Origin of the sequence: Flavobacterium procerum (genome assembly GCF_042431625.1) — a bacterium.
GTDB classification, from domain to species: domain Bacteria; phylum Bacteroidota; class Bacteroidia; order Flavobacteriales; family Flavobacteriaceae; genus Flavobacterium; species Flavobacterium procerum.
In genome coordinates this window covers 1-46,034 of sequence record NZ_JBHLYW010000015.1, presented here as the reverse complement: position 1 = coordinate 46,034, position 46,034 = coordinate 1, and the positions used below count along the sequence as shown (strand labels likewise).

The window sequence follows — 46,034 nt, the reverse complement described above, 5'->3', positions numbered from 1 at the left end:
AGCAAGACCTGCAAAAACACCTGTAGTGTTACTAGCAGCTGAGCCAGATGGAGAGGTGATTGCGAATGTCAATGGCGCAACTCCGTTTGTAGCCGTAGCCGTAACCGTAGTAGTAGTAGCCGTACAGGTAACAGCTGCTGCGCTGAAAGCTAAATCAGTCGGTGGGTTTAATCTATTGATTGTAATTGTCTGTACTGGTGTACTACATCCTTGTGCATCACGAACTACATAAGAAATAGTTCTATTTGTTCCATTATCTGTTACAGATAAAGTACGTGTACTGCTAAAAGTTGTACCACCATCAAAACTATATTGATAAGGTGATGTTCCCGTTGTCGGAACTGCAATAGTTACAGTTGCAGCTTGTTTTACATTTGATGCATCACAAGTAAATGTCGTTGCAGTAGCAGTTGCTGTTAAAGTTGTAGGCTGAGCAATAACTATGCTTCCAACAGCAGATGTACATCCGTTGCTGTCCTTAACTTGATAAGAATAAGTTCCTGCCGCTAATCCTGTATAAGCAGAATTTGCTACAAAATTCGTTGGCACTGGTGTTGTTGTACTATTATAGAATAAATAAGTATAACCACCTGAACCTCCTGCTCCGCTTAACTGTACTGATCCTGTTGAAGCACCGTTACATGTAGCATCAACTTTTGTAGCTGTAACTGTAGGATACACTATGGCGTTAACGATAGCGCTTACTGTAGTTATACATCCTGTTGAATCTGTAATTTCAAAAGTATAGGTATCAGCAACAGTTGCTCCTGTATATACAAAAGAGTTTCCTGCTACAGCAACACTACTTCCGTAGGTTCCTGAACCTCTTCTAACTCTATAAGAATAGGCACTAGTTCCTCCAGTAATTGTAACTGTAATTGAAGCATTTGGAGATGTTGTACAATCTAAAGTTTTTGTAATAGCTGCTGATCCTTGCAACTGTGGTGCAATAACAATATTGCTTATTGCTGCTGTACAGTTATTACTGTCAGTTACCACAATATTGTGCGTTCCAGGACCAACATTTGTAAATGTATTAGACGTTTGAGCCGCAGCTCCGTCTAAACTATAAGTTAATGTTCCCGCTCCTGTAGCAGTCACTACAAGCGTAGACTGGTTTACAGTATCGTAACATAAATCTGAACTTGCTGCCAACGAAGCTGTTGGAGGTGTTGGAGAATTAATATTTACACTTGCTGAAGCCGGAGAAGAACAAGAATTTGCATCTCTAACTACAACTGTGTAAGTTCCTGTTGCAACATTTGTAAATACATTAGAGGTTTGGTACGGAGTTACAACTGTAGTTCCGTTTGCCGCTCTTAATTCGTATTGGTAGTTAGGTGTTCCTCCTGTTACAGTTGCTGTAATAGAAGCACCATTTGTACAAGTTGGTTGCGCAGTAACCTGAGCCGTTACAGCTAAAGCTGCTGGAGCAGAAATTACTTGGCTGAATGGGAAAACACAGCTTGAAGCCGCATTATTGAAACGAACTCTAATTGCATAAGTTCTGTTTGTCAATCCTGTAGCTGTAACTGGAGATACTTTAGAATTTATCCAAGTAGCTCCATTATCTAATGAATAATCAAATCCGTAAGGAAGATTAAAATTCTGTGCCGCAATTGTAATTTCTCCATTATTAGCACCTGGACAAGTAAGGTTCTTGAATCCTGTGATAGACGCGCTGAAAGCTTTATTGCTGTCAATAACAATCGGGAAATCTTTTTGCGCAATACATGATTCTGGAATCTGACGAACCCAGATATCATCAACAGCTAAATCATTTCCATCAATTACCTGGCTATAAGATAAAATAACAAAATCTAATGATGTATTATTTCCAGGATTTAAGGTTAAAACTTGACCATTTCCTAAATCGGTAGTATTATGCCATTTTTCATCGCGAGGTATACCTTGTGTATCTTTTGACGCACCCGGAATTGCAACTCCATTTTTCTGAAGCTGGATTGTAAGCCTAGGAGAAGGTAAATTATTATCTGCCGCTAATAAATTCAACATATAAAGCGATACCTGAATATCTTGATTCGGTATTACATCATTAATTGTTTTTCTGTATAAAATTCCGCCAGGAGGTACAACTCCACCCACGTTTACAGCTAAAAATCTACCATCGGTAATATGAGGTGTGTTGTTAATAACTGAAGTATTGTCTTTTGGTAAGTTCCATCTGAATCCATCTTTGTGTTCTGGTATCAATGCCTGTGTTACAACATATTCACCATCATTTAATAAGATAGGCATATAAGCATTAGGACAGTCAGGAACATAATCCTGTCTTTCCCAACAGTAATTCGGGTGAATTCCATCAACTTTTACGTCTGGTCCTCTTCCGAAATCTTCTCTCAATAAGTTACTGTATGTAGGTACTGTAGAGGCTCTGTATCGTACAGAAACTGTATGACTTCCAGAAGGAACATTAGTAAATACATTATTAGTTATAGGAGTATTAGCAACTCCATCAAGGTAATATTCGTAAGTATAATTAGAAACTCCGTTTGTAACTGTTACTGTACTTGTTGCAGTACCATCGCAATTAAACACTGGATCTTCTACCCTAATAGTAGGATCAGATGGTCTAGGATCTAAAATAATGTCGTAAGGAATGGTAAACATACATCCTAAAGCATCTCTTACTACTAAAACATAAGTTCCTGGTAAAACATCCTTTTCATTAGTAGCTTGCCACGTTGCTCCTCCGTCAAAACTGTACTGATAATTTGGTGTACCTCCTTGAACGTTATTAATTCTTAATTTTCCTCCTTGGTTAACACCTGTCGCATCCGGAAGTGTACATCCTGCAAGTGCAGCTACACCAGCAGAAGCCGATATTGCAGACGTTGGTCCCGTAATTGTAACTGGTTCGCTTGGTCCAAAACAATCTTTTGTTGCAACGTTTGGCCAGTTTGTAATTGGATATGTAACACTGTATTTTACTTTTACAATATAGTTACCCGGTTGCAAATTAGAGAATACTGGGCTTGACTGATAGCTAGCTCCGTCGTTTATACTATAAGCCATAGTATATCCATTTGCATTCGTAAGATTCACTCTGATTTCTGAGCTTCCGTCATAACAATTACTGTTCGTATGCGAAACCGTATATTGTGGCGTCGGCATTGCAGGAACTCTAACTGTTATTGTTTTTTCGCAAAGTCTCGAATCACGAACACGAATTGTATAATCTCTCGCAGTCGGCGTCATGATGATAATAGCATTCTGATCCGTATTATCATTTTCTGATGAAGCCTGAGGTGTAGTCGATCCATCAACAAAGAATGAATAACCGCCACTTCCTCCGCTTGCTGATATTTTATATTTACCTTCGCTACAAGCAGTAAGCGGTGTTATAGCAGTTGCAGTAAGATTAAGTTCTGATGGAGGATTGTTTATATATTTTCCTATAGATCCAGAACATATTTTTGTGTTGCCGTCCATGGTATAAACTTCAACAGTATAATATTTACCTGGAGCAGGAGTAAATGTATAAACGTTTGCTGTAATTGGCCCAACCTGCTGAATTAAAACATTATTATCATAAAGAGCAAAATAATAATTAGAGAAACCAGCTGTTGCACTTACAGTAATTCTTCCGTTTTCTCCATAACAATTTGGATGCTCATTCGGATTTTCTACAACAGGACTCATTGTTAAAGAACGAATCTCTATTCTTCCCGATCTAAAAACGCAAGTGTTAGGAACATTTTTAAGTCTGTAGTTGATTACGTAAGTACCAGCATTCCAAAAATCAATATCAAAAGAGTTACTATCCTGCCAACCTGTTGTTGCATTAGTAGCAACATTTGTTAGACTGTATTCGTAACCTGTAAGCAACTGAGCGGTAATGTTACCTTTATTATTACAGATAATGTCTTTATGAGTTTCTGTAATCGAAACGTCAGTTTTATAAACATTAAAATAATAACGGTTCTGGCAGCCATTTACATTTATGGTAACACGATAATAACCTGCTTCGTTGGCTGTAAACAATGAACCGTTTGGTCCAGCTGAAACCCATGCACAACTTGTTCTCTCGTCAGCACAAAGTTCAGATAAATCTTCTGGTCTCGCACAGTTTGTCTTTTCCCAGACAATTGTAGCGCCACTTAAATTAAGGTTGATTAATCTCGAATCATTTGTACCACAAAGATGAATTTTAGGTAATGGTTTACCATCGATTAAACATCCCGGAATGGTTCCATCTGGATTTCTATTATCTGCATATGGTATAATTGGGTTTGTTCGTACACCGCCTCCATCTACAACAGTAATAATTTCCTGTAAATCGATACAAGGAGGATTTGCTGTATTGTAAACGTAATAAACACCTGGCTGTGTCACAGTAAGTGTCTGGCTTGTTCCAATTACCGGTGTGCCCGAAGAATTTCTTGACCAAGAATAACTTCTATAACCACCAGATGCAGAAATTGTCATACTAGAAGTACAGATTTCTGTTCTTCTGTTTCTACATGCATCTAAGCCTACCAAAAAGTTAGTTGACTGTGGTACTATATTACATCCCGTAGTCGAAGAATAACTATTGTCACCAAAGTTGGTTCCGGAACCTCCTAAATCACCTACATAAGATGTTCTTGCTGTATTCTGAATTAAATTCGAACAAGCATCTGTTAATTTAGAACAGTCGTCTACAACTTTTACCTTAAAACGGATAGTATATTCTGGTGATCTGTTTGGAACAGCAGCAACATAACTATTCGGTATAGTAAATGTTAATGTTCTAGTTGTTGGATTATACTGAACATATGAATTTCCAGCCGCAGTTGTTGGAATAGTCATTCCTGGCGGAAGCTCCATTAAGTCAGATGGGAAATTAAAATCTGTATTTATAGGAAGCTGATCGGTAATCGTAAATGATTTCGCATTATCATTCCCTTCATTTTTAAATTTTAATTCATATCGAAGTTCTTCTCCTAAAATAACATCTTTACCAGATGCATCAGCATTATTAATATCTTTTACTCCTTTTGTTAAAACAATTTTCGGCGCAATAATGTCAACCGAAAAGGCGGTAAAATAATAAATATATACGTCGGTGGTTGTCGCTAAGGTTATGGTCGCCTGCGTATCATTATTTTTAATAATATTAGACGAAGGATCAATATCAATTACACCCGTATCAAAACCTAATGTATTTCTACTCTTCGGCTCTCTATCAAGATAAAGAGAACCTAAGCTGTTGATTGTACTATTGAAAAAGTTGTTAGCATTACCCACTCTTGGTCTAGTAGGTGGCGTAATAGTCGTTCCGTTTATTTGAAGATAATCTCCAGTATAACCTAAATCTCCTTCAAGAGCCGCAAATGCAAAACGTGCCTTAACCGGACCCGTAGGGATAGTAGTAAAACCAGTAATTACTGTATTATTTGGCCCTCCACCTTGCTGTCTTGCTGTAAAACCGTTAAAAGTAGAAATCGCTTTTGTAGGCAAACTCGAATCTTCATAAACGATAAAAAGAGACCAACCAGCAGATAAACCAGTTCCTCCATTAGATCCTTGACTCGAAATTACGTTCGCAACGGTATATGTACCATTTGGATTTGTTTCGCTTAATAAATTGGTAACATCCGCAAAACAAGCATAAGCCTGAGTATTATCAGGATTAATACCACCGGCAGGAGTTGTAATATCATGAATAATCGTTCCCGTAATATTTTGATAGTTACTATTAGATGTATTTGGGACCTTTAGCTTTACTGTATTAATATTTCTTCTGTCGGTACCATTTAAGGTAGCAGCCCAATACAGTGCCGCATAGGCAACTCTATAACAAGGAGATCCAGGAGCTCTGTTATTAGGTACCGTAAGATTGGCACTACTTGAACTAAAAATTCCAGGTGTCGCTCCGTTGTCGATATTGATATAACGCATATCAAAATTACCGTTCAGACCGGTTCCGTCATAATCACTGTTCGGACTAGCAGTCTCGTTACCTCTCCAGTCCGTTGTGCGCCTGTTCAGAATGTTATTTCCAATAACAAGAATATCTCCCTTGAGCTGCGCATTGTATTGTCTATCGAACGTCTTCCAATTCTGAGCCGAGACAATATCACATTGCAAAAACAACAAAAATAAAATTGCAATTTTTAGAATAGTAGGTTTTTTCATGGTATTTACTTTATTGGGCCTTGTTTCTTGTTCTAAGGGGCATTAGAACTTAAAATTCCAGCGCTTTAAACTCTTATTTACAAATGCTTTTTCTCTTTTAAAAGCACACTAACTATATATTCGTAACTCTTATTAATTCTCCACTTTTACAATGGCCATATTACCGTTGTATGGTTTGTTTCCTTTTGCTTCCAATGCCTTGGTCGCTTCTTGCAACCCATCAAATTTCTCATAATAGATGTAATATTTACTTGTGGTCACATTGTAAAAGAAATTAACGTCTGAACGTCCCGCAGCTACCGCCTTCGTTAAAAACTCATCACGTTTCTCGATACTGTTATGAACTGCCAAAATCAAATAATAACCATTTTCAGAATTTTTAATATTCTTGATGATCTGCATATTTGACTGTTCTTCACCAAAATCAAAATCGCTTGCCGTTAATGGCGTGTTGCTTACTTTGGTTGTTTCCTTAATACGTTTCAACGCTGCAAGATCCTGAGCATACCTTCCTTGATCATTTTCATAAGCTGCACGTTTAATTCTACGTTTACGCTCAATTTCAGTTTCAGTTTTGATACGTTCTAAATCTGACAGTAAAGCCGCGCCTTCAAGTTCCATTTTTAACTGAGCCGCTTTCAACTCGTTAATTTTCTCCAAATAAGCCCTGTTTAGAGGATCATTTTTCGGGAACTTTTTAACTCTTTCATTATATAAGTTCGTCAGTTTTGCAATTTCATTTTTCATGCTGGTATTCGCTTCAGCAATCTGGATTTTCAATGCTTCAATCTGACTGTTTTCAGCTGCTACACTCTTAAATGGTTTAGGCTCTTTGTAAATTCCTTTTTCACTTAAATCATTCTCTTCTTTCAAATCATTCAAGTCTTTTTGTTTGTTGGCAACTGTAGCTTTGAATTGTGCTAATAAATCCGTTTGTACTTTGCCAACACCTTCTAAAGACTGAGTTAGATTATCTATTGCTTTTGCTGTCTCATCTTTTGCTGCTGCCTCTGCTGCCAATTTAGCTTGTAATGCTTCTGCATCAGCTTTTGCTTTTGCTTCTGCTGCTAATTTCGCTTGACGAGCTTCTTCCTCAACTCTTGCTTTTTCTTCAGCTGCCTGTTTCTTCTGTAATGCCTCTGCATCGGCTTTAGCTTTGGCGTCAGCTGCTAGTTTTGCTTTAAGAGCTTCTGCGTCTGCTTTCGCTTGAGCATCGGCTGCTAATTTCGCTTGACGAGCTTCTTCCTCAACTCTTGCTTTTTCTTCAGCGGCCTGTTTCTTTTGTAATGCTTCTGCATCGGCTTTAGCTTTGGCATCAGCTGCTAGTTTTGCTTTAAGAGCTTCTGCGTCTGCTTTGGCTTGAGCATCAGCTTTAGCTTTTTCTTCAGCGGCCTGTTTCTTTTGTAATGCCTCTGCATCGGCTTTCGCTTTAGCGTCGGCTGCTAGTTTTGCTTTAAGAGCTTCTGCATCTGCTTTGGCTTTCGCATCGGCTGCTAGTTTCGCTTGACGAACTTCTTCATCAGCTTTAGCTTTTTCTTCAGCTGCTTGTTTCTTCTGTAATGCTTCTGCATCGGCTTTAGCTTTGGCATCAGCTGCTAGTTTTGCTTTAAGAGCTTCCGCGTCTGCTTTAGCTTGGGCGTCGGCTGCTAGTTTCGCTTGACGAGCTTCTTCATCAGCTTTAGCTTTTTCATCAGCTGCTTGTTTAGCTTGTAATGCTTGTGCATCTGCTTTCGCTTTAGCGTCAGCAGCTAGTTTTGCCTTAAGAGCTTCTGCGTCTGCTTTGGCTTGAGCATCAGCTGCTAGTTTCGCTTGACGAGCTTCTTCGGCTTCCTGAAGTTTTTTAGCTTCAGCTTCGGCTTTTGCTTTAGCAGTAGCTTCTGCATCGGCTTTTACTTTTGCATCTGCAAGAAGTTGTGCCTGAAGTGCTTCCATATCTGCTTTGGCTTTTGCATCTGCAGCTAATTTTGCTTGTCTTGCTTCTTCAGCTTGTTTTATCTTAAGAGCTTCAGCATCTGCTTTCGCTTTTTCCTCTGCTGCTAATTTTGCTTGTTTAGCTTCTTCGGCCTGTTTTACTTTTAATGCTTCTGCATCTGCTTTTGCTTTTGCTTCAGCAGCCAGTTTTGCTTGACGAGCTTCTTCGGCTTCCTGAAGTTTTTTCGCTTCTGCATCGGCTTTGGCTTTGGCAGTAGCTTCAGCATCGGCTTTTACTTTTGCGTCTGCAAGAAGTTGTGCTTGTAAAGCTTCCATATCTGCTTTGGCTTTTGCATCTGCCACCAATTGCGCTTGTTTTGCTTCTTCAGCTTGTTTTATTCTCAGTGCTTCTGCATCAGCTTTCGCTTTGGCCTCAGCAGCTAACTGTGCTTTTTTAGCTTCAGCATCGGCTTTGGCTTTATTCTCTGCATCAAGTTTCGCCTGTTTAGCTTCCTGAGCTTGTTTAACTTTTAATGCTTCCGCATCTGCTTTGGCTTGTGCCTCGGCTGCTAATCTCGCTTTCTTAGCTTCTGCATCTGCTTGAGTTTTGGCTTCTGCTTCAAGTTTAGCTTGTTTTGCCTCTTCAGCTTGTTTCAGTTTCAATGCTTCAGCATCTGCTTTGGCTTTATTGTCTGCATCAAGTTTAGCTTGCTTAGCTTCCTGAGCTTGTTTAACTTTTAATGCTTCCGCATCTGCTTTAGCTTGTGCTTCTGCCGCTAATCTTGCTTTCTTAGCTTCTGCATCTGCTTGAGTTTTGGCTTCTGCTTCAAGTTTAGCTTGTTTCTTTTCTTCTTCTTGTTTCAGTTTCAATGCTTCAGCATCTGCTTTAGCTTTATTGTCTGCATCAAGTTTAGCTTGCTTAGCTTCCTGAGCTTGTTTAACTTTTAGTGCTTCTGCATCTGCTTTAGCTTGTGCTTCTGCAGCTAATCTTGCTTTCTTGGCTTCTGCATCAGCTTGAGCTTTTGCTTCTGCTTCAAGTTTAGCTTGTTTCTTTTCTTCTTCTTGTTTCAGTTTCAATGCTTCAGCGTCAGCTTTTGCTTTTGCTTCTGCATCAAGTTTAGCTTGTTTTGCTTCTTCTGCTTGTTTCAATTTCAGTGCTTCAGCATCTGCTTTCGCTTTTGCTTCTGCAGCTAATTTTGCTTGAGCTACCTCTGCATCCGCTTTCGCTTTTGCCTCAGCTGCCAGTTGAGCTTGTTTCGCTTCTTCGGCTTGTTTTGCTTTGGCTTCTTCAGCTTGTTTCAATTTCAGTGCTTCAGCATCGGCTTTTGCTTTTGCTTCTGTGGCTAATTTCGCTTGAGCTGCCTCTGCATCCGCTTTTGCTTTTGCCTCAGCTGCCAATTGAGCTTGTTTTGCTTCTTCGGCTTGTTTTAATTTCAATGCCTCTGCATCAGCTTTGGCTTTTGCTTCTGCGGCTATTATTGCTTGCCTTGCTTCTGCATCTGCTTTTGCTTTTGCTTCTGCGGCTAATCTTTCTTTTAATGCAGCCTCTTCTGCGGCTTTTGCTTTTGCATCTGCGGCAGCTTTCGCTTTGTTTGCTGCATCAATATTTGCTTTTGTTTTTGCAGCTGCGGCAGCTTTCGCTTTTGCTTCTGCGGCTAACCTTGCCTGAAGTGCATCTGAATCGGCTTTGGCTTTTGCATCCGCGGCAAGAATAGACTGTAAATCGGCCTCTTCTGCTTTTGCTTTTGCATCGGCTTTACGTTTTGCTTCTGCGGCATCTGCTTTTGCTTTTGCATCTGCAGCTAACTGTGCTTTACGAGCTTCTGCATCAGCTTTAGCTTTTTCTTCAGCTGCTAATTTTGCTTTTGCTGCAGCTTCAGCATCGGCTTTTGATTTATCAGCAGCTAATTGAGCTGCTGTTTTTTGCGTAGTTGCCGGCGTTGTAGCCCCAGTTTGTTTTGCCTGAGATTCTGCATCTGCTTTAGCTTTTGCATCAGCGGCTAATTTAATTCGCAACGCCTCAGCATCTGCTTTAGATTTGTCAGCAGCTAACTGCGCTGGTGTTTTCTGAGCGTCTGCAGTTTGTTTAGCCTGTGCTTCTGCATCTGCTTTAGCTTTTGCTTCTGCGGCTAACTTAATTCTCAATGCCTCAGCATCTGCCTTAGCTTTATTATCTGCTGCTAATTGTGCAGCTGTTTTTTGTGCAGCCGTTGCTCCTGGCTTATTAGCAATTGCCTGTGCTCTCGCTGCGGCAGCTGCATCTACTTTTGCTTTATTATCTGCTGCTAATTGTGCTCTACGAGCTTCTGCATCGGCTCTTGCTTTATCGGCAGCTAATTGTGTTTGTGTTTTTTGTTTTTCAGCAACTGCTTGTTTTGCGGTCACAGTTTGCGCTCTTGCGGCAGCTGCTGCATCAGCTTTAGCTTTATTATCTGCTTCTAATTGTGCTTTACGAGCTTCTGCATCGGTTTTTGCTTTATCGGCAGCTAATTGTACTTGTGCTTTTTGTTTTTCGGCAACTGCTTGTTTTGCAGCTGCACTCTCTGCTCTTGCGGCAGCGGCAGCATCTGCTTTAGTTTTAGCATCGGCGGCTAATTTTATTTTAAGAGCTTGAGCATCTGCTTTAGCTTTATTGTCTGCTTCTAGTTTTGCTTTCGCTGCAGCTTCGGCATCAGCCTTAGCTTTTTCGGCAGCTGCCAGTCTTTTTTGTTTTGCTTCCGCATCTGCTTGTGCTTTTGCTTCTGCAGCCAATCTGTTCTTTTCAGCTATTTCAGCTCTATTAACCTGAGTTGTCTCTGATTTTGGCTTAGCTGGAACTGGTTTTGGTTTTGACGGATCTATTAAAGATCCTTCATCATCGTCACCGTAATAGTAATTTTTGTTTTTAAATTTATAAGCAATTGCAAATTCATGAGAACCTCCCATGTTTGTTAAATTGCCCATCCCTCTTTCATAATTGTATTCAATAGCAATGCTCGGAGTGATATTAACCCCAAGCCCAGCCGAAATTCCGTATAATGTATTATATCCAGCTTGTGCCCAAACTCCTTGTTGAAGTGACAGCATGGCAAGCCCAGATATAACCGTTTTATCTTTTTTAAGATCTGTTTTTACAATTCCCGAAAATTTACTTCTGTCAAAAAAACCGTAACTGTCAATATATCCAGTGTACATTGCATGAAGTGCGATTGCTCTTTCCGGGTCTTCCTTTACCATTCCTAATCCGAAATTGTAAAGAATTAAATTATTGATCGATAATCCGAAATCAATGAATTCTGTTCCGTAATTGATTCCAGGATTAACGGTAAGCATTGTATATCCAGGATAATCACCATTTAAAATGTCTGGATCATCAGAGATAATTTTTCCTTTATCCAATCCGCTTCTGTAAGCTCCAATATTTAAACCAAAAGTCAAATTACTGTCTTCTGCAAATGAAACATTGTGAGCAAAATTGACCACTCCACCAAAAACAGTCATTAAACCGTAATTCTGTTGAAATAAACCAACTGCAAAAGCTTCATTTTCTCTAAAACGTCCGGAATAATTTGCCAGATACGTTTGTGGAGCATTCTCAAACTGCACCCATTGTCTTTTGTTGTAGAAACTTGCATATGCATTTGTTTCTCGGACAAAACTGAAAGTTGGGTTAATTAAATATCTATTAAATCTTAATGAATTTCTGATTGGTAACGAAAACGAAACAACTCCATTCTCATTTTTTTGTTCTTGAGAATAGAGTACAATTGAAAAACCGCAAAATAACGTGATGAATAGTAAAAGTTTCTTCATATTATTTTAGAACAGTTATTGATCCTTTTTTTTCACCTTTGTCTGATTGAATGACATAGTAATAAACTGGATTGACATTTTTAAAATCTATATTGCTTTGTGGCCAGTCTCCTTGATAATTTACTGTATCGAGAACTATTTCTCCGTTTGAGCTAATAACAAGTACCTTGGTTGAAGCATTTTTGTATTCATCAGGAATATTCCAATACGGAATACTACCGCTTAATTTTATAACATTTGGGATTGCGCTTGCTGGCCCAGAATTTCCGTTAATTTTAAACGTAAACTCTCTCGTAGCAACACAGCCCGAAGATTGAGAAATTCTTACTTTATAATTACCTAAAACAGAAACCACATAGCTGCTTCCTGTTTCTCCAGCAATAAGATTATCGTTACGATACCATTGAAAAGTCGCTCCTGATGCACTTGTTGTGACAGTAACGTTTAGTGTTTCGCCTTCGCTCAGTGTATAATTGTCTGGAGCGTCAATGCTTGCGTCAAAACTATTGCTTTGTAGATTGATACTACCTGTTGCTTTACATCCTCCAAAATCTACCTCAACGCTATAAACTCCAGATTCGTTTGTAGAATAGGTTCTATTTGTAGCGCCAGAAATTGTCGTACCGTCTTTCTTCCAAACATAACTATTTCCAGAAGTTGCTGTTAAGACAGTTCCTGTTCCGCTTGCGCAGAATGGGTTTCCTAAACTTGAATTGATTGTTACTGATGATCCTGATGAAGATGTTGTTACATTAACACGATTTGAACTAAAGTTTTCGTCGTTACATCCTCCGTAATCAATTTGAACATAATAAACTCCAGGAGCATTTGCCACTAACGTTGTACCGCTTTGTCCTGCAATAGCAACATCATCTTTAAACCATTTGTATTTTAAGTTTGGATAATTTGCAGGTGATGAAGGCTGATCTGTTGGTGTTGGATTATCGATAGAAAGACTTATGCTCCCACCATTACATATCATCGCATTTTCTGTTCTATTATTGATATAAAACGACTCTACAAAGGTTCTGTAATAGACTGGAAAAGAAGTTACGTTCTGTGAATTTCTATATTTAACACTGTAAACAGGAGTAGCAGTAACGCTCTTTACTCGCAGACTATAAAGATCTGATCCCTTCAAATTTGTCGGAACCGCAAATTTTATAGTCTGTTGTTGTAAAGCAGCATTTTCTGTAAAAGAAAGTTTTGTTGTAGCGGTTGGTGTTGTAAAATTTCCCGCCTCATCTGAAAGCTCTATTTCAAAAGCTGTTCCGGCTGGAAAATCGACATAGCTGAAAGTTGCACTATACTCATTAAATGGCTTTCCATCAATAATCAGTCCCGCACAGATTCTAGGATAACCTAGCTGTTGCGGCACAATTGTAGCCTGAGCATAAGAATTCGTTTCAGTAAAAATTAAGATACTGAAAAACAGAATTAAACGATAAACTGACAGCGTAGTTTTTTGAATCATATATTGCGTGTTCTTGACAAATCTATACGCTCAAAAAACAATATGTCTATAAATGTTTCAGAAAAATCATATTTGTAGTTTTCGATGATATCTTTTGCAAGAATCGAAGTCGAAACAACAGATGAATCTTCTTGACAATCTGTAGCTGTTTTTGCTTCAGCCGCTATAGTAAGACTATCCTTGGGGTTGGACGGTCCTACTATAAACTGATTTGGATTTTCTATAAGACTGCCTGCAGTCTTTTGAATTTGGTTTGAACATAATGCCGATGCACCGCAAGATACAGCAGCCTTTGTAGGTTGTTCTGCTGTATTTTGTGCATATAGACTTAATGAAATAGGCGAAACCAAAAATATTGTATATATAAAATACTTTTTTGTAGATACCATTATGTTTTGATCTTTATTTGGTCCTGTAGAGACTTACATAAATTGTGTCTGGGGACTTTATTAATAAAATTTACGCGTGGAAAATAAAAATCGAAATTTATTTATCTATTGCCGCTAGAAGCCGTGATTTTTCCTAATTGTAATCTGTAATCTGGTTTTTTAGGATTTGCGATATCAATAAATGTTTCTTTGTTTGTACTTTGAGAGTAAACATTAAAGAAAACACTGTTTCCATACCAGCTTTCTAAATCTTCATTGTTAGAATTGTACTCAGTAAAGATATTTCCATTACATAAGTTAAAGAACATTTCCTCGAATTTGATTTTTTTAAGATTGGCATCATTGATCTCGATTTTACTGTCTAATAAAACAGCTGGGTTAAAACCAGAGATTACACTTCGTTTCATTTCTAGTGAAGCACTTTCTGCAACATATACAGCTTCTTTTACTAAGCCTGCTTGGATATCAGCTTTAATGTTTTCGCTGTCGTTAAGCATTGTAATATTTGTAGCAGCTACAAGAGTTTGTTTTTTAGTGAAGTCAGTTTCGTTCTTTTTCTCAAAAGATTTTACTTCAAAGCAACGAGATCCGTCTTTGTTACTAGACAAATAAGAAGATCTTACCGCTAAAGTATTGAATAAACGGCATTGTACACCTTGAGTAAATTTAAAATCGTCGTTGATTGATTTGTATGAAACTAATTTTGAAGCGTTCACATCACCTCCAAAAAAGGCAAATGAATCTCCTCCAGAATAGCTTACCATAACATTGTCAAGAATTGTTTTGCTACCAACACCAGCGGCAGTTAAACCGTTGAAAGAATCAACTCCTTTAACTTTTTTACCAGCAAACTCGATTCTCACATATCTTAAGATACCAGAGTTTCCAGCAACATTGTCACCACCATAAGTAGTAAGAGTTGGATCAAGGTCAAGGTTGTAAGAACCTACATTACCGAATTTGTTGATTGGAGCATCTCCAAGAAGTACGATTCCTCCCCAGTCTCCAGCTTTTTTCTGGCTACGGTTAGAAGTAAATACGATTGGGTCTGTTTCTAAACCGTCTGCAATAATTTGAGCACCTTTAGTAACTACCAAAGTTCCTTTTGTTTCAAAATCTCCAATGATTAATGTTCCAGGCTCGATTGTTAAAACCGCATTATTTGTAACATAAACATTTCCTTGCAATACGTAAACATTTCTCTTAAGCAATTTAGTATTAACAGAAATGTTTCCTGCTAAAATTTGATTTGCTTCTCCATACTCTACTTTGTTAGGCTTAAATTCGGTCCAATTATTTAACCAATTGTTGTAGCCCATAATTCCTTTCTCTTGTTGAGCATTCATACTCGCCACTGTCAAAAGAACGCAGATTAATTGAGTAATTTTTTTCATGATAAGGGGGTATTAGGGTTAATAATAAATTTGGGTATGCGTAAATGAAAAAACTCCTCTTGGGTTTTCCAAAAAAAATTCAGAATACTACAAGAGCGAGTTGTTTTTTAATTCTCTTTTATACTTTCTTCTAAAAATTACTCTATTTACGAAGAAAGAATAAAAAAGTTTTTTATAAAATTTATTTTTTTACATTTCGTTCAATTCATTAAACTCGTGTAAAGATTTTAATGTGTTTTCGTAAAATAAAATAGCCGCAATCAAATTTCCTTTATCAGAGTAAGGCATCATTTTTCTTTGAAACTCCACTGTAGTATCTAAGAAAGTAGAAGTACCTGTTGCCTGATTGTCTAAAATTTTCTTGTGATCACCATCGTCTGGAATACCAAGGTCGGCCATGGTAACTCCTGGTTTTGTAACCAACGCAATGTAAGGGAGAGTTTTTACTAGAACTTTAATACGTTCAATGTATAATTCCAAAAGTTCTCCTTTTTGCATACCGCTCAATTCTTTTTGATCATGGTATTTACGAATAAGAGCTGTTGTACTGATAATACTTCTTGGAGCATTTTTTGCCTGAGCCGAAACAGCTGCAGTTGTTAGTATAAAAAATGCGCTAAATAGAATAATTTTCCCTTTCATAGATTCTTATTTTATAATTGGTTGTTGATAAAAACAAAAATATATAAATTAACCCAAACTACAACTTTATTGATTTTTTTTTTCAAAAAAAAATCTTAAAAAAAACTTAAAACGGGCTCTTATGTCGAGAAAATGTGCGTTTTAACGGGGTTTTTGTTAAAATTGTTAAAGCCAAAACCGTAAGATATTCGCTATGAAAAAAGCCGTTTTTCATCGATTAAATAACCCGAAAAACCCTATGTTTGCCGCTTTTCCGGAAAAAATATTAACAAAAACATCCTGATATCTACTCAGGTTGAGCAGTTTATTAACAAAAATGTGTTTATAATCGAAGAAAAAAATGCAATCTGCCAATCGCATTTTCAAAAAAAAGTAGCGCATAAAGTTTGCTTCTAAAATTTTTGACTACATCATTTTCTTCTATCTTTGCTTCATGCAATTTTCTCAAATTTTAGGGCAAGATTATATCAAAAGCCATCTGATAAAAAGTGCGGCTTCCGGAAGAATTCCGCACGCACAATTATTTGTTGGTCCCGAAGGCAGTGGTACATTGGCCGCAGCTATCGCCTATTCGCAATATATCTTATGCAGTAATTCTGGAGACGAAAATTCAAACGGAAATGATTCCTGTAATCTAAAGTTTGATAACATCTCACATCCCGACCTGCATTTTATTTATCCGACTGTCACAACCGAAGACGTAAAAACCAAACCAAAAAGTATCGACTTTATTCAGGATTGGAGGACGTTTGTTTTACAAATGCCATATGGAGGCCTTTTTGACTGGTATAAAGTTTTAGGAGTTCAAAACAAACAAGGAGAAATAAGGGTCGAAGATGCGCAAGAAGTTCTAAAATCGTTTGCCTTAAAATCTTACGAGGGCGGTTACAAAATCATGATCATCTGGATGGCCGACAAAATGAACATTGCGGCTTCGAATAAACTTTTGAAACTTCTGGAAGAACCTGCAGAAAAAACTATTTTTATTCTCGTTTCAGAAAATGAAGAAGATATTATCCAAACTATTCGTTCCCGTTGTCAAGTAATTCACTTTAATGGACTTCCTGAAAAAATAATTGCCGAAGCGCTTGTAAAACAGGAAAATACAGATCCTAATTTTGCAAAAAAAATTGCACACCAAGCGCAGGGAAATTTTAACAAAGCATTGCATTTGCTCAAAGAAGACGATTCCGATTTACCATTCGAGCAGTGGTTTGTCAATTGGGTTCGTGCCGCCTTTCGCGCAAAAGGAAATGCCGCCGCCATTCAGGACTTGATTTCCTGGAGCGAAGAAATCGCTGGACTTGGCCGCGAAAGTCAGAAAAAATTTATTCAGTTTTGTATCGAAATGTTCCGCCAAGCTCTTTTATTAAATTATCAGGCGCCAAGTCTCGTTTACATAGAACCAAAAGTAGATAAGTTCAAACTCGAAAATTTTGCTCCATTCGTAAACGGAAATAATATCCATGAAATTTTCAAAGAACTTTCAGATGCGATGTATCACATCGAAAGAAATGGAAACGCTAAAATAATCCTGACCGATTTGTCTATCAAACTGACTCGTTTAATTCATAAAAAATAGATTTAAAATGAATAATGTTGCTTCAATCCTAATCCTGATTTTCTTAGCTCTTACTTTTTTGCAATCGGGTTACGAAAAAATTTTTTACTGGAATGACAATGTAACTTGGCTCAAAGAACATTTTTCTAAAACAAGATTAAAAAACCAAGTGCCACTCGCCTTACTGCATCTTCTAATTTTAGAATTGATTTCTGGTATTTTATGTGCTGTTGGCGTAATCCAATTACTATTAAAAAATGGACGCGAATTTGGTTTTTACGGAGCGATTTTTTCATGCATCTGTCTTTTGATGATGCTATTCGGACAGCGTTTAGCCAAAGATTACGATGGTGCGAGAACCATTGTAATTTATTTTATACCAGCCGTGATGGCAGTTTATTGGTTGAATTAAAACAACCAAAAGTAAAAAAATAAGCCACAGATTTCACAGACTCAAACAGACGTTAATGTGTGGCATTTAAAAAATTATTATTAAAAAAAATGAATCCAAAACACCCTTCAGAATCCTTAACAGTTTTAACCGATTTAGTTTTACCGAGCGAAACAAATCCTTTAAACAATCTTTTCGGCGGTGAATTACTGGCCCGAATGGATCGCGCAGCAAGTATTGCCGCACGCAGACATTCTCGTCGTATTGTAGTAACGGCTTCTGTAAATCATGTTGCTTTTAACAGAGCTATTTCACTCGGAAGCGTGGTAACTGTTGAGGCAAAAGTATCCAGATCTTTCAAAAGTTCTATGGAAGTATTTATCGACGTTTGGGTAGAAGACCGCGAGTCTGGAAACCGTACCAAAGCAAACGAAGCCATCTATACATTTGTTGCTGTTGATGATAACGGTAGACCTGTAGAAGTACCGCCTATTATTCCTGAAACAGAACTTGAAATTCAGCGCTTTGATGCTGCACTTAGAAGAAAACAACTTAGCTTATTGCTTGCCGGAAAAATAAAACCTTCTGATGCAACAGAATTGAAGGCTTTGTTTCTGTAGTCAAAATTGTGACAATTTGGAACAATCAAACTTCAAAAAAAGAAGTAATTTTACAACTTCTAAGCCCACCTAATAAAATTTTACGAAGAAATTTCTTTAATTTTGGCTGGAAAGGAAAATAAACAATTTAAGATATTTAGAAAAAATGAGTTCAGACAAAGAAGCCAAATTAAAAGCGTTACAGCTTACGCTTGATAAGCTTGATAAAACTTACGGAAAAGGAACCGTAATGAAAATGGGCGACAGAGCCATTGTAGAAGTAGAAACGATTTCTTCAGGATCTTTAGGTGTCGATTTAGCTCTTGGAGTAAACGGTTATCCAAAAGGAAGAATCATAGAAATATACGGACCGGAATCTTCTGGTAAAACAACTTTAACATTACACGCAATTGCAGAAGCTCAAAAAGCGGGCGGAATTGCTGCATTTATCGATGCAGAGCATGCTTTTGACAGAAATTATGCAGAAAAATTAAATGTTGATATTGAAAATCTAATCATTTCACAACCAGACAATGGTGAACAAGCTTTAGAAATTGCAGAAAACTTAATTCGTTCGGGAGCAATTGATATTGTTGTAATTGACTCGGTTGCAGCCTTAACGCCAAAAAGCGAAATTGAAGGCGAAATGGGAGATTCAAAAATGGGGCTTCATGCACGTTTGATGTCTCAGGCATTGAGAAAACTTACTGGAACTATCAGCAAAACAAACTGTACGGTTTTCTTCATCAACCAGCTTCGTGAAAAAATCGGTGTAATGTTCGGAAATCCTGAAACTACAACGGGAGGTAATGCCTTGAAATTCTACGCTTCTGTCCGTTTGGATATTCGTCGTTCTGCTCAAATCAAAGATGGTGAAAACGTAATCGGAAACAGAACTAAAGTTAAAATTGTTAAGAACAAAGTAGCTCCGCCTTTCAAAACTGCCGAATTTGATATCATGTACGGAGAAGGTGTTTCTAAAACTGGTGAAATCTTAGATTTAGCGGTTGAATTTGAAATCGTTAAAAAAGCTGGATCATGGTTCAGCTATGGTGATACAAAATTAGGACAAGGACGTGACGCTGTTAAAGCTTTAATTAAAGACAATCCAGAACTTGCTGAAGAACTGGAAATTAAAATTAAAGAACAAATCAAAGAAGCAGCAAACGCTTAAAATTATAAGCCATAAAAACGGCATCTTAAACCCGAAAGATTTTGAAAATCTTTCGGGTTTTTATTTTTTTTCAAAAAAAAAAATAAAAAGACGCAACCTTTTTTACAAAACCTCATCTTCATAAAAACATGTTTTAATTGGTATTGCCATAATACCTTTACCACATTTTTTTAGAATTTATATTGGTTGAATATTTGTATAAAAATCCGTTGGTTGACTTGGTGCTGACGGGTTTTTATCGTTTTTGAAAAAAAATTTCATCTTTCACGCAACCTTTTTCATTTTTCTGCATCTATACATATGTGACGTTAGCTTGAGTTGTAACCAAACTCTTTATTTTTCAACCATTAATATTTTTACCATGAAAGAAAAAATAGAATTGTTGTACAATAAAAACCGTAGAAAAACCAAACTAAAATTTAAAAAAGTATTGCGTTTTATTTCAGAAAAAATTATTCATAGATAACTTTTGAATAAAAATTGGGGGTTTTTAATTCAAAAAAAGCCGGTAGATTTTTAAGAAATCTACCGGCTTTTCATTTATTATTTTTTAATTGAATTTATTTCTGATATTCTAATAAACCATTTAAAATCATTGTTCTAACTTTATCCCTAAGCTCTTTTCTATGATCTGTTGTGAGACCTTCGGTTTCGACAAATGGTAGAATTTTTGCTCTCATTTTACCCGGACTTCCGCTTAGAAATGTATACGAAAAACGTTGTTTGTTATCTGGATAAACAATCGGCACAATCGGAATCTGGTGTTCTATAGCAAGCCGGAATGCTCCGTCTTTGAACTCATCAAGCAGTACGCTTTCGTCATCTGGCACGCCACCTTCAGGAAAAATGCATATGCTCAAACCTTGATTAAGACGACTCTGTGCTCTTTTAAAAACCTCGTTTTTGCTTCTTGAAGAACTTCTGTCAACCAAAATACAAGTTCTTTTATAGAAAAATCCGAACAATGGAATTTTTACTAGCTCTTTTTTCCCCACAAAAACAAATGGATTTTTAACCAGTACCAAAGTCAACATGATATCGGTCATCGAAGTATGATTAGCAACAATCATATAACTTTTGCCTTTAATAAGCTTCTGTTCTCTCTTGACGATATAATAAAAACCCATGCCAAAAAGAATGATGCGAGCCCAAATGCGAGCCATTTTAAAGAAATACGGATATCCCCTTTCCGAAATGATAGAAATGAGCAAAAATGGCAACATAACAAATATTGGAACCGCCATTAAAACGTAAAACCAAATGCGCCAAAAAATCCAAAAAACAATTTTAAGTACTTTCATAGCTTCAAATGTAGTAAAACGGAAATGAATAATAAACAACAATTTTTCTTGCAAATACTTTAACCGCAAAGAGCGCAAAGTTTATAGCCACAGATTAAAATGATTTTCACAGATTTTAAAATCCATTTAATCTGTGGCTATTACTTTTAAACACTTGGAGTTAGTAAACAAAAAATCTTTGTTCTCTTTACGGTAAAATCTCTGCGTGCTTTGCGATTAGAAAAAACATCACGACCTTTGCAGATAGAATAAGAAAAAACTAAAATGGCAAAAATACTTACTGGTGTTCAAAGTACAGGAACGCCTCACTTAGGAAATTTATTAGGAGCAATTATTCCAGCTATCGAATTATCGAACAATCCAGCAAACGAATCATTTTTGTTTATCGCTGATTTACATTCGATTACTCAAATTAAAGATGGAAAAACGTTAAGAGAAAACACCTTTAGTGTAGCGGCTGCATGGCTTGCTTTCGGACTGGATACGGATCGTATTACATTTTACAGACAGTCAGATGTAGTACAAACAACTGAGTTAAGTTGGTATTTAAGCTGTTTTTTTCCTTACCAGCGTCTGACTCTGGCACATTCTTTTAAAGATAAATCCGATCGTTTAAGCGATGTTAATGCTGGACTTTTTACTTATCCGATGTTAATGGCCGCTGACATTTTATTGTATGATGCTGAATTTGTTCCAGTTGGAAAAGATCAAGAGCAGCATTTAGAAATTACGCGTGATGTCGCTTCAAGATTCAACCATCAAATGGGAGAAACATTTGTACTTCCAGAAGCTATAACTCAGGAAGAAGGCAAATTGATTCCTGGAACAAATGGAGGAAAAATGAGTAAATCTGCCAACAATTACATCAATATTTTCTTGGATGATAAAGCGTTGCGCAAACAGATTATGAGTATCGAAACGGATAGTACGCCACTTGAAGCTCCAAAAAATCCTGATACTTGCAATGCATTTGCTATTTATTCTTTAATGGCAGATGAAGCTCAAATTGCAGAAATGAGAGCGAATTATCTAGCTGGAAATTACGGTTATGGTCACGCCAAACAAGCTATATTTGAATTGATTACAGAAAAATACAAAACAGAAAGAGAAAAATACAGCTATTACATAAACAATCTCGATGAAGTTGATGCACTTTTGAAAAAAGGTGCAGCAAAAGCAGCTTTGGTTGCAGACGAAGTTTTAAAAAGAGTTCGTGAGAAATTAGGATTTCAAAACTAAATCAAAAACTAGCTTTTAGAAATACATTGATAAACAATGACAAAAGAAGAAGCTGTTGAGGAATTAATGTACCAAAGCGGTGCTCATGAAAATGTACAAAGCAAAAGATGGGAAAATGGTTTTCTAGGGCAGTTGCGTCCCTTTCGTGGAGAACTACGCGAAGAAAATTACCATCTTGTTATGCAAGCTCTAAAAAGACTTGCTCCAGAAATGGAAAAAGATTTTGTTGACAAAAGAATCATAAGTTCGATTATGGCAATTACTCATTTGGGAAGAATGTGGGCCATACATCCAGAAGGAATGCTGCAAAGCAATAAACTTATTACTAAAGAACAGACAGAACAAATCGATGATTGGTTAACTGATATTTCGTATGCCGCATTTTGTCTTCTCGATGGAGCTGGTGCCGAAGAAGCTTTTTGGAATTATGATAACAAATGAAAATATTTAAAACCCGATCGGCCAAAAGCTTTTCGGGTTTTTGATTAAAGCTCAAAGCATTTATTTGAATTTTAATTGGATTTAATTGGAAAAAAACCGCTAAACATAGCTAAACTACATTTAAAGCCTTTAAATCAATCTTTGTTTGAGAATTGATATTCGATATCCAGAATTTCTTTTTTTTTGTTTAAATCCAAGAAAAACGATGTCAAAAAATTAGAATATAATTAAGAAATTACTCGTTAAATTATTTCAAACAATTTTCCAGGCAAAGGACGAACTATTCCTTTCAATTCCATATTCAAAAGGAGACCTGACATTTTAAAAATTGGGAAATCGCATTCTAATGCAATTATGTCTAGAAGTTCTTTTCCGTTTTTCATTAGAAAGTCATAGATTTTTTGTTCTTCAGGATTCAAATCAACAAAAAGTTGTTTTTGAATCGTTTTGCTTTTTAGTTGTACATCCCAATTCAGCATATAAATCAAATCTGCAGCTGATGTTAGAACACTGGCTTGCTGGGTTTTTATTAGATTATTACAGCCTTGACTATACTTGTCGGTAACTCGGCCCGGTACTGCAAAGACGTCACGATTATAATCATTTGCCATTTTGGCTGTTATGAGCGAACCACCCTTATCGGCAGATTCAATTACAATTGTGGCTTCAGACATACCAGCAACGATACGATTTCTGCGTACAAACTTGTCTTTATCCGGATTTGAATCGCTCCAGAATTCAGTGATAAAACCGCCGTTTTCTTCCATCTTCGCCATGTATTTCTTATGTACTTTCGGATAAATCTGATTCAGTCCATGCGCCAGTACGCCAATTGTCTGCAGACCTACATCGATTGCCGCTTGATGTGCCACGATATCCACACCATAAGCAAAACCACTTACGATAACAGGATTCAGCGGTATAAGATCATCAATTAGCTTTTTACAAAATTCGGTTCCATATGAGGTGATTTGTCTTGTTCCCACAATACTGATAATCTTACGGTCCTTTAAATCAATATTTCCAGTTGTAAAAATTAAAACTGGTGCATCAATACAATGTTTTAAACGCTCGGGATAATTCTCATCCTGAAAGTAAGAAACATTAATTCCCTCGGCATTTATATAAACTAGTTCTTTCTCTGCCTTCTGAAAAACCGTTTTATCCTTCAGATTTTTCAATAAGATAGAACCAACGCCATCTATTGCAGCAATTTGACTTATTTTTCCTTTAAATACGGCTTCGGCACTACCACAGGAAGTGAGTAATTTTTTAGCCATAATATCACCTACTCCGTCCACTTTTAACAGTGCTAATAAATAAAATAAATCTTGGTCGCTAAACATTATGTAAAATAGAAAATAATAAATTTGGAATAATTACAGCAAATATTATTAAAATAAAGTAATTTCTTAATAAAAAAGTATCACAAAAAATAGGAAAATTTGCAAAAAAAATAAAAACTGATTTTAAAAGTCTGATTTTAAGATTTATAAAATAAATTTTGGATTGTTAATAAAAATTGTGAATAAAATTTTGATAACTATATCGGTTCCATAACTTTGTTACTATGAAAATCGAAACATATATTTCTCAGTTATTGTATCGCTACGAGTGTGTAGCGATTCCCGGATTCGGTGCTTTTTTAACCGAAATTCAAACGGTACAGCTTAATGAAAGCACTAATTCGTTTTTTCCTCCAAAAAAAACAATTTCTTTCAATAGCCGTTTGAAAAATAACGACGGACTGCTAGCCAACCATATTGCGCAAGCAGAAAATACTTCGTATGGTTTTGCAGTAAGCGCCATAGCTTTTGAAGTTTTAAACTGGAAAAAAATCTTGGAGGAAAATGGTGTGCTTTCGCTAAAAAATATCGGCGAACTTCGTTTAAATTCAGAAAGCAACATTGTTTTTACACCAAACGACCATACCAATTACCTTGCAACTTCTTTTGGACTAAGCCCTTTTGTTTCGCCTATGGTGAAAAAAGAAATTTTTGAGAAAAAAATCGAAAAAATTGCTTCAAAAGAAAAAGATGCGGCGTTGCTACATGATAACGAAAATCATGTAAAAACATCAAACCCGTATCTACGTTATGCTGCTATATTTGTTTTGGGACTTGGAATTACAGGAAGTATTGGATATCCTATCTATCAAAATCAAATTGATTCTCAAACTCTTGTAGTTGAGCAAACGGTTCAGAAAAAAGTACAGAACAAAATTCAAGAAGCGACGTTTTTCATTCAGAGCCCACTTCCAGCTGTTACGCTTTCTGTTGATTCTGCAAAAGTTGAAACAGCAGAACCAAAAATGCCATATCATATTATGGCTGGTGCTTTTAGAAGTGAGCAGAATGCCGAAAAAGCTTATAACCAACTAATCAAAGACGGATACAAAGCAAGAATGCTTGGAGAAGACAAACACGGACTTTTTCCAGTCATATACGGAAGTTATGCTACGATGAAAGAAGCCGAAGAAGCTCAGAAAGAAATTCAAAAAGGCGAAAATCCAGAAGCATGGATTCTTATTGAAAATCTATAAAACCACAGAAAATCCTACTCGCAAGATAGGATTTTTTTTTGCTTTTTATTGATTCAAAAACATTCTATCAAAAATCTTACTTTTGAACTTTCTCAACTGTAACCATGACAATTCAATAAATAAAAAATTTGTCTGAATCGCTGTTTTGAAACCGCGCACAACATCTCCTATTTTGACAAACGAAGACAAAATCTTCTTCTGAAGGAAATCGAAATAAATCGCAAAAAACAAATACAATTCTTTATTGAATCCTGAATCCGTTTCACGTGGAAAACATTCATTTATAAATCAATACAAACAAAATCACATGAACTTCTTCAAAAAGAAAAAAACAAATAACAATCCTAATTTTGAAGATTTCCCAGAAATCGGTGGTCTTATGGTTTCTAAAATGGTTGTCGACCAAAATAGTAAACCTAACTTCTTGTATCGCGAAAAAAGGACTCGTCCAGAAGACAGCGGCTGGAGAATTTTTACAGGATTTGAGTCTGAAGAATACAACAATAATTCTGATAATATCGGAATATACCATCCGTCGACAATTCTAAAAATAGATCCATCTCTTGAAGAAATTCTGTTGAAAGGAGTCGGATCTGTTTACGAAAGAACCGATGACAAATCGGAATGGTATAGGGTTACCGACTTCGAATTAGAAGACGATTTCCTGACAACACATCAATTAACAGATAAATGGAGCATTGAAATTAATAACCTCTTTGAACGAACGATAGAAGAAAACGGAACTTTGTATTACACCACTGGAGATAAATCTGTGAGGTTAGATATTTGGGAATCGGAACAAAACAAAGAAGCACTTTATGAAGAATACCAACTGAATATCAAAAATCGAAATCAGGAAATTTCTAAAACATTGCAAACCTTCGAATTCTCTGACAATGATGTTTCCAGAATTGGATATCTTATTCAGGAAACGGAAGAGGAAAAAACCTATCATGTCGTTTTCGGTTTTTCACTGATTGATCAAATGATTCTAATGAGCGCTTTTTATTTTGATGAAGAATCTGATTTTGAATGGGCAATAGATACCTGGAAAAATATCAAACTGATAAAGTAACAACGGTTTCATGAAGAATAAATTCAGAAAAATAGTAATTGAAGATTTTCAGTATTTGTACACTCTAACAGACAAATACCATTCGGAAAATCAAACCAATACACTTACAATCAGGATATTTTTAAAAGATTACAAACAGAACGCATTGGTGTTAGATTTTCTCACTATTGATCATCCATACATGGGGCAAATTTTAAAATCTGGAGTTGCCTTAAAAAACATACTCACTGATACTGTTGACATTGTAAATCTTAACGAACCAAAATATATTCGTCAGCTTATTTTGCATGCGAAAAAAAACGGCTGGCAAGGACATTCTAAAATTGATAAACAAGATGGACTAAGTTATTTAGCCGCATTAGGATATGAAGTACAAATCTTAATCCCAAATCAAAGTAAAAGCTTCCATGAATTATAAAGAAATAAAGGCAACCGGAATTTTAAGCGATTTTGTACAATCCTTCTGGTATTATGAAACTGCAGAAACAACAGTAAACCACACTATTCTTCCCGATGGCTATTTTGATCTTATTGCCGAATTTGAAAACCAAACTTTAACCAAAGTAAAACTTACCGGAATCTGGACAACGCCAAAAGACATTCAAATACCTAAAAACACTACTTTTTTTGCCATCAGATTCAGACTACTAGCATTGGAATATTTTTTTAAATCAGAAATCAAATCCATTTTAGATACCACACAAAATTTACCATTATCCTTCTGGAATCTAGACTCTTTTGCCTTTGATGAATTCGAAAAATTTGCAACTGCTGTTTCTGAAAAGCTAAACTCAGAAATCAACAGATTTTCTGAAATTGACAACCGAAAACTAAAATTATTCGAATTTGTATATCAGCATCAAGTAAAAACGGTTGCGGAAATTTCTAATCAAATCTTTTGGAGCAGTCGGCAAATCAATCGCTATTTTAATTCCAAATTTGGGATTCCGCTTAAAGAATTTCTAAAAATCGTTCGTTGCAATGCTTCTTATCAAGAGATTTCAAATGGAAATCTCAAACCACAAAACGATTTCTTCGACCAAGCGCATTTCATAAAAGAAATCAAAAAATATACTGGAGCTACACCAAAGGAACTTCACAAAAACAAAAACGACCGATTTTTACAATTATCAACGCAGGAAGAACAATAATTTTGGGGCTTAATTTCTAATTTCATTCAAATGAAAATAAGCAAACTATCACCCAATTTTGAAGTAAGAGACATCAGAAAAAGTGTTGAGTTCTACACGCAATATTTTGGTTTTAAATTGATTATGGCAGTTCCGGAAAGTCAGGACGGCGTAGATAACACAATTTATCCCGAAAAAGAATATGTATATGCCATGATAGAGCAAGGTCCTGTTGAAATTATGCTCCAGCGCTCGGATACTTTTAGGTCTGATATTCCTTTTTCTGAAGGAATGCCAATTGGAGCAACTGTATCTTTTTATATGGAAGTTGAAGGCATACAAAATTTGTATCAAAACCTTAAAAATGAAAAACTTGCAGTTACGAAACTCCAAAAAACCTGGTACGGAATGCAGGAGTTTTACATAAAAGATCTGGATGGGTACATCCTGGTTTTTGCGGAAAAAACAGAATAAATAAAAAAACACTTTCTCTAAACAAGTCAGAGAAAGTGTTTTCTTTAAATTTTACTCTTTTACGATTTTAGCATTTTGTTCTAAAATCGTTTTTTTATTTTGGTAAATCGTTAAAGTTGCCGGTGGAGAATCTGACTGGCCCAAAACGATGATGTAACATTGATAAACAAAATTTCCACTTTTGAATTCGAAATAGCTGTTACCCCCACTTCCATCTGGAATCCATTTTCCATTTTTCAAAATCAAATCTGGTTCTTCGCTCATGCTCTTTTTGATTGACCAAGAGGCATAACGGTATTTTTGATTTCCCAAATCATCAATTCTGATTCTGAATTTGCTGGTTTCCAAAACATATAGCGGTTCTTTAAATTCTTTGATAGAAGAATGAAGTTTTGATTTTTCTTCTGCAATTAATTTTTCTTTGTACACTTTCTCTTTTTTAGAAATATGATTGATTGTCTTTAGTTTACCATCTTCTTCAAACCAAATTGTGCCGCTATTTAACATAATACCGCGCCAGCCTACTTGCTCCCAATTTTTTGCCGGATCAGAATTTACAATCTCTTTTTTGAGTTCTTCATCAAAAATTTCGTTGTAGCGTTTAATAAATTCTACCTTGTTTTTGATGGGCGGAATTGGAGTATCACGTCGCAACGGATATCTAATCATTTTCGCAACTTCCTCTTTTCGGTCGTTTTTAACATTTTCGATAAAAGTTTTAATAAACTTTTTATATTCAGGTTTTAAGTCCTGACTGTAAAGGCATTGCCCTACAAGAACAAGTATAATCAATAATAATTTTTTCATTCTTTTTTAGTTTCTAAGATTCTGAGGTAGTAAGTTTTTATCTAACGCTTAACTTTCTAACTTTATTTTCCAACAAAAAATCAATTCAGACTGGCTTTAAACATTTTAAGTTCATCCCAGCTAAATTCGTCTCCGTATTTTTCTTTGAGAGGACTTAGCGATTCTTCCTGATAAAATTCAAATGCCTCACGAAGCGCCAGGATTTTCTCGTACGGAAGCACATCTGTGATTTCTATTTTTTTAGCCTGAATTAGTTTTATTAAATGCAATTCTATAGTCTGCACATTTAATTTACGCATTCTCGCAATATCTTCGATAGAATTTTTCTCAAGCCAGAGCTTATAAGTTTCCTCAACCGTTGTTTTTTTGACCGATTTAGAGACGTTTTCCGCGGCTTTTTTCGGTTTGTACCTGATAACGGGCTCATCGAGCTTAAAAATGTCTGTATTCGTCAATTTTAGGTCTTCTCGAACCTTTTCTGCTTTACTCGTCTTGTAATTCTTTATTGCTGGTGACGAAAGTTTCTCTTTGCAAATTGTTTCACGTGCAACCACTACTTCAACCAGCAATTTGGCTTTCATCAATCCTAAAACTGCTTTTGTTTGGAAGTCTTCGAGAAATGAAAGCTCTTCATAATACTCTTTTACTTTCTTAAAATTCTGAATTTCAGTCATTTTATACATTAAATCGTACACCAGCCTGTCCATTTGTTTGAAAAAATAGTCATAGGCAGCGTCTACTCTTTCTTTCACAAAAACCATATCCACAGTCTCTTTGCTGAAAATTTTCTGAAGCTGTATGATGAATTTTTGTGAAGGATCCATCAGCTGTTCCATCATTTCCAAACGTTTATGTGCCCAAACTGCATGTTTCGATTTTTCGGAACCCGTTGTATTTTCGTTATAACTGAATCGATGATTGCGCCATTCTTGAGTCAAATTTCCCCATTCAAAGCTGTTTTTCAAATAGTTAAGTATAAAATTTTTCGTTTCAAAATGAAGCGAATTCTTCAAAACATCTTCAGAAGCCTTGTTCATCGCATAGTCCATAACATCCTGATCATTCGAAATACCGTTCATCTGTATTTTTGAAAGCAAAATAAGCCCGTTTAACGAACGCAAACGGGAAAGTGCTACATAGGCCTGCCCCGGCAAAAAAACTTGCGATACGTCAAGCGCTGCTTTGTCAAAAGTTAATCCTTGACTTTTGTGCACCGTGATTGCCCAAGCAAGTTTAATCGGATAATGCGCAAAAGTTCCCAAAACCTCTTCCTCGATTTCCTTCGTCTGTTCGTTTACCTTGTAGCGAATATTTTTCCATTCATACTTTTCAACTTCAATTGTGGTATCTTCTTCTGGAAAATGAACAAAAATTTCTTCATCCGAAAGTGACTTGACAATTCCCATTTTTCCATTGAAATATCTTTTTTCAAAAGACAAATCATTTTTTACAAACATGACCTGTGCTCCTACTTTCAGTTTGAGCTCTTCTTCAACAGGAAAAATTTTCTCTGGGAAATCGCCCACCACAAATGGCTGAAAAATATATTCTTTTCCGCTAAGGTCTGAAATACTCTGATTATTGATTAAATCGGCTTTTGCATTGTGCGTCGTCAAGGTTATAAAACCTTTATTGGTTTTCAAATCGAAATCGGGCTGGACATACTGATTTAAAACTTCAATATCTTCTGGCGTAATTTTATTATTGCGCAGATTGTTGAGAACTGAAATAAATACATCATCGGTCTGACGGTAAATTTTGGACAATTCGATATACAGTGGCGGATATTGTTGCACCACATGTGAATGAAAAAAGAATTTCCCTTTATAGAAATTTCGAAGCGTTCTCCATTCTTCATCTTTCACGACCGGCGGAAGCTGCAGCAAATCTCCAATAAACAAAACCTGAACACCGCCAAAAGGTTGTGTATTTCTTCGAACCGTCTGCATCATAAAATCGATTGCATCGAGAAGATCTGCGCGAAGCATACTCACTTCATCAATAATCAGAAGTTCCATATTCCGAATTACATTTCGCTTTAGATTATTCATTTTAAAATGACGGCGAAGTGTTTCTTTATTCTCAAACTTTACGGTTTCTGTAAATTGCGGACTTGCTTCAAACGATGGAATGAAAGCTGAAAAAGGAAGTTGAAACATCGAATGAATTGTAACACCTCCGGCATTCAAAGCGGCGATTCCGGTTGGTGCAACTACGACAGTATTTTTATGCGTTGTTGCGATAATTTCGCGCAATAAAGTCGTTTTTCCCGTTCCGGCTTTTCCAGTGAGAAAAATTGATTTTTGAGTTTGATTGATAAACTGCAATGCATAAGCAGCAGCTTCTGAAACATTTTCCATTTGGTTGTAATAAAAAATAAATTTACCAAGTTTTATAAAAACAAAAAACCTAAATCTTTCCGGATTTAGGTTTTTTAGCTTTTATGTATTTTCTACTATTTTTTAGCTTCTTCTTTCACTTCAGGTTTAGCCTCAGTTTTTGGTTCAGCTTTATATTTTTCGTTCAAAGCTTTAATGATTTCTTTTGTGATATCATATTTATCTTCTGCGTATAAAACTGTAGCTGCATCACCTGTTCCGTAGATGTAAGAGTAACCGTTTTTCTTTCCGTAATCTTTGATGAATTTTTTAACTCCACTAACAAGAGAATCCATTTCAACACCACTTTCTTGTTGTAATTGTTGTGCCAATGCTTGTTGAGCATAACCTAATTGTTGCTCTCTTTTTTGCAATTCAGCTCCTCTTTGTTGTGCCCAAGCTTGACCGTTTGCTTGTGCTTGACTTTGAAAACTAGCAGCGTCTTGTTTAAAACGTGTAATTTCAGCTTGTAGTTGTCTTCCTTTTTCTTCTGCCTGAGCTTTGTATTTTGCTTCCAGGTCTTTTGCTTCAGTGTACTCTTTCATTAAAACTGAAGTATCTACGTAAGCTGTTTTTACTTCCTTAACTTCTGCCGTTTGTGTGCAAGAAACTGCTAAAGCCGAAAGTGCGATAATTACCAATGCTTTTTTCATTTTTTCTGAATCTCTATTTTTTAATGTTTAAGACAAAAATATAAAAAAAAGTATAGCCTCAGCATAAACTTTAAAAAATGCTGAAAATTTTAGCGTATTGTTTTTATTTATCGAAAAAAAATCAGCAATAATCAGCCCTTATGGAAGCTCAAAATTCAAATTTTTGCATAAAAAAACCGTAAAAACAGTTTTTGGATGTTATTACGGCATTCTGAATTTTTATGTTTTTCTATTTATTTTTCAACACGTAAATATGCGAAGAATACTCTTTTGTTTTACCAGCTTTCAGATTTGATTTTAATCCAATCCAGAATGCTTTTATAAAATTCATTTTTCCTGTTTTATATTTCTCCGAAAGCAAGCTTACATAAAACGAATCAAATTTCATTGGCAACACTTTTAGTAATTTCATATTCTCTTTTTCAAAAAGCGTATGAATTGATTTTTTAGAAAAATGCCAAAAATGAATCGGTACATCATATGCTGCCCAAAAAGCGCCATAATGATTTGCGTCAAAAGATTTGTAATTTGGAACCGCAACAATTAAAGTTCCAGTTGGTTTTAATAAACGCTTTAATTCTGAAATCTGAAATTCAAGATTTGGCACATGTTCTAAAACATGCCACATTGTAATAACATCAAACGAAGCATTTTCTAAAATACTTATTTCTTCAACAAAAGATATTCCTTTTTGCTGAGCGATATTTTTTGCACGATCACTTGGCTCGACTCCGACAGTTTCCCAACCGTTGTTTTTTGCAGTTAATAAAAAATCACCCGTACCTGCTCCAATATCTAAAATTTTTCCTTTTGCAGGCTGTTCAGAATTTATCAGATTGAGTTTATTTTTTAAGGCGATGTTTTTTACGAAGTGATATGCTTTTTCAAAAAGCGAACGTTTATTATCGGTATGCGAAATATAATCTTCGCTTTCGTAATATTTTCCAAGATTTTCAAGACTTGGTTGTGGTGATGTAATCAGCATGTCTAAATCTTCATCATAATACAAATCGAAAATTTCCTGAGAAACAGAATGGTCTTTTACGGTAAGAAAGTGTTTTTTATTTAAAACGTTCATTTTTGAATAATGGATTTTATAATTTGATTTTTTCTTTTAGGTTTTGGTTTCGTTTAATTATTTAAAAAAATCTAAACACTGATTATTACCTCACTGTTTAGATTTGAGTATTTGATAAAAACGTTTCACGTGGAACATTTCATTTTTTTTGTTTCAAGTTCGAAGTTTCAAGTTCTTTTAGTTTAAACTTGAAACTTCGAACTTGAAACAAAAAAATTATCTTCCCATATAAATCAAAAGCACAGATATATCACTTGGTGATACGCCGCTGATTCTTGAAGCTTGCGAAATGGTTACAGGACGAATCTTGCTTAATTTCTGTTTGGCTTCAATTGACATTGATTTGATTTTGTTATAATCGAAATTGTCTGGAATTTTCACTTCTTCCAAACGATTTAGTTTATCAGCATTATTTCTTTCCTTTTCGATATATCCGGAATATTTTACTTGAATTACCGCTTGCTCTACAATTTCTTCATCTAGACTATTTTCTTCGATATAAGCCGAAACTTTTTCAAATTTCAACATATCTTCCAATTCAATTTGCGGACGAGAAAAAATCTTGAACATTTTATCTCCTTGCGAAATTGGCGCAGATTCTTTTGCTTCTAAAATCGGATTTGTTTCTGCAATAGTCACACTAGTTTCTTTGAAGAACTGAACCATCTTTTCAGACTCATTCAATTTCTTTTCCATTCTTCGTAAACGAGCTTCAGAGGCTAAACCAATTTCGTATGACATTGGAGTCAATCTGAAATCGGCATTATCCTGACGCAACAAAGTTCTATACTCTGCTCTCGATGTAAACATACGATATGGTTCTTCTGTTCCTTTCGTAATTAAGTCATCAATCAAAACTCCGATATAAGCTTCATCACGTTTTAAAATCAATGGATCCTTTTCGTGCACTTTTAAATGGGCATTTATTCCGGCCATCAAACCTTGAGAAGCTGCTTCTTCATATCCTGTTGTTCCGTTAATCTGTCCAGCGAAATATAAACCTTCAACTAGTTTCGTTTCCAAAGTATGTTTCAATTGTGTCGGTGGAAAGAAATCATATTCGATTGCATAACCAGGTCTAAAGAATTTCACATTTTCAAAACCTGCTACCGAACGAAGCGCTTTGAATTGAATATCTTCAGGAAGCGAAGTTGAAAATCCGTTTACATAAACTTCACAAGTATTCCATCCTTCTGGTTCCACAAATAATTGATGACGTTCTTTATCTGCAAAACGATTAATCTTATCTTCAATCGACGGACAATACCTTGGTCCTAAACTTTTGATTCTTCCGTTAAACATTGGAGAGCGATCAAAACCTTCTCTCAAAATATCATGAACATCCAAAGACGTATACGTCATATAACAAGAACGTTGATGCGTTAGCGGAGAAGTCACATCTGAATAAGAAAACTTATCTGGTTTTGCATCTCCTTTTTCTTCGTTCATTTTAGAATAATCCAAAGAACGTCCATCTACTCGAGGTGGCGTTCCTGTTTTCATTCTTCCAGCTTCAAAACCTGCTTTAATCAAATCTTCTGTAATTCCCGTTGCAGCACTTTCTCCTGCCCTACCACCTCCAAATTGTTTTTCTCCGATATGAATCAAACCATTCAAAAAAGTACCATTTGTCAAAACAACAGATTTGGAATGAATCTCCACACCAAGCGAAGTTCTAATTCCTTTTATCTTTCCATCTTCGATAATCAACCCTTTTACCATCTCTTGATAAAAATCAAGATTTGGAGTTGCCTCCAACATCATTCTCCATTCTTCTGCAAAACGCATTCTATCGCTTTGAACTCTTGGCGACCACATTGCAGGTCCTTTTGATTTATTCAACATTTTAAATTGTATCGCAGTTTTATCTGATACAATTCCGGAGTAACCACCAAGTGCATCAATCTCACGAACAATTTGTCCTTTTGCAATTCCACCCATAGCAGGATTACAAGACATTTGTGCAATGTTCTGCAAACTCATTGTAACCAATAAAGTTTTGGATCCCAAATTTGCAGCCGCAGCCGCAGCTTCAGATCCAGCATGGCCAGCACCGACCACAATAACATCGTATTCTTCTAAAAACATTTTGTTTTATTATTCTCCAAAAACCGCTAAAGCGGTTTCTAGAATTACATTTACCTTTCTTTTGTTCCACGTGGAACTTTTATTTTTGTTTCAAGTTTCAGGTTTCAAGTTTCAGGTTCAAATCAGAATCTTTAAATCTTGAAACCAAATTAAACGTTCCACGTGGAACGTTTAAAAACTTTTTATTTCAAACTAGAACTTCCAAACTAGAACTTCCAAACTAGAATTTCCAAACTAGAATTTCCAAACTAGAATTTCCAAACTAGAATTTCCAAACTAGAATTTCCAAACTAGAATTTCCAAACTAGAATTTTCAAACTAGAATTTCCAAACTAGAATTTCCAAACTAGAATTTCCAAACTAGAATTTCCAAACTAGAATTTCCAAACTAGAATTTCCAAACTAGAATTTCCAAACTAGAATTTCCAAACTAGAATTTCCAAACTAGAACTTTCAAGCTAGAACTTCCAAACTAGAACTTTCAAGCTAGAACTTTCAAGCTAGAACTTTCAAACTAGAACTTTCAAGCTAGAACTTCCAAACTAGAACTTTCAAACTAGAACTTCCAAACTAGAACTTCCAAACTAGAACTTCCAAACTAGAACTTCCAAACTAGAACTTCCAAACTAGAACTTCCAAACTAGAACTTCCAAACTAGAACTTCCAAACAGAACTTCCAAACAGAACTTCCAAACAGAACTTCCAAACAGAACTTCTAAACAGAACTTCCAAACAGAACTTCCAATACAGAACTTCCAATACAGAACTTCCAATACAGAACTTCCAATACAGAACTTCCAACACAGAACTTCCAACACAGAACTTCCAATACAGAACTTCCAATACAGAACTTCCAATACAGAACTTCCAATACAGAACTTCCAATACAGAACTTCCAACACAGAACTTCCAATACAGAACTTCCAATACAGAACTTCCAACACAGAACTTCCAACACAGAACTTCCAACACAGAACTTCCAATACAGAACTTCCAATACAGAACTTCCAATACAGAACTTCCAATACAGAACTTCCAATACAGAACTTCCAATACAGAACTTCCAATACAGAACTTCCAATACAGAACTTCCAATACAGAACTTTCAATACAGAACTTTCAATACAGAACTTTCAATACAGAACTTTCAATACAGAACTTTCAATACAGAACTTTCAATACAGAACTTTCAATACAGAACTTTCAATACAGAATTAAAAATCATGTTCCACGTGAAACATTTATTTTAATCAATATAAAAAAATATCAATAACGTTTCACGTGGAACAATTTCTTTATCCTCATTTTACAAACGTTCCACGTGGAACGTTTGTTTTAAGTTTACAATATTTAATGTTTCACGTGGAACATTTTAATATATTTAAATCCTAAAAAGGTTTCACGTGGAACTTGTTTTATTTTAAAAAAAAGATTTATATTACTGTTCCACGTGAAACATCTTCATCTTTTCTTCTTCTTTCTTTCTCATCAATTCTGCATCTTCTTCGCTTTTGTCTTTATATCCGCAGTAATGAAGTATACCATGAGATAGTACTCTTTTAAGTTCTTCATCAAAAGAAACACCGAAGTCTTTTGCGTTATCAGCAACACGTTCTACAGAGATGAAAATATCTCCATTTAACTCGTTACCAACAGTATAATCAAAACTAATTATATCGGTTAAAGTATCATGATTAAGATATTCCATGTTTATTTTATGAAGATATTCATCATCACAAAATATATAGTTTATCTCTCCCTCTTTTTTCTTTTCTGAAAGAATTACAGCACTTAACCATTCTGTAAAAGCTTCTTCGTTATCTAAAGAAAAATCAGTTTCGTAATTAAAGTTTATCATTTTGTATTGAAATATTCTTGAACCTTTTGATTAAAATTCGCGCGCAAAGGTAGTGATTGTCTATTTAAAATCTCGACACTGTTTAAATATTCTAATAATGAGCTAGGTAAGGCATTTGAACGATTCGTAAATTCAGTCTTATTCGTTTCCGATTGACGCTTTGTATCTTGTCCTTGTTCCTGAACAGCGTTGTTTAATTTTAGTAACTCTTGTTCAATATTCAAAATACGCTGAAGGTTTTCATTCTTAAATCCTTTGTTCAAAATCTGTTTTTCAGATTGTTTCATTTGGTCTATAACAGACCTTCCTTGATAATCTAAACCTTTCTTAGCAAGTTCCTTTTGAAGCGCTTCACGAAGCTTAACTTGTTCTTTGTAAATTTCCATAATGGCTTCAGCATCTCCTTCACCATCTTCTCCATCCTTGCCTTCGCTACCCTTATTTGATCCTTGATTTCCTTGTCCATTTTTTCCTTTACCATCTTTTCCCTGCCCTTCTTTGCCTTTATCATCTTTGCCTTGGTTTTGTCCTTGTTGTCCAGAACCTTCTTTACCTTGTTGTCCTTCTCCAGGTTTACTTCCAGATTTTATTCCGTCTTTCATTTTATCAGCAAGACCTTTTTGTTTCTGAATAATATCTGGTAATTGCATTCCTTGTCCGCTTCCTGGTTTTGGTTTACCAGCTCCTGGTTTAGGCATTGACATCTGCATGTTATTTAATAAATCACTTAAGAAATCTGCCAGCTTATTAGCAGACGAAACTGCGTACTGCTGATGCGAAACACCTTTTGGAATCTGTACATCGGTTAAAGTTTCAATAGCTTTATCCATACTATATTGTACATTTCCTATTTCTTTGGTAACGTCTTCTGCAACCTTTGGATTACGAAGTGACAAGGCAAACAAACTATCATCTACATGTCTAAACTGTTGTTTTAAATTCTGCTGAATTTTAATATTTTTAGTGAATGCAGAAGAACCAAGTTTCATCGATTTAAACTGTTTCATTACATCTTCCTGTGATAAAGAATAAGCCAAAAGGTTATCTAGAATCTGACGAAGCATTGCAACATCTTCTTCCATTTGCTCTTGTTCTCCACCTTCCATTCCGGCCTGCATTTGCTCTGCCATACTTTTCATTTTCTTAGAAGCGCTCTTCTGTTTTTGTTTTGCAGAATCTGTGTTCTTTTTACTCAATTCTTCTGAAGCTTTTTGAAGGTCATTATCTACATCTTTTTCTTTTGAAGCATCAGACGGAATATCTAATGGCGCTTTTAGACTTTTATTCTCTTCTTTCAAATCCTTTAAATCTTCTTTTATTTTATCAAAAGATTTATTAATTTCATCTTGCTTGTCTTTAGTGTTTTCTTTGTCCTTATTAGATAACTGTTCTTGTTGCTCTGCAAGTTTATTAAGTTTTTCTCCAATCTGTTCTGCTTTTTTTTCTACATAAAAACGTTTGGTTAATTCGACCAGTTGTTCTAAATTACGAGATTGGTTTTTACTGATTTGTTTGAACTTTTCCATCTTATCAAACAAATCTTCACTGTTTAATTTGTCGTTTAGATTTTTTAATTCATCTAATAATTTTTGATTTTTATCTAAATCCTTCTCTGCATTATCTAAACGCTTCTGAAGGTCCTCTGCAGTTTTATCTTTTTTATCAGACTTAAACTTGTCCAAATTCTGATTCATTTTTTCTGCAAACTGCTTCATCATTTCGTCTTGTTGTTTCTGACGTTTGATGAAATCTCCAATCTTCTGTTGGTCTTTAAATTCTAAATTATCTTTTTCTTTTCCGCTGTTCTGAAGCTTTTCCATTTCAGAAATCTGCTTCGTCTGATTCTTTAAAGACTTAGACAAACTATTGATATTGTTGTTTTGTTGTTGCAATTCTAAATCTTGAACTTCATCTGTAGTTGCAATTCGATCAGAGAAAACGGTAGACTTTGTACTCTTGAAATTGTGCGGTGCATCGTTATCAAAAACTTCAAAATAATACTCATAAGACACTCCTTCTTGAACAGGAAGATTGCTTGGAAAATTAAAAACAAACTGATCAAATACTCCAGACTTTACTGGGATATTTCCACGCTTAGCTGTCTGCGGTTTATTACGTTCGTAGTACACAATCTGTAATTTTGAAATACCATAATCATCACCCAATCTTCCTAAAATATAATTCTTATCAAGCTTTAAACTATCGGGCGCAGGGCCAACATTTATCGTTGGAAATTGGTCTTTGATTACAGAAAGCTGGTAATCTAATTTTTCATAGTTTTTTACCTTATTATTTGAAGTAAGAATTTGATATTCTGTGTTTTGAGTTATTAATTTAGCCAATTTAAAGTCATTTTCGCTCTTAGAAAATTTAGAAATACTATTATCTTGTTTCCATACAATTTCATCTGTAGATTTGGTATTCATTTTCCAAGTTATCGTAGTTCCTTCTGGTATTATTGCGTTACCAGTTCCTTGAATAATATCACTTTTCTTTTTTAGATAAGCAGGAAAATTTAATACCATTTCGAAGTCAGCGATAGACGGAACTGTGATAACTTTCAATTCATACTCATCAGAAACAACTGCATTTCCTTCAAAAGAAAAGGGAACATTTTCTACAGGTTTTTCAATTCTGAATTCGAACTTTCCAGGTTGAGAAGATTCCATAAAATAACTTTCACTGCCAATATGAATCATCACATTTTCTGGAACAACATTTCCAACAGATTCTATTTTTACAACAAAATCTTTGTTCTGTTCTGTCTGCAGATTTGAATTTAAAACCACAAATTTAAACGGAGCCGGAGGTAAGAAAGCCGAATTAAAATTGACAACTCTATTTAAACTCTGCGAAATAACATTGCTATTTCCTGAAATATAAAACACTGCAAAAAGCAAAATTGGGATAAGTGCTAAAGGCAAATATTTTTTGTTTGTCTTATAATTGATTGCATTTCCAAAAGGAATCGGTTGCAAAGAATTTGCTTTTTGCTCTATAGAAGCAAGCATTAATTCTGAACTTTCACCAGAATTTCCATTTGAAGAAAGCTGTAAAAAGTTCGTCAACTTATCACTTACTTCTGTAAAATGATTTCCAATAATAGCCGAAGCCTGATTGTAATCTATTCCTTTTTGAAGTTTGAACAACTTAAAAATCGGAAATACTATAAATCTAAAAAGCAGAAATACTTCTACTCCTATAAACAACCAGAATAAAAATGTTCTTCCTAAAGGTTTGAGCCAAAGAAAATATTCTACAAAAAGCGTAAACAGAAAATACAATAACCCGAATCCGATAAAAAGAAGTCCTCCTTTTATCAATTCATTCATGTAATATTTTCTAATAAAAGCCTCTAATTTTTGATATATAGCTGATGAAGTTTTCAAAATAAAATCTCTTTAAATTATAACCCATAAAAGTAATAATTTTAATTAGATAATGATCAATTAGAAAATTAGTCAATTAAGCTTAACACAAGACATTATCTAATTAAACACATATTTAAAAAATTAAATAATTAAACTTAACACAAGCAGATTATCTAATTTTCTCATTATCTAATTTTCTAATTCAGAGTCGTATCTTTGTCACAAAATTTTAAACAAATGTCAAAGCAAGTTCGTGTGCGTTTTGCACCAAGTCCAACAGGACCATTACATATCGGCGGAGTTCGTACTGCCCTATTTAATTATTTATTTGCAAAAAAACATAACGGTGTTTTTTATCTGAGAATTGAAGATACAGATCAGACTCGTTTTGTTCCTGGTGCAGAGGCTTACATTATGGAAGCTCTTGAATGGCTAGGAATTGCTCCTGAAGAAACTGTTGGAAAAAATGAAAAATTTGGTCCGTACAGACAAAGCGATCGTAAAGAACTATATCAAAAATATGCTGACCAATTGATTAATTCGGGTTGGGCATATTATGCTTTTGATACTCCAGAAGCATTAGATGCTCACAGAAAACAACATGAAGCTGAAGGAAAAACATTTATTTATAATCATCACAATCGTGAAAAATTAGATACTTCTTTAGTAATTTCTGCGGAAGAAACTGCAAAAAGAATTGCCAATGGCGAACATTATGTAATTCGTTTTAAAACTCCGGTTGATGAAACTTTACATTTAAAAGATATCATTCGTGGTGATGTTAAGTTTGAAACTAATCTTTTGGATGATAAAGTTTTATTCAAAAGTGATGGAATGCCGACATATCATTTAGCCAATATTGTCGATGACTATTTGATGGAAACTTCACATGTAATTCGTGGTGAAGAATGGTTGCCATCGATGCCACTTCATGTTTTATTGTATAGAGCTTTTGGTTGGGATGCCCCGGAATTTGCACATTTACCTTTGATTTTGAAACCTATTGGAAATGGAAAATTATCAAAAAGAGATGGAGATAAAATGGGATTCCCTGTATTTCCTTTAGAATGGAAAACTGAAGAAGGCGTTTCATCTGGTTACAGAGAAAAAGGATTTTTCCCGGAAGCAGTTGTAAATTTTCTAGCTTTACTAGGATGGAATGACGGAACTGACAAAGAATTATTTTCTCTTGAAGAATTGGTTGAAGCTTTTGACTTGAACAGAGTTCATAAAGCTGGAGCTAAATTTGATCCAGAAAAAAACAAATGGTTCAATCACCAATATTTAGTAAAACAAAATGATGCTGATTTAGCGAAGGACTTCTCTCCTATTTTAGCTGAAAAAGGTGTTGATGTTTCTAAATATGACATTACAAGAATTGTTTCTTTGATAAAAGAAAGAGCAAATTTCGTTTCAGATTTTTGGGATTTAACCGATTTCTTTTTCCAGACTCCAACATCTTACGATGAAAAAGCAAGCAAAAATTGGAAAGAAGAAACGCCAGCTTTAATGCAAGAATTGATTTCTGTATTAGAAAATATTGAAGATTTTACTTCCGTAAATATTGAAACAATTGTAAAAGATTGGTTGACTAAAAACGAAATCGGAATGGGTAAAGTAATGCAACCTTTCCGTCTGAGTTTGGTTGGAGCTCTTAAAGGTCCTCACCTATTTGATATTGTGGAAATCATTGGAAAACAGGAAACTATCTCTAGAATTCAGAAAGCAATTTCAAGTTTATAAGAATAAAAAAGCTCCCAAATTTGGGAGCTTTTTATTATATTATTTTTGCATCTGCCATGACTTTAAATTCACCTTCTGTTAATTGGTTTGACATATTTGCTCCCCAATTCATGGCACCTGGCATGTACAACCACAATATTTCATTTGTTTCACAATCTACAATAATTTTAAAATATACTATAGTAGACATAGAAACGAATGCAGCATTTGTTTTAACAATTCCATACGGAGCTGTATATACAACAGCTGTATTTTTAGATTTGTTAACCAGCGCATCATTTAATTCTGATTCAGACACGAACTTTAAATCACCACCATAATTTTTTATTGCTGCTTCTTTTGTTCTGCCCTTCGCTAACATATTATCCTCAACTAATAATGTTTTTCCTTTTAATTTAGATACATTTTCTTTAGCCATTTTTTCAGCATATTTATCAAAATTTAAAACTTTGTCATTGGCAATAATCCAATCTACGTTGGCTTGTAAAATTGTTAAAGCATATTTGTAATCTGCTTCAGATAAGGATTTGTCATTATTTAAATTTCTTGATGGCAAATAAATTTTTGAGTCTGTTTTAATAATGTTACTCTCAATTCTTGTAAATGCTAATGCAGGAACATTTTGATTTGTTTTAGCTCCCCAATATCCTTTGTCATTTAACTGAACTAATCTTAAAACGGCATACGATTTATTCTTTTCTTTTTGTAAAGCCTTAATTTCAGAAACTGTCTTAAATTCCATTTTATCGGTAAATGTCCAATACTTTTGAGCATAAATTTTAAAATCTCTATTAAAATCTATTATAAACTTTTTATAGTCTGCAAGGTCTGCAGCAAGTTTTGGTTTACTTAATTTCTTTAAAGCATCCTCATCCTCTTCAAGTACTTCAACAATTAAAGGACGTGTTTTTAATTGTTTAAGTTCATCAGGATCGGCATAAAAGCTAACATTTATCTGAGCCTTTGATGCAAAAGAACTTAATAATAAAAAGTAAAATAGAATTTTTTTCATAAAATTTGTTTTTTGGGTTAAAATTTAAACCAAATTTAGTATAAATTTTAACAAAAGAATTCATCTAAGAAAATATAAATAAATATTTAATTCGTAATTTACCAAAATCATAAAACATAAATTAATATCACCATGAACCCAATTTTAATTATCTTTTTAGTAGTAGCTTTTTTCATTTTCATGTCTTCCTTCTTTACAGTAAAGCAACAGACTTCTGTAATTATAGAAAGATTTGGAAAATTTCTAAGCGTTAGAAATTCAGGATTACAACTTAAAATTCCTGTGATGGACAGAATTGCTGGACGTGTAAATCTTAAGATTCAACAGCTGGATGTTATCATCGAAACCAAAACTAGAGACAACGTTTTTATCAAAATGAAAGTTTCTGTTCAGTTCAAAGTAATTCAAGAAAAAGTATATGAAGCTTTTTATAAACTAGAATATCCACACGATCAAATTACTTCTTATGTTTTTGACGTAGTTCGTGCCGAAGTTCCAAAACTAAAATTGGATGATGTTTTTGAAAGAAAAGATGATATTGCTGTTGCAGTAAAACGCGAGTTGAACGAAGCAATGTCTACTTACGGATATGATATCATCAATACTTTGGTTACTGATATTGATCCAGATATTCAGGTAAAAAATGCAATGAACCGAATCAACGCTGCCGATAGAGAAAAAACTGCAGCTGAGTTTGAAGCAGAAAGTTCAAGAATTAGAATCGTTGCAAAAGCAAAAGCCGAAGCAGAAAGTAAACGTTTACAAGGACAAGGTATTGCAGATCAGCGTCGTGAAATTGCAAGAGGTCTTGTAGAAAGTGTTGAAGTCTTAAACAATGTCGGGATTAATTCTCAAGAAGCTTCTGCCTTAATTGTAGTTACACAACATTATGATACTTTACAAGCAATTGGAGCTGATGCAAATTCTAATTTAATTTTGTTGCCTAATTCTCCACAAGCCGGAAGTGACATGCTAAATAATATGGTAGCATCGTTTACAGCATCAAATCAAGTGGGCGAAATGATGAAAAAACATAATAAAAAAGTAGAAAAACCTAAACCAAATCATCCGCAATCTGGATATGAAGATGATATTCAACCAGATGTTCAATCATAATTTAAAATAGAAAAGAGGCTTAATTGCCTCTTTTTTTATTTATAAACCAATTGATGATAAAAGGTATAATGGATTGTAAAATTTGTGGAAACGAATTTTTGATATAACTTGTATAAGATGAAACAAATCCGTTTACTATTTTTTGCGGTGTAATGCTTTCTTTAGTTCTCTGAAAACTCAAAATCAATTTCTGATAATTAATCTCTTTCTCCAATTTTAAGATTTCCAAATCTCTGTCAATTTCAGCATAAGACGTGTACTTTTTCTTTTCCATAAATCTTAATCGTTAAAAAATATTTCTGAAAATTTCTCTAAAATCGGACCTTCGACCATCTTGTCTTTTATAAAGAAAAGTAAAATAGTAAACACTAAATAGATTCCTCCTACTGTCAAAAACCCAAGTGCATTACTTTCGAACAAAGAACCAAAAGCATATGCTGCCGCAAAAGATCCAAAAATTAAAACCATAGTAAAACAAACTAAAATCAAAGTAAACTTAAAAATTAAAGTTGTCGATTTCATTGCTACTTTAAAACCCCAAAGTTTATAGTAGGCCAAATGACTATCAAGATAAACTTTAGTCTGTTCCTGGATTTTTTCGGTATTTTCTTTTAATTCTTCGAAAGGCATAAGTGGAATTTTTTAAAATAAAAAAGCACAAAACTTCCTTATAAAATAAGCAAGTAATGTGCTTTGTAATTTATTATTATTTCTGAAATTTAGCGTTTTGCGCTTTTAAGTCTGCTAGTTTAGATTCTAAAAAAGTAATTACTTCTTCTGTTTTATGACTTACATTTGAAAGCAAATCATTTAAAGTTCCATCTAGATTTTGAGTAGCATCTGCAAATTTTTCACGAAGAACTTCAGAACTTGCTTCAAATGAATCTTTTATATTATTCTTCGTATCATCAAAACCTTCCTTAATTTTTGCTCTGGTTTTAGATCCTTTATCAGGTGCAAATAAAATTCCTATTGCTGCTCCTGCCGCCGCTGCCGCTAAAATAGCCGCTGCTGTATTTAAATTTTTAGACATACTTTTAAATTTTAAATGAATATTTAAAGTTACAATTTTTAGAAATATAAACTGCTGATCAAATAATTTTTACAGAAATTTAATACACATAAGCAACTGCTTCATATTTTCCATTGTCTTTTTCAACAATACTCACAAACGGATAACCATTTGAAGCAGACTTACTTTTGATTCTCATTGCCGTTTGTTTCTGATTTGCAATTGGCGGTTCGCCTTTTGTCCTTGTCGAAACTCCTGTAAAACTTGCTACTTGTTTCAGTCCAACTGTTTTTTCCTGAGGAAGAACAGTTACCATTTTGTAATCATCTTTTGAATCAATAATCACTTTATCAGAAATTTTCTGAGTTTGTTTTGATTGCTTATTCGTAATAGATGAAACAGCATGTTTGCTAATTTTGATTTCTTCAGAACTTCCGTTCAACGAATAATAAATTAAACCATTTTCATTTTTAATGAAATTTACATCAAGTTGTTCTCCATTGTGTTTTGTAATTTGATGTGTTTGTGAAATTGCAACATTTGCAAATAATAACGCTAGTGTGAAATATAAAATTTTCATGATAATTAGATTTAAATTAAAAATTGTCAGATTTAGAAATTTAAAAACTAAACTTTCACACAAATTCAACATTATGGAATTTTGTACATTATGATACAACTTGAAAAATATTTTTTACGAGAAATATTATCAAAACTACATCACAATAAAAATGAGAACATAAAATTGTCTTTTTGGGAAATCAGCTTTGAAAATCTATTGTAATAAAAACTATGAGTTTCTAAAAACAATAAATTTCAACTTAGATTCTTTACGGCAAATTTTAATTTTTTACAAAAATCATCTCTGACTTAAGTATTGAGTTAAAAATAGCAACTTTATAAACAATTGTGTGTTAACAAGCCGTTAAACTGACTAAAATATCAGTTAAAAGTTAAATAAAGACGCTAAATAAATAATAATTTAAAAAATGAGTTATATATCGATTAACTTAAAAAAGCGTCTTAAATTCAATTTATGAAGGTTAAAATTAATCTATAAAAACTATTATTTTACATATTATAATCATTTTTATAAATAATAGTCAAAAACTAAATTTTATAAAAATTAATAATCAAAATTTATTAATAAAAAGATGAATAGAAAAAATCATAAAATAATTAAAAACTATAATTTTAAGCTTTATTGTCAATTTTATAAATAATAGTTAGAAACTAAATTATATAAAA

The 46,034-nt window shown here is 34.7% G+C and carries 34 protein-coding genes; 13 read left to right on the top strand and 21 right to left on the bottom strand.

Annotation, left to right across the window (positions count from 1 at the left end):
- The 6 genes from ACFFLS_RS19010 to ACFFLS_RS18985 form a co-directional block, all read right to left on the bottom strand.
- Positions 1-6,141: hypothetical protein (locus ACFFLS_RS19010; protein WP_379689591.1), on the bottom strand; the 6,141-nt coding region annotated here is incomplete at its 3' end.
- A 132-nt stretch (positions 6,142-6,273) separates the two neighbouring features.
- A complete protein-coding gene (locus ACFFLS_RS19005) occupies positions 6,274-11,844 on the bottom strand; it encodes a PorP/SprF family type IX secretion system membrane protein (RefSeq protein ID WP_379689588.1) in 5,571 nt (1,856 codons plus the stop codon).
- 1 nt (position 11,845) lies between these two features.
- Positions 11,846-13,318, bottom strand: a complete 1,473-nt coding sequence (sprC, locus tag ACFFLS_RS19000) for a gliding motility protein SprC (RefSeq protein WP_379684140.1) — start codon at positions 13,316-13,318, stop codon at positions 11,846-11,848.
- Positions 13,315-13,707, bottom strand: coding sequence for a hypothetical protein (locus ACFFLS_RS18995; RefSeq protein ID WP_379684141.1), 393 nt, complete (start codon positions 13,705-13,707; stop codon positions 13,315-13,317). Before ACFFLS_RS18995 ends, sprC begins: the two co-directional genes overlap by 4 nt.
- Positions 13,708-13,808: 101 nt before the next feature.
- Positions 13,809-15,101 carry a beta-helix domain-containing protein gene (locus ACFFLS_RS18990; RefSeq protein WP_379684142.1) on the bottom strand — a complete coding sequence of 431 codons (1,293 nt, stop codon included), beginning with the start codon at positions 15,099-15,101 and terminating at the stop codon, positions 13,809-13,811.
- Positions 15,102-15,290: 189 nt separating this feature from the next.
- Positions 15,291-15,743, bottom strand: coding sequence for a hypothetical protein (locus ACFFLS_RS18985; RefSeq protein WP_379684143.1), 453 nt, complete (start codon positions 15,741-15,743; stop codon positions 15,291-15,293).
- 433 nt (positions 15,744-16,176) lie between these two features.
- On the opposite strand from ACFFLS_RS18985, the gene ACFFLS_RS18980 reads away from it, so the two are divergent.
- The 4 genes from ACFFLS_RS18980 to recA all read left to right on the top strand — a co-directional run bounded on the left by ACFFLS_RS18980 (position 16,177) and on the right by recA (position 19,468).
- Positions 16,177-17,325: a DNA polymerase III subunit gene (locus tag ACFFLS_RS18980; protein WP_379684144.1), complete on the top strand. Its 1,149-nt coding sequence runs from the start codon at positions 16,177-16,179 to the stop codon at positions 17,323-17,325.
- A gap of 7 nt (positions 17,326-17,332) precedes the next feature.
- Complete coding sequence (locus tag ACFFLS_RS18975; protein WP_379684145.1) at positions 17,333-17,716, top strand: DoxX family protein; 384 nt, start codon at positions 17,333-17,335, stop codon at positions 17,714-17,716.
- Positions 17,717-17,805: 89 nt separating this feature from the next.
- Positions 17,806-18,315, top strand: coding sequence for an acyl-CoA thioesterase (locus ACFFLS_RS18970; RefSeq protein ID WP_135224015.1), 510 nt, complete (start codon positions 17,806-17,808; stop codon positions 18,313-18,315).
- A gap of 145 nt (positions 18,316-18,460) precedes the next feature.
- Entirely contained in the window at positions 18,461-19,468 is a 1,008-nt protein-coding gene (recA, locus tag ACFFLS_RS18965; protein WP_379684146.1) for a recombinase RecA, read from the top strand.
- A 560-nt stretch (positions 19,469-20,028) separates the two neighbouring features.
- On the opposite strand, the gene ACFFLS_RS18960 is transcribed toward recA, so the two are convergent.
- Entirely contained in the window at positions 20,029-20,769 is a 741-nt protein-coding gene (locus ACFFLS_RS18960; protein ID WP_379684147.1) for a lysophospholipid acyltransferase family protein, read from the bottom strand.
- A gap of 264 nt (positions 20,770-21,033) precedes the next feature.
- Here ACFFLS_RS18960 and trpS point away from each other — a divergent pair, with 264 nt between their 5' ends.
- Together trpS and ACFFLS_RS18950 are read left to right on the top strand one after the other, a co-directional pair.
- On the top strand, positions 21,034-22,008 hold the full coding sequence (trpS, locus tag ACFFLS_RS18955) for a tryptophan--tRNA ligase (RefSeq protein ID WP_379684148.1): 975 nt from the start codon (positions 21,034-21,036) through the stop codon (positions 22,006-22,008).
- Positions 22,009-22,044: 36 nt separating this feature from the next.
- Positions 22,045-22,449 carry a hypothetical protein gene (locus ACFFLS_RS18950; protein ID WP_379684149.1) on the top strand — a complete coding sequence of 135 codons (405 nt, stop codon included), beginning with the start codon at positions 22,045-22,047 and terminating at the stop codon, positions 22,447-22,449.
- A gap of 242 nt (positions 22,450-22,691) precedes the next feature.
- On the opposite strand, the gene dprA is transcribed toward ACFFLS_RS18950, so the two are convergent.
- A complete protein-coding gene (gene dprA, locus ACFFLS_RS18945; RefSeq protein WP_379684150.1) occupies positions 22,692-23,795 on the bottom strand; it encodes a DNA-processing protein DprA in 1,104 nt (367 codons plus the stop codon).
- 224 nt (positions 23,796-24,019) lie between these two features.
- On the opposite strand from dprA, the gene ACFFLS_RS18940 reads away from it, so the two are divergent.
- The 5 genes from ACFFLS_RS18940 (at position 24,020) to ACFFLS_RS18920 (ending at position 27,670) form a co-directional block, all read left to right on the top strand.
- Positions 24,020-24,991: an HU domain-containing protein gene (locus ACFFLS_RS18940; protein WP_379684151.1), complete on the top strand. Its 972-nt coding sequence runs from the start codon at positions 24,020-24,022 to the stop codon at positions 24,989-24,991.
- Positions 24,992-25,298: 307 nt separating this feature from the next.
- A complete protein-coding gene (locus ACFFLS_RS18935; RefSeq protein ID WP_379684153.1) occupies positions 25,299-26,066 on the top strand; it encodes a DUF2185 domain-containing protein in 768 nt (255 codons plus the stop codon).
- 10 nt (positions 26,067-26,076) lie between these two features.
- Positions 26,077-26,484 carry a hypothetical protein gene (locus tag ACFFLS_RS18930; RefSeq protein WP_379684154.1) on the top strand — a complete coding sequence of 136 codons (408 nt, stop codon included), beginning with the start codon at positions 26,077-26,079 and terminating at the stop codon, positions 26,482-26,484.
- Complete coding sequence (locus tag ACFFLS_RS18925) at positions 26,474-27,217, top strand: DUF6597 domain-containing transcriptional factor (protein WP_379684155.1); 744 nt, start codon at positions 26,474-26,476, stop codon at positions 27,215-27,217. Before ACFFLS_RS18930 ends, ACFFLS_RS18925 begins: the two co-directional genes overlap by 11 nt.
- 30 nt (positions 27,218-27,247) lie before the next feature.
- Positions 27,248-27,670 (top strand): VOC family protein, encoded by a 423-nt coding sequence (locus tag ACFFLS_RS18920; RefSeq protein ID WP_379684156.1) that lies wholly within the window; start codon positions 27,248-27,250, stop codon positions 27,668-27,670.
- Between the two features lie 51 nt (positions 27,671-27,721).
- Here the strand turns inward: ACFFLS_RS18920 and ACFFLS_RS18915 are convergent, their stop codons facing one another.
- The 8 genes from ACFFLS_RS18915 to ACFFLS_RS18880 all read right to left on the bottom strand — a co-directional run bounded on the left by ACFFLS_RS18915 (position 27,722) and on the right by ACFFLS_RS18880 (position 39,921).
- On the bottom strand, positions 27,722-28,477 hold the full coding sequence (locus ACFFLS_RS18915) for a hypothetical protein (protein WP_379684157.1): 756 nt from the start codon (positions 28,475-28,477) through the stop codon (positions 27,722-27,724).
- A gap of 80 nt (positions 28,478-28,557) precedes the next feature.
- Complete coding sequence (locus tag ACFFLS_RS18910; RefSeq protein WP_379684158.1) at positions 28,558-30,837, bottom strand: helix-turn-helix domain-containing protein; 2,280 nt, start codon at positions 30,835-30,837, stop codon at positions 28,558-28,560.
- 95 nt (positions 30,838-30,932) lie between these two features.
- A complete protein-coding gene (locus ACFFLS_RS18905; protein WP_379684159.1) occupies positions 30,933-31,508 on the bottom strand; it encodes an OmpH/Skp family outer membrane protein in 576 nt (191 codons plus the stop codon).
- A 229-nt stretch (positions 31,509-31,737) separates the two neighbouring features.
- Complete coding sequence (locus ACFFLS_RS18900) at positions 31,738-32,586, bottom strand: class I SAM-dependent methyltransferase (protein ID WP_379684160.1); 849 nt, start codon at positions 32,584-32,586, stop codon at positions 31,738-31,740.
- A gap of 216 nt (positions 32,587-32,802) precedes the next feature.
- Positions 32,803-34,674, bottom strand: coding sequence for a tRNA uridine-5-carboxymethylaminomethyl(34) synthesis enzyme MnmG (gene mnmG, locus ACFFLS_RS18895; protein WP_379684161.1), 1,872 nt, complete (start codon positions 34,672-34,674; stop codon positions 32,803-32,805).
- Positions 34,675-35,328: 654 nt separating this feature from the next.
- Positions 35,329-35,769, bottom strand: a complete 441-nt coding sequence (locus ACFFLS_RS18890; RefSeq protein ID WP_379689585.1) for a hypothetical protein — start codon at positions 35,767-35,769, stop codon at positions 35,329-35,331.
- A gap of 343 nt (positions 35,770-36,112) precedes the next feature.
- The gene (gene ybeY, locus ACFFLS_RS18885; RefSeq protein WP_379684163.1) at positions 36,113-36,532 is read right to left on the bottom strand and encodes an rRNA maturation RNase YbeY; all 420 of its coding nucleotides are present in this window, start codon (positions 36,530-36,532) and stop codon (positions 36,113-36,115) included.
- On the bottom strand, positions 36,529-39,921 hold the full coding sequence (locus tag ACFFLS_RS18880) for a coiled-coil domain-containing protein (RefSeq protein WP_379684164.1): 3,393 nt from the start codon (positions 39,919-39,921) through the stop codon (positions 36,529-36,531). Before ACFFLS_RS18880 ends, ybeY begins: the two co-directional genes overlap by 4 nt.
- A gap of 219 nt (positions 39,922-40,140) precedes the next feature.
- Here ACFFLS_RS18880 and gltX point away from each other — a divergent pair, with 219 nt between their 5' ends.
- Complete coding sequence (gltX, locus tag ACFFLS_RS18875) at positions 40,141-41,646, top strand: glutamate--tRNA ligase (RefSeq protein ID WP_379684165.1); 1,506 nt, start codon at positions 40,141-40,143, stop codon at positions 41,644-41,646.
- Between the two features lie 34 nt (positions 41,647-41,680).
- Here the strand turns inward: gltX and ACFFLS_RS18870 are convergent, their stop codons facing one another.
- On the bottom strand, positions 41,681-42,658 hold the full coding sequence (locus tag ACFFLS_RS18870; RefSeq protein WP_379684166.1) for a hypothetical protein: 978 nt from the start codon (positions 42,656-42,658) through the stop codon (positions 41,681-41,683).
- Positions 42,659-42,790: 132 nt separating this feature from the next.
- Between ACFFLS_RS18870 and ACFFLS_RS18865 the strand changes: the two genes are divergently transcribed.
- Positions 42,791-43,774 (top strand): SPFH domain-containing protein, encoded by a 984-nt coding sequence (locus ACFFLS_RS18865; protein WP_379684167.1) that lies wholly within the window; start codon positions 42,791-42,793, stop codon positions 43,772-43,774.
- Positions 43,775-43,793: 19 nt separating this feature from the next.
- On the opposite strand, the gene ACFFLS_RS18860 is transcribed toward ACFFLS_RS18865, so the two are convergent.
- The 4 genes from ACFFLS_RS18860 to ACFFLS_RS18845 form a co-directional block, all read right to left on the bottom strand.
- Positions 43,794-44,048 (bottom strand): DUF6327 family protein, encoded by a 255-nt coding sequence (locus ACFFLS_RS18860; protein WP_379684168.1) that lies wholly within the window; start codon positions 44,046-44,048, stop codon positions 43,794-43,796.
- Between the two features lie 5 nt (positions 44,049-44,053).
- Positions 44,054-44,404 carry a competence protein gene (locus ACFFLS_RS18855; RefSeq protein ID WP_379684169.1) on the bottom strand — a complete coding sequence of 117 codons (351 nt, stop codon included), beginning with the start codon at positions 44,402-44,404 and terminating at the stop codon, positions 44,054-44,056.
- Positions 44,405-44,480: 76 nt separating this feature from the next.
- A complete protein-coding gene (locus tag ACFFLS_RS18850) occupies positions 44,481-44,807 on the bottom strand; it encodes a YtxH domain-containing protein (protein WP_379684170.1) in 327 nt (108 codons plus the stop codon).
- Between the two features lie 79 nt (positions 44,808-44,886).
- Positions 44,887-45,366 (bottom strand): hypothetical protein, encoded by a 480-nt coding sequence (locus ACFFLS_RS18845; RefSeq protein WP_379684171.1) that lies wholly within the window; start codon positions 45,364-45,366, stop codon positions 44,887-44,889.
- Positions 45,367-46,034: the final 668 nt, after the last annotated feature.

Coding starts and splice junctions, on each gene's coding strand:
- trpS (WP_379684148.1), top strand. CDS start 21,034: ATGGCAAAAATACTTACTGGTGTTCAAAGTACAGGAACGCCTCACTTA.
- ACFFLS_RS18925 (WP_379684155.1), top strand. CDS start 26,474: ATGAATTATAAAGAAATAAAGGCAACCGGAATTTTAAGCGATTTTGTA.
- ACFFLS_RS18990 (WP_379684142.1), bottom strand. CDS start 15,101: ATGAAAAAAATTACTCAATTAATCTGCGTTCTTTTGACAGTGGCGAGT.
- ACFFLS_RS18920 (WP_379684156.1), top strand. CDS start 27,248: ATGAAAATAAGCAAACTATCACCCAATTTTGAAGTAAGAGACATCAGA.
- gltX (WP_379684165.1), top strand. CDS start 40,141: ATGTCAAAGCAAGTTCGTGTGCGTTTTGCACCAAGTCCAACAGGACCA.
- sprC (WP_379684140.1), bottom strand. CDS start 13,318: ATGATTCAAAAAACTACGCTGTCAGTTTATCGTTTAATTCTGTTTTTC.
- ACFFLS_RS18975 (WP_379684145.1), top strand. CDS start 17,333: ATGAATAATGTTGCTTCAATCCTAATCCTGATTTTCTTAGCTCTTACT.
- ACFFLS_RS18970 (WP_135224015.1), top strand. CDS start 17,806: ATGAATCCAAAACACCCTTCAGAATCCTTAACAGTTTTAACCGATTTA.
- mnmG (WP_379684161.1), bottom strand. CDS start 34,674: ATGTTTTTAGAAGAATACGATGTTATTGTGGTCGGTGCTGGCCATGCT.
- recA (WP_379684146.1), top strand. CDS start 18,461: ATGAGTTCAGACAAAGAAGCCAAATTAAAAGCGTTACAGCTTACGCTT.
- ACFFLS_RS18995 (WP_379684141.1), bottom strand. CDS start 13,707: ATGGTATCTACAAAAAAGTATTTTATATATACAATATTTTTGGTTTCG.
- ACFFLS_RS18870 (WP_379684166.1), bottom strand. CDS start 42,658: ATGAAAAAAATTCTATTTTACTTTTTATTATTAAGTTCTTTTGCATCA.
- ACFFLS_RS18845 (WP_379684171.1), bottom strand. CDS start 45,366: ATGAAAATTTTATATTTCACACTAGCGTTATTATTTGCAAATGTTGCA.
- ACFFLS_RS18855 (WP_379684169.1), bottom strand. CDS start 44,404: ATGCCTTTCGAAGAATTAAAAGAAAATACCGAAAAAATCCAGGAACAG.
- ACFFLS_RS18910 (WP_379684158.1), bottom strand. CDS start 30,837: ATGGAAAATGTTTCAGAAGCTGCTGCTTATGCATTGCAGTTTATCAAT.
- ACFFLS_RS18960 (WP_379684147.1), bottom strand. CDS start 20,769: ATGAAAGTACTTAAAATTGTTTTTTGGATTTTTTGGCGCATTTGGTTT.
- ACFFLS_RS18850 (WP_379684170.1), bottom strand. CDS start 44,807: ATGTCTAAAAATTTAAATACAGCAGCGGCTATTTTAGCGGCAGCGGCG.
- ACFFLS_RS18985 (WP_379684143.1), bottom strand. CDS start 15,743: ATGAAAGGGAAAATTATTCTATTTAGCGCATTTTTTATACTAACAACT.
- ACFFLS_RS18940 (WP_379684151.1), top strand. CDS start 24,020: ATGAAAATCGAAACATATATTTCTCAGTTATTGTATCGCTACGAGTGT.
- ACFFLS_RS18860 (WP_379684168.1), bottom strand. CDS start 44,048: ATGGAAAAGAAAAAGTACACGTCTTATGCTGAAATTGACAGAGATTTG.
- dprA (WP_379684150.1), bottom strand. CDS start 23,795: ATGTTTAGCGACCAAGATTTATTTTATTTATTAGCACTGTTAAAAGTG.
- ACFFLS_RS18950 (WP_379684149.1), top strand. CDS start 22,045: ATGACAAAAGAAGAAGCTGTTGAGGAATTAATGTACCAAAGCGGTGCT.
- ybeY (WP_379684163.1), bottom strand. CDS start 36,532: ATGATAAACTTTAATTACGAAACTGATTTTTCTTTAGATAACGAAGAA.
- ACFFLS_RS18980 (WP_379684144.1), top strand. CDS start 16,177: ATGCAATTTTCTCAAATTTTAGGGCAAGATTATATCAAAAGCCATCTG.
- ACFFLS_RS18905 (WP_379684159.1), bottom strand. CDS start 31,508: ATGAAAAAAGCATTGGTAATTATCGCACTTTCGGCTTTAGCAGTTTCT.
- ACFFLS_RS18865 (WP_379684167.1), top strand. CDS start 42,791: ATGAACCCAATTTTAATTATCTTTTTAGTAGTAGCTTTTTTCATTTTC.
- ACFFLS_RS19005 (WP_379689588.1), bottom strand. CDS start 11,844: ATGAAGAAACTTTTACTATTCATCACGTTATTTTGCGGTTTTTCAATT.
- ACFFLS_RS18915 (WP_379684157.1), bottom strand. CDS start 28,477: ATGAAAAAATTATTATTGATTATACTTGTTCTTGTAGGGCAATGCCTT.
- ACFFLS_RS18930 (WP_379684154.1), top strand. CDS start 26,077: ATGAAGAATAAATTCAGAAAAATAGTAATTGAAGATTTTCAGTATTTG.
- ACFFLS_RS18935 (WP_379684153.1), top strand. CDS start 25,299: ATGAACTTCTTCAAAAAGAAAAAAACAAATAACAATCCTAATTTTGAA.
- ACFFLS_RS18900 (WP_379684160.1), bottom strand. CDS start 32,586: ATGAACGTTTTAAATAAAAAACACTTTCTTACCGTAAAAGACCATTCT.